This window comes from Caulobacter sp., assembly GCF_017744445.1.
Classification (GTDB): domain Bacteria; phylum Pseudomonadota; class Alphaproteobacteria; order Caulobacterales; family Caulobacteraceae; genus Caulobacter.
Genome location: NZ_JAGIBH010000170.1, coordinates 1 through 54,487 on the forward strand (window position 1 = coordinate 1; position 54,487 = coordinate 54,487).

Below are 54,487 nucleotides of genomic sequence, written 5' to 3' on the forward strand. Positions count from 1 at the left end.
GGGCCGGATCCAAACGCCCTCCCCCGCGACAGGGATGGCTATGATTGTGCGGTGGCTTTTAGCGCGGATGATTCAGCGGCGCGTAAAATCGACAAGGCGTTGATTTCGCTAGGTTCGATCTCGCGAGTTCCGAGCACTGAGCCTGCCCAATCCCCATAAAGCTCCCTCTCTCTTAGAGAGAGGGTTGGGGTGAGAGGTTACGGAGCCTGACGGAGCGCCGGCACGCCGTCTACCGGCGTACCCTCTCACCCTCCCACGCCTTCGGCGCGGGCCCCTCCCTCTCTCCATGAGAGAGGGAGTCCTGCGCTCAGTCTGTCCGTAGCGCCCCGGTCACGAGGATTTCCGACAATCCGGCGACACCCCCTGACGGCAGGCGCAGCGTCACGCGGATCAAACGACCCGCCACGGCCTCGGTCTCCAGCGTCCGGCTCTGGCGATCGTCCTGGTCGGCGATCTGCTCGACGAGCTTTTGCCAATGGCCCTGGCGGTCCTGCACTTCGGCGACCAGGCCGTAGGCGCCCGCCTGCGGGAAGGTCAGGGTCAGCCGATGCACCTCCACGACCCGCTCGAGGTCGAGGGTCAGCGCCATCACTGTGTCGCCGGCGGCCGGGGCCCAGTAGGTGGCGGGATTGCCGTCATTGACTAGCTGCGAGCTGTGGCCCGGCGCACTGCTGGTGGCGAAGGTGGGGTTGCTGGGCCCGAACACCTGGTCGCCCGCATGTTCGCGCAAGGGCGCGACGAACGGGACATAAGGACGGTCGGTGGCCAACGGCGTCTTGCCCGCGACGAAGGCCGGACCGGCCAGGGTGCGCACGCTCGTCGTCGCGTCCTTCAGGCTCGGCGACGTCGCGCGCAGCCGCGTGACGCCCGCCTGCCAGCTGCGCATCGCGATCGCCGCCTGGCCGTCGCGGATGACGATGTCGCCAGTAGGCGCGAAGTCGATCGCGCGGCCGGTCGGCAGTTCGCCGGGGCCGGCCTCGATCGCCAGCCGCACCGGCGGGCTGTTGCTGAGGCGGCGCCCCTGGGCGTCGAGCACGCTGACGATCACCTGCACGTCGTCCGTGCCGTCGGCGCGGGCGATGGTCGGTGCGCTGGTGGTGATGCTTAGCGCGGCCGGCTTGCCCTCGACCGGCCACACCGGCGGCGGGACCTGGGCATAGGCGTTGCGGTACCAGTAGTACTGGCGCTTGGGCAGGCGGAAATAGTCGATCATGCCCATGCCGCCAAAGCGTTTGCCGGCGACCGATCCGTGATCAAACCCGGCCCAGATGGCCTCGCCCGCGCGCCAGGGCAGGCGCCACGAGCCCTCCTTTTCCTTGTCGGCGCCCGGCGTCAGTGGCAGGTCGCCCCAGCCGGGCGCATAGGTCCCGGGACGATCCTCCATCGTCGATCCGTATTCGGCGACGAAGTTGGGGATGCCGGGGTTGGGGAAGAGGCTGGCGCCGTCGCCGTTGTAGCCGACAATGTCGCCCAGCTTGTCGATCTCGCCCCGCTGGGCGCCGTCGATCGCGGCCGGGCGGGTCGGGTCGAGTTCATGGCTCAGCGCGACCATCTCCTTCAGCAGCCGGCGCACGTCGGGCATCGTCTCCTTCTTGGTGAAGAACACCTCGTTATCCATGCCCCACACCACGATCGACGGGTGGTTGCGGTTGATGCGGACCATCTCGGTCAGCTGTTGCTTGACGCTGGCGTCGAAGTCCGCGCGATCGGCGACGTCGGTCGGGTAGGCGGACGCGCCCCAGGCGTGCTTGAACCCGGCGGTCCCCCAGAACGCCGCCTCGGACAGGAACAGCATGCCGATGCGATCGGTCGCTTCGGCGAAGTGCGGGTCGTGCGGGTAGTGCGAGCCGCGGATGAAGTCGAAACCCGCCTCCTTGATCATCCGCACGTCACGCGCGATGGCGCCATTGGTCACCGCGTCGCCCCACCCGGCCTGGTCCTGGTGGACATTGGCGCCCTTGAAGTAGCGATGCTCACCGTTGAGGAAGAAGCCGCGATCGGCGGTCCATTCGAACCAGCGGAAGCCGAAGTCGGTCTCGAAGCGATCGCGCTTCTGGCCCGCCACGCTCAGGGTGGTGACGGCGCGATAGAGCACCGGCGTTTCCGGGCTCCACAGCCTGGGGCGTGCGATCGGCGCCGACAGCTGTTTGGCGATCAGCATCACGCCGGGCGCGACGCTTACTCGGGCGTCGGGCAGCGTCGCCACCGCGCGGCCGGCGCTGTCCACCACGCGGGTCCGCACCACCACGTCGGCAGGCGCGGCGCCGTCGTTGCGCACCTCGGTCTCGACCGCGACCTTGCCCGAGGCGGCCGATAGGTCGGGGGTGGTGACGCGCGTACCCGTCCACGGCACGTGCACGTCATCCGAGGTGACCAGCCACACGTCGCGATACAGGCCGCCGCTGAACACATGCTCGCCCGCGCGCGGCGCCAGCGTCGCCTGCCATTCGTTGTTGACGCGGACGGCGACGACGTTTTCCCCCGCGTGGACAGCACGGGTGATGTCGACCGGAAAGCCGGTATAGCCGCCGCGATGATGCGCCAGTTCGACGCCGTTCACATAGACATGGGCGTCCTGGAACGCGCCCTCGAACTCCAGGGAATAGCGCTTGCCCGGCATGACGGCCGGTAGGGTGAAGCTTTTCCGGTACCAGCCGTCGCCGACGTAGAAGTCCGCCGCGCGGAAGTAGGGCATGGAAAAGCTGTGGGGCAGGCCGACGCGTTCCCAGCCCTTGTCGTCGAAGGCGGTCGCCTGCGCGCCGTCGACCTTACCCAGTTTGAAGCGCCAATCGGCGTTGAAGTTCGCGCGTGTGCGTGCGACCTCGCTCGAGGCGACGACCGAAACGGTTTCGGCCCGAGCGATCGCGGATCCAGCCGTGATGATCGCCATCGCCGCCAAGGCGCAGGCAGCTTGCGTTGTGCCGATCGCTCTCACGGCGATTCCTCCCAGGCAGCGGCTATTACTCCGACTTATTCCTAGCGGGCGGGCGTTATGGTTGAAAGTCGTTTCAGTAATGGAATGGCGCGGTTCGGCCACGGCATCCGGAATGCCGATCGACTTGCCTGATATCCGATATGGGGCGCCAGTGGCGCGCCGGCCTGATGACCGGGCTCGCCCCCTAACGCTCCTCGTCGAACCGGTTCTCGACCAGTTCGCACAGCGCATCCAGCGCCGCCTGCGCCTCGGGCCCTTCGGCCGCGATGTCGATGGTGGATCCGATCCCGGCGGCCAGCATCATCAGGCCCATGATCGAGCGGGCGTCGACGGAGGAGCCTTCGCGGCTGACCGTCACCTCGGCGTCGAAGCCGGACGCCATTTTCACGAACTTGGCCGAGGCCCGCGCGTGCAAGCCGCGCTCGTTGACGATCTCGACCGTTCTGGACGTCATGCCTGCTACTTTTCTCCGGCGAGCACGTAGGAGGCCACGGAGATGTACTTGCGTCCAGCCTCCTGGGCGTGGGCGACGCAGGCTTGCAGGGTCTCGCGCTGGCGCACGCTGGCCAGCTTGATCAGCATGGGCAGGTTCAGGCCGGCGATGACCTCGGCCTTGGTCTGCTCCATGACCGAGATGGCCAGGTTGCTGGGCGTGCCGCCGAACATGTCGGTCAGCAGGATGACGCCTTCGCCGTCGACATCGACTTCGGCGCAGGCCTTCAAGATATCCGAGCGGCGACGTTCCATGTCGTCTTCGGGACCGATGCAGATCGCCTTCACGGCGGCCTGCGGCCCGACGACATGTTCCATGGCGGAGACGAACTCTTCCGCCAGACGCCCGTGCGTCACGATCACGAGCCCGATCATGCCTTGTGTCTCAAACGGGATCCCCATTCCCCTTCGCGACGGGAGAGCGTCGCGCGGGCGGCCTTGATACGCCCGTTAGGATGGGACTCCAAGAGACTGCATCATGCGGTCGATTTTCAAGGGCGCGGCGGGTTCTCGCGGCCACAGGTCGAAGACGGGGATGGAAACGCCCGCGATCGGCGCGAACTGGGAATCGGGCAGGCGCTCGACGGCGTCAGGCGTCTCGACGCAGCGGATGACCAGGGCGATCTCGCAGAGGGCCAGGGCGGGCGTGCGGACCACGCCCAGGCCGCGGATTTCCAGCAGGCCGGCCAGGGTCTCGTGCGGCTTGCCCCAGGCGCGGCCGGCATTGGCGAAGGCCACGACGCGGTCGTCGGCGACCAGGCGAAAGCCGGCCTCGAGCGCGCGCAGGGCCAGGTCGCTCTTGCCGACGCCTGACGGGCCCTGGATCAGGACGCCGCGCCAGAAGCCGTCCTGGCGGCGGGCGATCAGGCCCCCATGGACGACCTCTTGGATGACCTCCGGAGGCCGAATCACGCGTAGGCCTCGGGCAGCTCGACGACGAAGCGCGCGCCGACGATCGCGCCGGTCTCGTCGGTGCGGTTCTCGGCATGGATCTGGCCGCCGTGGGCCTCGACGATCTGACGGGCGATGGACAGGCCCAGCCCCGAATTGCCGCCGAACGCCCGGCCTTTGGGGCGCGAGGTGTAGAAGCGCTCGAAGATGGTCTCGAGATTGTCGGGCGGTATGCCGGGACCGTTGTCGTCGATGATCACCGCCACGGTCGTCTTGCCGCGCGGGCGGATCATGTAGACGCGCACCTCGCCGTCATCCGGGCTGAACGAGCGGGCGTTGTCGATCAGGTTGCGGAACACCTGGCCGATCGGGGTCTCGCGCGCCAGCACCAGGGCCGTCTTCTGCGTCGCCTCGACGCCCAGACGCACCCGCACGCTGCCGGGCGCGGGGCCGGGGCGCAGCTGGGCCTCGTAGAGGGCGGCGACCTCGACCAGCAGCTTGGCCAGGTCCAGCGCCTTGGGATGCTCGCGCGACAGCTCCGCGTCCAGACGCGAGGCGTTGGAGATGTCGGTGACCAGGCGGTCCAGGCGGTTGACGTCGTTTTGCAGGATGGCCAGCAGGCGCGCGCGGGCGGCGGGCTCGGTGACCAGGTCCAGGGTCTCGATGGCCGAGCGGATCGAGGTCAGGGGGTTCTTGATCTCGTGGGCCACGTCGGCCGCGAAGCGCTCGATGGCGTCCATGCGCTCGGACAGAGAATGGGTCATGTCCTCCAGCGAGCGCGACAGGTCGCCGACCTCGTCGCGGCGTTCGGACAGGTCGGGCAGCGAGATGGCGCGAGCCCCTTGCAGGCGGACATGGTCGGCGGCGCGGGCCAGGCGCAGCACCGGCACGGCGACCAGGCGGTGCAGCAGCACGCTGGACAGCACGATGGCGACCATGGCCACCAGGATGAAGGGCAGCAGGGCCTTGCGCTCGGCCGAGATGATCTCGTCGATGTCGCCGGCTTCCAGCGTCAGGACGCCCAGGACGGCGCGGACGTGCTGGATCGGGATCGACACCGACACCACCCGCTCGCCGTCGTCGGCGATCCGGGTGCCGGCGGCGATGCGGCCCTTCATCGCCTGGGCGATCTCGTTGGCCAGGTCCTGGCGGGCCCGCTCGGCGCGGGCCTGGGCGGCGGGGCTGAGGTGGGTGGCCGGGGCCTTCTCGCCGGGCTTACGGGCGGGCGGCAGCACCTTCCAGTCGACGCGGTCGGCGACCACGAACGAGTCGGCCAGGGTCTTGCCGTCGGCGTCGAACAGGCGCGCGCGCTGGTTCTTCGGGATGAACAGCACCTGCAGGATCTGGCTGGCCAGGATCGGATCCAGCATCGGCTCGGGCTCGCCGATGGTGGCGCCCTGGTCGATGACCTTGGCGATCAGCGCGCCCTGGGTCGTCAGGGTGTCGATCCGCGCGTTGATCAGGCCGCTGCGCAGCTCGTTCAGCACCAAGGCCCCGACGATCACGATCGCCAGGGCCAGCACGTTCAGGGTGATGATCAGCCGGCCGAGCCGCGAGCCGCGCGGCCAGCGCAGGCGCCGACGCTTTTCGGGCGCCGGCTCAGGCTTCGCGGTAACGGTAGCCAACGCCGTACAGGGTCTCGATGGAGTCGAATTCCGAGTCGACCTGACGGAACTTCTTGCGCATGCGCTTGATGTGGCTGTCGATCGTGCGGTCGTCGACATAGACCTGATCGTCGTAGGCGGCGTCCATCAGGTTGTCGCGGCTTTTCACGAAGCCCGGACGCTGAGCGAGCGCCTGCAGCAGCAGGAACTCGGTGACGGTCAGGCGCACGGGGCGGCCGTCCCACAGGCTGTCGTGGCGGGCGGGGTCCAGCGTGAGCTTGCCGCGCTTCATGACCTTGGAGCCGGCGGCCCCGGCCGCGGCGGCGCCGCCGACCTCTTCCTCTTCCGGACGGGCGCGGCGCAGCACGGCCTTCACCCGCTCCAGCAGCAGGCGCTGGCTGAAAGGCTTGTGCATGTAGTCGTCAGCGCCGAGGTTGAAGCCCAGGATCTCGTCGATCTCGTCGTCCTTGGACGTCAGCATGATCACCGGGATCTCGGACGTCTGGCGCAGGCGGCGCAGCACTTCCATGCCGTCCATGCGTGGCATCTTCACGTCCAGGATCACCAGGTCCGGCGGGCTGGCCTCGACGGCCTCGAGCCCCGAGACGCCGTCGTAATAGGCCTTCACCGCGTGGCCGTGGCTTTCCAGCGCCAGCGAGACCGAGGCGACGATGTTCTCGTCGTCGTCAATGAGGGTGATGGCGGCCATTGCGTCGATCTTGTCCTTCGCCTTCCGTAATCTCATCGATCTTAGCCATCGACGAGATCAGCTTCAACGCGTGGCGCGGCAAAGCTTTCCCTGCGTTCTGTTCGGCCTTTGCGGCCCGAGGAAGGCGCCATTTGTCGGAAAAACGGCGCCTCAACCTCACCTTAAGGTCTTGAGACCCATAGTGGGGCTTCCTGGGGGAGTGGGTTCCCGGAGCTATCGGCACATGAGCCAAGTCCATTACGAGCTATTTGTCCGGCGGAAAGTCGGCGCGCAGTGGACGCTCGAGATCGCCTCGGAAAACCGCGCGCACGCGCTGCAGGTCGCCGAGGACGTCCTCGAGCAGGGCCGCGCCGTCGCCGTGCGCGTCAGCAAGGAAACCCTCGACAACGCCACCGGCGAATACAAGTCTATCGCCATCTTCACCAAGGGTATGGTCGACGGCGGCAAGCCCAAGAAGGAAGTCGAGCAGCGCGATCCGCTTTGCGTGCAGCCGGCCGACCTCTACACCGCCCACGCCCGTGACCGGATCGGCCGCCTGCTGGAAGGCTTCCTGAACCGGCACAAGGCCACCCCGTTCGAACTGCTGCACCGTCCCGATCTCGTCGAAAAGCTCGAGGCGTCCGGCACCGACCTGCAGCATGCTCTGCAGAAGATCGCCATTCCGGAAGCCGAGGCGCGCGGCCAGTCCGTGCACGAGGTCATCCGCCACTTCCAAGGCCTGGTCGAGCGCACGATCGCCAACCTGACCAAGGCCTTCAAGAAGGGCGAACTGCCCAATCTCGACAAGGAAGGCTTCGCGAAAGCCGCCGAGCGCCTGGTCGCCGACCCGGACCGCGCCTTCCTGCTGGGCGCCGGCGTCGCCGCCTCGATCGCCGTCGCCACCAACTGGAGCGACAAGATCGCCCGCCTGCTGGACCTGGCCGACGCCGCGCCGGAAGAGCCGCGCGCCCGCGCCGCCGCCCTGGCCGCCATCGAGCAGCCGCTGTCGGAGATCATCGGCTCGCGGGCCGGCATGGCCGACCTCTTGGACACCAAGGACGACCTGGGCGCCACCCTGGCGGCCATGACCCGCCTGACCGGCGGCGTCGCCGTCGAGGCCCTGATCAAGATCGAAGCCAGCGTCCGCAACTGCATGCCCGAGCTGTCGGGCACCGCCTATCGCCTGGGCGACTGGCTGTCGCGCGACGAGTTTCCCAGCGTCCGCAAGGCTATCGCGCAACGGGTGCTGACCGAGCTGAACGGCGTGCGCCGCCTCAAGCCCAGCGACGCCGAGCAGGAGATCGAATACCTGCGCGCCCTGGCCATGAGCCTGACCGCCGCCGCCGGCCGCATCCTGCAGGCCGAGGACATCCAGAACGCCTTCACCACGCGTTCCAAGACCCTGCTGAACGGCGACTTCATCGACTCGCTCTTGGGCCGCGACCGCTCGGCGCACGAAGAGATCAAGATGCTGATCCGCCTGGCCGAGAACGTCATGGGCGCGGTCAACAAGCGCAACGCCGCCCGCTGGCTGAACGCCAATATCAGCGCCATGCGCTTCGAGAAGGAAATGCGAGCCGGCCCCGACTCGCCGGTCGCCAAGCTCAGCCACCTGGCCGGCCTCCAACGTCAGCTGACCCGTTCGGGTCTGGTCCGCGAAGACTTCGAGCCCCTCTGCGCCAAGCTGGGCGACATCGGCGCCCTGATCGAGGCCGACACCCGCCTGCTGACCATGCTGGTCCGCGCCCCCGCCCCGCTGCCGCACCGCTTGCAACTGCTCGCCAAGCTGGCTTTGGGCGAGGCCGGGCCGAGTGGTCCGGTGGCCGAGAAGGCGCGCATGGAAGCCCTGAAGCTGGCGCGGGATCCGAGCTCGCGTGAACAGCTGGCGGGCTCTCCCCAGACCATGGACCTGATCAAGACGCTGGTGGCCCAGGCGGCTTAGCGCTTCAGCAGATAGAGCGTCTTGTTCGGGTAGTCCCAGACGGTCTTGTACTGCCTGAGGAAGGCGTAACCGAGAGTCATGATCCGGGGCGAGGTGAGGCCGATCGCCTTGGCGAAGGGCGCGGCGCCCTCGATGGGATGGCTGCCGATCTTGGCTAGCGGGATGGCGGGGCCCTTGGCGAACTGGGCCGCCTTGAGGTCGATCGCGCCCTTCTCGCCCGGCGTGGGCGTGATCGCCCCGGCGGCGGTGAGCTGTTCCAGCGTCGCCTTGTCGGCGAAGAGGTTGCCATACTGGCCGGTGTCGAGAACGGTCTCGAAATCGGTATCGCCGATCTTGGCGGTCAGCACCGGATTGTTGGGCAGCTTGGGCGTCTCGAAGGGGATGGCGGCGATCACGGTCTCGCCCTTCAGGAACGCCTTGGGGCCACCCTTGTAGAAGGTCGCCTTCGACGCTTTGTAGTCGACCTTCACCGCGTAGCCGTCCCAGAACTGATAGCCCAGCCAACCCAGGAAGTCGGGGGTGATGCGCTCCAGCTGCGCCGCGTCCTGGCTGCGGAAGGTGGTGACCCGGTCATAGCTCAGCCCGCCGGGCAGGCGCACGTCGTCGACGCTGGGGCGCAGGATCACGTCGTAGCTCTGGCCGCTGGCGAAATTGCCGCGCCCGATGGCGCGCCCCTCGGGTAGCTTGAAAGGGTTTTGGTTCAGGGCCAGCGCTTCGGACGCGCCGGTGTCGAACATGAGCTTGCCCTTCACGCCGTTGATCTGGACCTCCACGAAAGGGAACTCGCGCACCATCACGAAGGGGATCGAGACGGTGTCGCCCTTCAGGCGGAATTCCGGAGCGACCGCGGCGCGGCTTGGAGCTTCCTGGGCTCGGGCGGCCGGAGCGGCGAGCGTGCTCGCGAGGGTGAGCGCGATGGCGGCGGCGAAGGCGGTGCGAAGCATGGGCAGGTCCTGGTTGGAGGGGACGGATCGGCCTTGGCCGTTCCGTCCCGTTCGTGCGTCTGGATGGGGTCGAGATTACCGAGCGGCCTTCTCGATCGCGTCGGCCAGGCCGTCCGGATCGGTCAGGAACGGCGTGTGGCCGGTCTGCAGGGTGTATTCGACGCGCACCGGGGTCTTGGCGACCATCTTGGCCTGGAACGCCGGGCTGATGACCTGGTCCATGGCGGTGTGGATATAGACCTTGTCCACCTTGCCAAAATTAGCGGCGGTCACCTTCACCGGCGTGGCCAGCGGGGCCAGCGGCTCGTCCAGGATCAGGTCCGGGATCGCCTTGCGCAGGCCGTCCGGGCCGCCATTGGCGAACAGGTCGGCGCGGGCCGAATACTCGATCGAGGCGATCCCCTTGTCCTTCTGGATCTGCAGGTGCGGGCCGATCTTGGCGTCCGGATCCTGCTGGGCCAGCGAGACCAGCGAGTCGCCGTCCTGCGGCAGGTAGGCGGCCAGATAGACCAGCGTCTTGACCTTCTTCGGCGCCTGCTCGGCGGCGGCGGAGACGACGATGCCGCCGAAGCTGTGGCCGACCACGACCGCCGGGCGCTTGGTCGCGCCCAGGGCCTGGACGACGGTGTCGCGATAGGCGTCCAGGCTGACCTTGTCCGGCGTCATCGGATTGCCCGGGCGGCCCGGCAGGTTGACGGTGACGACCTGGTAGCCGTCCTTCTGCAGCTTGGCGGTGACATGGCCCCAGACATCGCCGTTCTCGAAGGCGCCGTGCACCAGGACGATGGGCGGCTTTTCTGCAGCCATGGCGTTGGCGCCGAAAGCGAAGGCGGAAGTGGCCAGAGCGGCGATGATCGTTTTCATTGTTCCCATTCCTCTAATCTTTTCCGCGACCTTCATCGGTGCGGCGAGGAGGAACTTAGGCGGCGAGGGGGCCTTGCGACCATGTTCGGGTCTCCGGATCGCATGATCGATCGTCCGGATTTTAGGACTAGGCGGGCGACTGGCGCCGAACCTCGCTGGGCGCGTAGCCGAAGTGGGCCTTGAACGCCCGGCTGAAGGCGGCGTCCGAGGTGTAGCCGCTGCGATAGGCCGCCTCGGTCACCTTCAGCCCGCCGCTGCGCAGCAGGTCGGCGGCGATGGTCAGGCGCCAGCGCGACAGGTAGCGCAGCGGCGGCTCGCCCACGGCGGCTGTGAAGCGCTCGGCGAAGATCGAGCGCGACATGCCGGCGATCTCGGCCAGGGACTGGACCGTCCAGCGATGGAAGGGGTCGCCATGCATGGCGCTCAGCGTCCGGCCGATGCGCTCTTCGCCCAGGCCCCCGAGCCACCCCATCCGGTTGGCCTCGCTGGCCGCCCAGCTGCGCAGCGTGCGGATCACCAGAAGATCGATCAGGCGCGAGATCATCAGGGACGAGCCCGGATTGGGCTCCTGCGCCTCGGCCACCAGGAAGCGCGAGATCGCCGCCAGCCAGGGCGGCGCGCCGTTTTCGCCCTTGGGAATGTGGATCAAGGACGGCAGGGACGACATGATCGCCGGCAGCGGGCTGCCCTCGAAGCTGAAGAAGCCGCCGACCAGCTTGGCGCCTTCTGCGTCGCCGCCGTGGCGCAGGACCAGGCCGTCGCGATCGAAATGGTCGGCGGCGACCGTCTCTATGCTTTCGATCGGCGAGCCGAGGGCGTCGGTCATGACGTGCCCCTTGCCCTGTGGCAGGAGGATAAGGTCGCCCTCGCGCGCCAGGATCGGCGCCTCGCCAGCCGGGGTGATCCACACCTGGCCGGTCTCGACAAAATGGAAGTGGGCTGGTCCCGCCTGGAAGCCCAGCCCCCAGGGTGCGCCGAGGATGGCGGTATAGACCAGCTCGCCGCGCAGCCGGATCAGGGTCAGCACCTCGGACAAGACATCGTTGCGCGCGGCCGACATGCCGAAGTCTTGGGTCATTCCGGACGATCCATCATGTTATTCGGAGGCTGCGGCATGTCCCGCCTCGGCCCCGGAGCCTAGGTTCTTCCCCATCGGCGCAGGCCGAAACAAGCCACTTTTTGCTTCATGGGGATACGAAAATGACCACCGAGACCACGAATTCGCCCGCCGCCACCATGGCTGCAGAAAAGCCGCCGATCGTCCTGGTTCACGGCGCCTTCGCCAACGCCCCCGTCTGGGGCCATGTCGCCGCCCGGCTGCAGGCCGCCGGCCATGAGGTTGTGGCAATCGACCTGCCGGGCCGCCCCGGCGCGCCGATGGAACCGGGCCAGGTGACCCTGGATCTTCACCGGGACGCCGTGGTCCAGGCCGTGCGCGCCCTAGGCCGCCCCGCGGTCGTGGTCGGCCACAGCTTCGCCGGCATCGTGACCGCCGCTGCGGCCGAGCAGGCGCCGGAGATCGTCAAGACCATGGTCTTCGTCGCCGCCTACCTGCCGCGGAACGGCGACTCGCTGGTGTCGCTGGCCCAGCAGGATCCGGACGCCAAGATCGGCCCGCAGCTGCGCATCGACCACGACAAGGCGATCGCCGTCGTCGACTACGCCGCCCGCGCCGAGCTGTTCGCCAATGACGGCCCCGAGGGCCTGAAGGCCAAGCTGCCCGACCTGATCCTGGACGAGCCGCTGGCGCCGCTGGCCACGCCCGTCAGCCTCACGGACGCCCGCTTCGGCCAAGTCGACAAGGTCTATGTCCGCACCGCGCTGGACCAGGTCATCAGCCCGGCCTTCCAGGATCGGATGTTGGCGGCTACGCCGGTGCGCGACACGGTGACCCTGCAGACCGGTCACCTGCCGTTCCTCACCGATCCGGACGGCCTGGCCAAGGCGATCACCGGCGCCGCGCAATAGCGCGGCGACGGTTCGCTGGATCTGTCGGCCCGTCCGAGCGCCCTACTTCGCCGCCTTGGCGTCCGCGTCGATCACCTTCAGATCCAGCCCCAAGCCCTTCAGCTTCGGCTCCACGACGGCGCGATCGCCAACCACCACCCAGATCAGCTCGTCGGGCCTGATGGCCTTGCGGGCGGCGGCGGTGGCGCTGTCGATGGTCACGGCGCGGACGTCGGTCGGGTAGTTGTCGGGATAGCTGTCGGGCAGATTGAAATTCACCAGGTCCGAGATCGTGCCCGAGACGCCCCAGCCGGTTTCCCAGTTGCCGGGCAGGGACAGGGTCAGGCTGTTCTGGGCCTTGGCCAGTTCGGCGGCGGTGATCGGCTTGTCGCCGATGATGGCGGTCAGTTCCTTGCGGGCCTCGGTGAACGACTCGGCGGTCTTGTCGGTCTGGACCGGGGCAAAGGCGACGAACATCCGGGTGCCGCGCGCGCCGCGCACGAAGCTGCCGGCGCCGTAGGACCAGTGCTTGTCCTCGCGCAGGTTCATGTTCAGGCGCGAGACGAAGTCGCCGCCGACCACGGCGTTGGTCACGTCGATGGCGGCCTCGTCGGCCGGATCGCGCGGCGCGAGCAGGTTGCCGACCATGATCATCGACTGCTGCGCGCCGGGACGGTCGATCAGATAGACCGCGCCCTTCTTGGGTTGCGTGATCAGCGGGGCCTTCTTCTGGGTCTGCGCGCCGGTCCAGTCGCCCAGCTGGGCCTCCAGCTTGGGCATGATTTCAGCCAGGGTGGTGTCGCCGACCACGATCAGGGTGGCGTCCTTGGGCTGCAGCCAGGCCTTCTGGAAGGCCACGAGGTCGTCGCGGGTGATGGCGCTCACCGTCGCCTCGGTCGACAGCAGACCGTAGGCGCTGCCCTCGCCATAGGCCAGCACCGGCAGGACGCGCGAGGCCATGGCGTTGGGGCTCTGCTTGGCCTGCTGGATGCCGGCGATCGACAGCTTCTTGCGGCGGTCGAGGTCGTCTTGCGTGAAGGCCGGGTTGCGCAGCACGTCGGCATAGATGGCCAGGGCCGGGTCCAGGGTGGTGGTCAGGGTGCTGAGCGAGATCGAGCCGGAGTCCAGGCCGTTGGAAGTGCTGAGCCCGGCGCCCAGCTGGGCCAGCTCGCGGCTCAGGGTCAGGTTGTCGCGATGGGTGGTGCCGTCGCTCATCATGCCCATGGCCAGGCTCGAGACCCCCGGCTTGGCGCCGCCGGCCTCGGCGGCCAGACCCGCGTCGAACTGGGTGCTGAGCAGGATCTGCGGGGTGTCGTGGCGCTCGGCGACGATCACCTTCAGGCCGTTCGACAGGGTCCCGCGCTGCAGCTTGGCGAAGGCGGGCGCCTTGAGCGCGCCGACCTCGGGCATGGTCTTGCGGTCGGCGCCGGCGGCGGCGGCCTGATAGTTGGGGAAGGGCGTGACGGTCAGGGTCAGGTCGCCGTCCGTCAGCCACTTGCGGCCGGCCGCGACCAGGTCGGCGGCCTTGGCGTCGCGGATGCGGGCGACGCTCTTCTTGTAGGCGCCGGCGTCGCCCAGGAAGACCTGGTTCTGGGCCAGAATGTCGGACTTGCCGCCGAAGCCGCCGATTCGCTCGGACCCGCGCACGATGTCGGCCAGCTGGTTGGTGCGGACCTTGGCGACCTCTTCCGGCGTGGGGCCATCGCGCAGCAGGCGCTGGAACTCCTCGTCGAAGGCCTTTTCGACCGCGGCCGCGTCGCCGCCCGGCTTGACGGTGATGGTGACCAGGAACCAGCCGCCGATCTCGCTGGCATAGGCGCTGGCCCCGACCTGGGTGGCGGTCTGGTCGGTGAACACCAGCCGCTTGTAGAAGCGCGAGGTCTTGTCCGAGACCATCACGTCGCTGAGCAGGCTCAGATAGTCGACATCGGCCGCGCCGAAGCCGGGGATGTTCCAGACCTTGTAGATCCGCGACTGGGGCACGCGGTCCTGCATCTCGGCGCGCTGCGAGCCGGTGCGCTTGGCGACCCATTCCTTCTGGCGGGCCACGGGCGGGCCCGAGGGGATGTCGCCGAAGTACTTCTCGACCTTGGCCTTGGCTTCCGCGACCGTGATGTCGCCGGCCAGGACGATGGTGGCGTTGGCCGGGCCGTAATAGGTCTTGAACCAGGTCTTCACGTCGTCCAGCGAGGCGGCGTCCAGGTCTTCCATCGAGCCGATCACCGTGTGCCCATAGGGGTGGTCGCGGTGGTAGGTGCTCTCGGTCAGCATGGTCCAGACCTTGCCGTAGGGCTGGTTCTCGCCCTGGCGCTTCTCGTTCTGGACGACGCCGCGCTGCTCATCCAGGCGGGCCTTGTCGACGGCGCCCAAGAGCCAGCCCATGCGGTCGCTTTCCAGCCACAGCACCTGGTCGAGGGCCGCCGTCGGGACGTTCTCGAAATAGTTGGTGCGGTCGTTGTTGGTGGTGCCGTTCATGTCGGTGGCGCCGACCTTCTCCAGCGCCTTGAACCAGTCCTCGTTGTAGTGCTCCGAGCCGTTGAACATCAGGTGCTCGAACAGGTGGGCGAAGCCGGTCTTGCCGGCGGGCTCGTTCTTGGAGCCGACGTGGTACCAGACGTTCACCGCCACGATCGGGGCCTTGTGATCCTCGTGCACGATCACGGTCAGGCCGTTGGCCAGCTTGAAGGTCGTGTGCGGGATGTCGATCGAGGGCAGGTTCACGGCCATCGCGCCGGTGACCTTTTGCGCGGGCTTGGCCGGCGTGGCGGCAAGAGCAGGCGCGCCGGCCAGCAGGGCGACGGCGGCGACGGAAGCGAGCAAGGTCTTCATGACGATCCCAGGTGATAGAGCCGCTCCCCGACGAGCGAAGGTTTCACCTTAGGTTGCGTTTCGAGGTGAAAACAAGCCCAAGCTTGCGAGCCGTTTGACTCTTCCCCGACGGCGCCCGGTAGGGTCGCTCTCGTGCGGTCGACAGGACCGTTCGGAGAGACCGCCATGGCCGTATTCACCGTGCTCTATCCCGCCCGCGACGGGGCGAAGTTCGATCTGGACTACTACGAGGCGACCCACATCCCGCTGGTCAAGGACGCCTTCACGGCCACGGGGCTGGAGCATGTTCAGGTGCTCAAAGGCCTGGCCGCGCCGGGCGGTGGTCCCGCGCCATACATCGCGATGGTCAATCTCACCTTCCGCGACGCCGAGGCGCTGGCGGCTTCGCTGGGCGGACCCCGCGCGGCCGAAGTGATGGCCGACGTCGCCAACTTCACCGACATCCAGCCGATCGCCCAGATCAGCGAGGCGCGTTAGTCCCCAAGCCTAACCCAGGATCGCGGCGAGGGCGTCGACCACGCGCTCGACGTCGCCGTCGGTCATGGCCGGGTACAGCGGCAGGGTCAGGCAGCGGGCGTACCAGGCGTCCGCGCCGGGCAGGTCGGCCAGGCCCTGGCGGTTCACATAGTAGGGCTGGCGGTGCACCGGGATGTAGTGGACCTGCGTCCCGATCCCCTGGCTCTTGAGGCTGTCGACCACCGTGCGGCGCGACAGGCCCTCGGCCTCGAAGTCGATCAGCACGGTCAAGAGGTGCAGGGCCGGATCCGAATGGGCCGGGCTCGAGGCCAGCCGCACGCGTGGCGTACGCTGCGCCAGCAGCTTGGCGTACAGCGCCGTCAACTCCCGGCGGCGGGCCACGAAGCGGTCCAGCTTGGCCAGCTGCGACAGGCCCAGGGCGCACAGCACGTCCGGGATGCGGTAGTTGAAGCCGAGCTCCGACATCTCGTACCACCACGGATCGCCGCCCGGCTGTCGGACCATGCCGTGCGAGCGCAGCAGCCGGGCCTTGGCGGCCAGTTCGGCGTCGTTGGTGGTCAGCATGCCGCCTTCGCCGGTGGCCAGGGTCTTGACCGGGTGGAACGAGAAGCTGGCGAAGCTGGAATAGGCGCAGTCACCCACCGGATGGGCGACGCCCTTGAAGGTCCCTATCGAGCCCAGCGCGTGCGGCGCGTCCTCGACCAACACCGCGCCTGAGGCCGAGGCCATGGCCTTCAGCGCCGGCAGGTCGCAGACGTCGCCGCGCAGGTGCACGGGCAGGATCGCCTTGACCCGCTTGCCCTTGATGCCGCTCAGCGCCCGCCCGAGCGTGTCGGGGGTCATCAGGCCGCTGTCGGGATCGACGTCGGCGAACACCACCTCGGCCCCGACGTAGCGAGCGCAGTTGGCGGTGGCCAGGAAGGTCACCGACGGCGCGACGCAGACATCGCCTTCACCCACGCCCAAAGCCATCATGGCCAGGTGCAGGGTCGCCGTGCCGTTCGAGACGGCGATCGCATGATCAGCGCCGACCTTGGCCGCGAAAGCGATCTCGAAGGCCTCGACCGTCGGGCCCGTCGTCAGGAAGTCGCCGCGCAGCGCCTGCGCGACGGCGGCGATGTCGTCGTCCTCGATCGTCTGGCGACCGTAGGGCAGGAAGCCGCTCATCGCGCGGCCTTCTCCTCCAGCATGGCCAACAGGCCTTCCGGCGAGAGCCAGTCGTGGTTGTTGTCGCTGCTGTACGAGAAGTCCTCGGCGACCGGCTTGGCGCCGTCGTCGGCCGAGTAGGGCGTGCGGCCGAACTCGGCGAAGTTGGGCTCGATGGCGAAGCGGTCCTCGAACTCGACGGTCGAGCGCGAGTCGTCGGCGCTGATCATGATCTCGTGCAGCTTCTCGCCCGGGCGGATGCCGATCACCTTCATGCCGGCCTCCGGCGACATGGCCTTCACCAGGTCCGGCATGGCCATCGAGGGGATTTTCGGGACGAAGATCTCGCCGCCGCGCATCATGGTCAGCGACGACAGCACGAAGTCCACGCCTTCGTTCAGGGTGATCCAGAAGCGGGTCATGCGCGGGTCGGTGACCGGCAGCTCGGTCGCGCCCTGGCTCAGCAGGCGGCGATACAGCGGCACCACGCTGCCGCGCGAGCCGACCACATTGCCGTAGCGCACGACGCAGAAGCGCGTGCCGATGTCGCCCGACAGGTTGTTGGCCGCCACGAAGGTCTTGTCCGAGGCCAGCTTGGTCGCGCCATACAGGTTGGTGGGGTTGCAGGCCTTGTCGGTCGACAGGGCGACCACCTGCTTCACGCCGTTGTTCAGGCTGGCCCAGACCACGTTCTCGGCGCCCAGCACGTTGGTGTGAATGCACTCCGACGGATTGTATTCGGCCGCCGGCACCTGCTTCAGGGCCGCGGCGTGGATGACGATGTCGACGCCGCGCAGGGCCAGGGTCAGGCGCTCGCGGTCACGCACGTCGCCTAAGAAGAAGCGCAGCTTGGCGACCGTCGCCTCGTCGAACTGCTCGCGCATTTCGAGCTGCATGTCGCTCTGCTTCAGCTCGTCGCGTGAGTAGATGATGACCTTGCGGGGATCATAGCGCCGCAGCACGGTCTCGATGAAGCGGCGGCCGAATGAGCCTGTGCCGCCGGTGACCAGGATCACCTTGCCGTCCAGATCGAGCGATTTGGGAGAAAAACGACCCAAGTCCAGCCTCCTGCGACGTGTGCGGCGCGTCCATGAGCCGCGTCGAATCGTGGTTAACGCCCCTGTTTGCGCCTCCAGATGTAAAGAGGACGTCAACCACGTTGCGGTAGCAAGGCGTCATGCGCCGCACCCGCCTCCTTCCGATCGCCCTGATCGCCGCCCTCGCCGGCGGCTCCCTGGCCGCGCCGACGGTCGCCTTCGCCGGTCACGGCGGGGGCGAGGAGAAGAAGGCGCCGCCGACCTATTTCGCCCTGGACCCGATCAATGCGGTGGTCCTGCGCCGTGACGGCCGCCGGGGCGTGATGACCGTCGAGGCGGGCATCCAGGCCAAGGATCCGGTGCTGATGACCCGCGCCCAGGCCTCGACGCCGCGCCTGCGGGCCGCTTTCGCCCAGGTGCTGATGATCTATGCCGCCGGCCTGCGCGGCGGCGTGGCCCCGGACATGGACCATGTCGGCCGCGAGCTGCAGAAGGCCTGCGACCAGGTGCTGGGCAAGCCCGGCGCCAAGGTTCTGATGGGCTCGGCCCTGCTCAGCTAACTCTCGACCCGCTGACCTCTATCAAAACATCATGCCTTCCTAGGCCTTGTGCCTAGGACCCATGGCGCGGCTGGGCTGTGCTTACGAGCACGCGAGCCGCCAAAGTGGGCGGGCGCAGGGTGGCGGCTTGAGCAGCGGAACGATGGGTCCTAGGCACAAGGCCTAGGAAGGCAGGGATGGAGAGCTGAGAAGATTTAGCTCTTCGACTTCCGCCGCGCCCGAAAGAACCCTCGCAGCAAGTCCGCGCTTTCCTCCGCCAGCACCCCGCCGGTGACTTCCGGCCGCCAGTGGCAGGTCGGTTGGGCGAAGAACTTGGGGCCGTGCACGACCGCGCCGCCCTTGGGGTCTTCGGCCCCGAACACCACCCGGCCGATCCGCGCATGGCTGATGGCCCCGGCGCACATGGCGCAGGGCTCCAGGGTCACGACCAGGGTCAGGTCGGTGAGGCGGTAGTTCTCCAGCTTGGCGGCGGCGGCGCGCATGGCCGCGATCTCGGCATGGGCCGTGGGGTCATGGGCGGCGATCGGACCGTTGCCGGCCGTGGCGATCACCTCGCCGGTCTTCGGGTCCAGGATCACCGCGCCGACCGGGGTTTCGCCCGCCTCGGCCGCCGCGCGGGCGGCGTCCAGCGCCAGCCGCATCATGCGGTGGTCTTGATCCTCGTCCTGATCGGTGTGCATTACCAAGAAAAGCCCATCGAGAGATGCGCCCAGCCCGAGAAGGACGCCGAAAATGACCAAACCTCACGATCCCCTATACGAACCGCACCTCGACGGCGAGGACGGCGATCTGGAGAACGGTCCTGGCGAGCGGGTGGCCAAGGCCCTGGCGCGGGCCGGCGTGGCCTCGCGGCGCGAGGTCGAGCGGCTGATCGAGGCCGGTCGCGTGGCGATCAACGGCAAGGTTCTGACCACGCCGGCGGTGAAGGTCCAGCCCGGCGACTTCCTCACCGTCGACGGCCAGCTGGTGGCCGAGCGCGAGCCGACCCGGATCTTCCGCTACCACAAGCCCACCGGGCTGATGACCACTCACAACGACCCCAAGGGCCGGCCGACCGTGTTCGGCTCGCTGCCCAAGGACCTGCCGCGCCTGATCTCGGTCGGCCGCCTGGACTTGAACTCCGAAGGCCTGCTGCTGCTGACCAATGACGGCGAGCTGTCGCGCGCCCTGGAAACGCCCAGCAACGCCTGGGTTCGCCGCTATCGCGCCCGCGCCTTCGGCGACACGACGCAAGCCAAGCTGGACAGCCTGAAGGACGGGATCACCGTCGAGGGCGTCAAGTATGGTTCGATCGAGGCCAAGATCGACAAGGCCCACGAAAAGGCCGGCGGCAAGAACATCTGGCTCACGGTCAGCCTGTCGGAAGGCAAGAACCGCGAAGTCCGCAAGGTGCTGGAAGCGATCGGCCTGAAGGTCAACCGCCTGATCCGCATGTCCTATGGCCCCTTCGCGCTCGGGGTGCTGGAAGCCGGCCAGATCGAGGAGGTCGGGCCGCGAGTGATCCGCGAGCTGCTGGAAGGCATCGTCTCCGAAGAGAACATGCCGACCGGCGACCGTCCCAAGTTCGGCGGCATCGCCAACGCGGCCAAGGCCCCCGGTACGGCCGGCGGCGGCGACGTCCAGCGCCGGGGCGCGCCGCGCGCCGATCGCGCCGTCAAGCTGGACGTTCCGGAAAAGCCCGAGAAGCCGGTCTACAAGGCCGGCTGGGCCAAGCCGAAGAAGAAGGTCTCGCCGCATGGTCCGGCGAAGGGCCCAAGCAAGGGTCCTGGCAAGGCTCCGGCCGCCAAGGCTAAGCGCCCCGCCAAGTCGATCGAGAGCAAGTTCATCGACATCGGCAAACCCGCCGCGCGCGGCAAGCCGGCGGCGCCGCGTCCAGGCGCCAAGCCCGCCGATGGCGCGGCGCGTCGGGTGTCGGAGAAGCCGGGTCGGGCGGCGGCGCGTTCAGGGGCGAAGCCGAGCGGTGGCGTGGGGCGTGGTCCGGCGCCGCGTGGCAATGCTCCGCGCGGTGGCCCCAAGCGGTAGGCTAACCGCAATCCACAACCTGCCTTCCTAGGCCTTGTGCCTAGGACCCATCGTTCCGGGATCTCCGAGGAGGCAAGCGTGCGCCCACGCTGGCGGCAATCTGCTGGAAGCTTTGGGCCCAGCCGATCCATGGGTCCTAGGCACAAGGCCTAGGAAGGCAGTTGTTGTGTGAGTGCGAAGGTGGAGGTGTGGCCCCTAAGCCGCCGCCGCCGCCGAAGCGCCCGTCCAGCGCCGCAGCGCCGGCCAGCGCAGCGACAGCTCGGCCACGCCGATGAAGCCCGCCAGGATCACCAGGGCGCTGCCGATCAGCCCGGCGCGGAACTCGTGCGGGGCGTCGGGGTGGCTGGTCATCGGGCGGATCAGCAGCACGATGACGGCGTTGTTGGCCGCGTGGGCGCCGATGCCCAGTTCGATGCCGCCCAGCCGCAGGGCCATCCAGGTCAGGCCGGCGCCCATGGCCGCGCGCACCAGGAAGGCGTCGATATTGGGGTCCAGGTGGATGGCGGCGAACAGCAGGCCGTTCAGGACCATCAGCGCCACGGGATTGTGGATGTAGGCGGCGCTCTGCTTCAGCAGCCAACCGCGGAACAGGATCTCCTCGGCGGCGGCGGCCAGCACCAGCAGGGCGGCGGCGAGGGCGGCATAGATCGCCTGTCCGGCCAGGTTGGGCGCCATGCGGCCGATCGGCGGATCCATCGCCTCGCCGCTCAGGGCCGCGCCGGCGACGACGGCGGTCATCACCACCCCGACCAGCACCAGGCCGCCCAGCAGCAGGCGCCAGCGGAACGCCTGGCCGGCATTGATGTAGTCGGTGATCTTGCGGTGGTGGATCGCACCGGCCGCGAACACGAAGCCGACCGCCGCGCCCAGGTTCACGCCGGCCAGGACGGTCAGCAGGAACAGCGACTGGCGCGCGGTCGGGAAGGCGGTGGGCGAGGCCGAGAATACGGAAAACAGGTCGCCGGCCGCCGGCGCGCCGTCCAGGCCGCTGACCACCAGCATGGCGATCAAGGTCGCGGCGATACCGCCCAGCAGGGCGCCGACGGCGGCGGCCAGCACGCCGATCGGCACGGCGAAGGCGGTCCGCCACGGGTCGCGGTCATAGGGCGACAGGTCGGCCAGGAAGCGCGACCGCCTCACCGTCCCCATCAGCTCGCCCATGCCCATCGTCGGATCGCCTGTTGCCTGTCGCGGCGACTAAGAGGGAACGGCCGCGATCTTGTAAAGCGCGCGCTTGCCGTAGGGCGCTCGGGACGGCACACATCCCGTTACGAGTTGTAAGGGGATAAGCATGAGCGACGGCGTTTTGAGCAAGGACGGGCACGACAGCACGCCCGGGCACCTGCATCGGCTGGTGCTGTTTTCCGACGCCGTGTTCGCCATCGCCATCACCCTGCTGGCTATCGAGATCCACCCGCCGCACCACTGGCATGGCGTGGCCGACCTGTTCGCCCAGATGGGCGCCAAGCTGACCGCCTATGCCGTGTCGTTCGCGGTGGTCGGGGTCTGCTGGTTCAGCCACCGTCGGGTTTTCGCGCGCCTCGAACGCGCCGACGGCGGCCTTGATGTCTTCAACCTGGTTGTCCTGGGCCTCATCGCCCTGCTTCCGCTGGCCACGGAGCTGCTGTGGGAGCAGCGCGGCGGCGAGGCGGTGCTGATCTATATCGGCCACGTGGCGTTGATCGGCCTGGCCATGGGTCTGGTCTGGGCCTACGCGGCCTTCGTGGGCAAGCTGACCCAGCCTATGCCGGTGGGCGAGGCGGTGTTCGTGCTGCTGCGCGTGGCGCTGCTGCCGGGCCTGATGTGCGGTCTGACGATCTTCAGCCTGGTCAAGCCGTGGGGCTGGGCCCTGCTGGCGGCGCTGGTGATCGGCCTGAATTTGATCGGCCGTCGCCTGACCCCGAAATCTACGCAAGAGGCGGCCGCCTGATGCGCATCGTCTCGGGCCAGTATCGCGGTAAGGCCATCGCCACGCCGCCGGGCGGCACGACCCGTCCCACCTCCGACCGCGCTCGCCAGGCGGTGTTCAACATCCTGGAGCACGCCGCCTGGGCGCCGGAGCTGCACGGGGCGCGGGTGATCGATGTCTTCGCCGGCTCGGGCGCGCTGGGGCTGGAGGCCCTGTCGCGCGGAGCGGCCTTCTGCCTGTTCGTCGAGACCGACGACGCCGCGCGCGGCGCGATCCGCGAGAACATCGACGCCATGCACCTGTTCGGCGTCACCCGCGTGCACCGCCGCGACGCCACGGACCTGGGGCCCCGCCCGGCCAGCGCCGGCGCGCCGTTCGACATCGCCTTCCTGGACCCGCCCTACAACAAGGGCCTGGGCGAGAAGGCCGTCGCCGAGATGAAGGCTCACGACTGGCTGGCTCCCGGCGCGATCCTGATGTTCGAGCGCGGCCGGGGCGAGGTCGATCCGGTGCTGGAGGGCTTCGAGCAGATCGACGCGCGCGACTACGGGGCCGCGCGCGTCCTGTTCTACAAGCTCACCACGCCTTAGTCCCGACGCGGTTGTCGAGCTGAGCGCGCAGGTTGGAGAGGCCCATCCGGGTGATCCGGTAGGGCCCGCCGTCCTGGCTGGCGATCAGCCGCTTGCGCTTCAGCGACTGGAAGACGCCGATATTGCAGTCGGTCAGCGCCCAGCCGTCGCGGGTGATGCAGTCGGCCGAGACGATCTTGCCGTGGTCGTCGCGTTCCAGTTCGATCCGGCCGCCTTGGGCCAGAGCATGCAGCGTGCGTTGCTGCGGTTTGGAGATGTTCAAGGGATTGTCCGAGAGATCGAGGCATACGATCGCGCGCCACCAGCGGGGACGCGCGGGCGGATAGCGGGCCTCTTGGACTTTCGAACCGAAGCTCGGAGCCTTTAGGCCCGCGCCTCGCGCACAATCTCGGACATGAACCACACGGCGTGAGTTGGTGTGGGCAAGATAGCGATGGTTTTCAGGACCACAAGCACACACCCATCCGCCTCCCCGGCGAAAGCCGGGGCCCAGATCTCGGGGCGCTTGGGTGGGTTGGAAGAGTGCTGAGCTTCTAGAGTCCAGGCAGCGCTCCTCCAGCTGGGTCCCGGCTTTCGCCGGGAAAACGGCTGTGAGGTTACGGCGCCTTGCTGACGCTGTTGTCGATGCCGGTGACATTGACCTTCGGCGGCTTGGTCGCGCGCCAGCGGACGGTCTGGTCGGTGCCGGTCACGGTGACGGGCGCGCCGGGCGCCAGGTCGATGGTGATCTTGCTGCCCGTGCCCGTCAGGGTCAGGCCCGCGCAGGCGCCCGTGAAGGTCAGGGCGTGGTCCGTGCCTTCGACGACGGCGGCGCGGCCGTCGCACGCGATCGTGCGGGACTGACCGATGCCGGTGACGCGCACCGCGTCGGGCGCGCCGGCCAGGCCGGAAACAAGCGCGAGCAGGGACAGGGAAATCATGACGCGGCGGTCCTCGTGGTTGCAGCTCGGCTGCAAACGCGCGGGACGTCCCAAGGCTCCACCACAGGTAGCGGCTATTTCTTGGCCTTGGCCGGGGTGGTCTGGGCGACCTTGACCGGCGCGCCCTGCTGGCGGGCCTCGCTGACCAGGCCGGCGCAGTCGGCGTCCTTGGCTTCGCCGGTGGTGACGAAGGGCAGCAGGGCGGCCAGCGGATTGATCAGCGAGCCCAGCGCCGCGGCGATGCCGCCCTGGCCCACGGCCTGGCTGGCGTCGAGGCCGGGCTTCGGAGCCATCAGCGGACCCTTGATGGTGATCGGCACGAACAGGCGCACCAGGCGCGGCTTCTTGCTGTCGCCGGCGATGCGGAAGTCGATGCGCTCGGTGCGCAGGTCAACCGTGCCGCGGCCCTTGGCCAGCACCACGCCGGTGTCGGCGACCAGGGTGTTGGTGGTCATCACCCCGTTCTTGACGTCGAAATCGGCCACGGCGCAGCGCACCGGCGTCTCCTTGTTGCTCTTGGACAGCAGCAGGATTAGGCCCTTCGACGCATTGACGCCCAACAGCTCGGCGAAGGCCTGGCGGATCTGGCCCTTGGGGGCGACCAGGGTCACCGAGCCGTCGGCGGTCGAGGCCGCGCGGTGCACGCTGTTGCCGGTCCCGGTCAGCTTGGCGCGGGCCAGGACAGTCCCCTCGATGGCCGGCTTGCCGTCGGTCTTGAACGGGATGAAGTCCTCCAGGCGCGCATTCAGCAGCCGCACGTCGATGTCGGTCTTCGGCGTGTCCGTCCGGGCGTCCAGGCGGACCTTCCCCTTCAGATCGCCGCGCGAGAAGGTCAGGGCGATCGGGTCGACGGTCAGCACGCCCTTTTCCAGGACCACGTCGGCGCTGACCTTGCGCAGTGGCAGGTTGGGCGCGTTCACGGTGTCGGCGCGGTAGGTGACCTTGGCGTCCATGGCGCGGATGCGGTCGACCTGCAGGGTGGCGTCGGGCAGCAAGCGCTGGGTGGCGTCGCGCTGGGCGGCCTCGACCTTCTGGCCGGTCGAAGCGGTCTCGCCACGACCCGTGGCCGGGGCGGCGCCGAACAGGCTGCCCAGGTCGTCGAAGTCCAGGCGGCGCGAGCGCAGGTCGGCTTCCAGATAGGGTCGCTCGCGGCCAGTCAGCACGAAGAGGTCACCGCGGATGTCGCTGTCGCCCACGCGGCCCGACAGCTTTTCGAAGTCGTAGCGGTCGCCTTTGCGCACCAGATGGCCCGAGACCTTGTAGGGCGGGGTGTTGGGCAGGGTCAGGCCGGTCAGGTCGTGTAGGCGGTTCAGATCGGCGCCAGAGATCGACAGCTGGGTCTCGAACCGGCCCAGATCGAAGGGCTTGGTCACATTGCCCTCGGCCGTGATCTTGGTCGAACCGGCCTGGATCGACGCGTCGAACGGATAGGGCCGGCTGGGCGAGATGTTCAGCAGCGGGCCGCCGGTGACCTGGGCCACGAAGGCGGACTTGTTCAGGCTGCCCTTGCCCTCCAGCACGAAGCGGCCGCCCTTGTCGCCGGCGCGTTCCTGGGCGTTGACCGTGCCGACGAACAGCGCGCCGCGCTGGCGGTCGTCCACGCGCAGCTGGCCCTCGTTGATCACGAAGCGCTGGATGGCCGGCAGCTTCAGCGGCTTGTCGCTCTTGGCCGCGCCGAAGGTCCAGTTGGCCTTGCCGTCCTTGTCGCGCAGCAGGCGCACGATCGGCTTGTCGACCGCCAGGAACGGCAGGATCACGTCGCCCTTCAAGAGCGGCAGGATCTTGATCTGCACGGCGATGCGCTGGACCTGGGCCATCTGGCCGGCGTCCTTGTCGACCGTCTTGGCCCAGGCCGGCTGGCCGATGCGCAGGTTATAGGCCTCGGCCTTGGGCGAGAACGACCAGGGGTGGACCCGCAGGTCGCCGGCGATCACCACCTCGCGCTGCAGCTGGGCCGAGGCGTAGCGGCCGATCGGGCCGCGCAGCCAGTTCCAGTCGAAGATCACGAGAAAAGCGATGACCGCCGCGACCAGCGCCAAGGCCGAGCCGATGCCGATCCGCGCGCGCCGAGACAGCCCCCGGAAAGGGTTCCGAGGCGGTCTGGGCGCGGGCATGACGTCGGCGGTGGACAGGATCGTGGCTCCGGTTGAACCCACACAACGCGTGAGCCCAGCGGTCCTGTTCCAATTTGAAGCGTGTTAGGCCTGGGACGGTGTCGTCAGTAGACGAGACCCATCCGGCAGACGACCGCCCCCGCGATCAGAAATACGGCGATAGCCACCAGTTCATAGGCCTTGAAAAACGGCCGGCTCGGCGTGCGCATGGTTAGTTGTTCCCCCGTCCCATTTTGGTGCGTGTAGACGCTCTTGGCGCAAGGGCGGCGCCACCCGCTTTGGGTTAGGGCGTCTTGCCGGGCCAGATCAGGTAACCGGCTTCGTCGCGCCCGGCGGCGACATAGCCGTACGCATAGGGCGGCGGATAATTCACGACGGGACCCCCACGGCCCTGATCGTAACCGTCTCCATAGGCGCGAACTTGCTCGTACTCGTATTGATCGACGCGGCGGTCATAGGCCGACTCGCGGCGCGGCGCGCCATAGCGGTCGCCGGCATAGCCGCCGCCATAAGACCCTTCGTAGCCGCCCTGATATCCACGCGGATCCTGGCGCGTCTCGATGTCGAGGCGGCGATTGCCGTAGCCCCATTGGTCATGATCGGACCAGCCGCGATCGGTGTCGCACTCGACACGATCCCAGCGATAGGCGCCGCCCGGGCCGGTCACCCGGCGGACGACACAGTCGCCCGGCCCCGAGTTCGGCGGCAGCAGCTCCGCGTCCAGCGGCAGGCCCACGCCCCGATGCGGCTGGGCCATCGCCGAGGTGGCGAGACTAGCTAGGGTCAAGGCCAGGACAGGCAGGAAGCGGAGCGCGTTCATGGAGGTTAACAAAACATTTCCCGCGCGGTGGTGAGTGCGGTTTCACCCAACAAGCGAGCGTGGCCGTGGGCGCTTCCCTTCGCGCCGCGCCGGGGCTAGCGTTGCGTCAAACAAATGTTTGAGGCGGCCATGGCGATCGAGGCGGTGATCTGGGATTTCGGCGGGGTGTTCACGACCTCGCCGTTCGAGGCCTTCCGCCGCTACGAGACCGAACGCGGCCTCCCTGCGGACTTCATCCGCACGGTCAACGCCACCAATGGCGACGTGAATGCCTGGGCGAAGTTCGAGCGGGCCGAGATCGACGCGGCCGCCTTCGACACCCTGTTCCTGGAGGAGGCCACGCGGCTGGGCCACGCCGTGCGCGGGGCCGAGGTGCTGCCGCTGCTCTATGGCGATCTGCGGCCTCGGGTGCTGGACGCGCTGAAGGCCTGCAAGGCGCGGTTCAAGGTCGGCTGCATCACCAACAACGTCCCCACCGGCCACGGTCCCGGCATGGCCCAGAGCGCCGAGAAGGCCCTGGCGGTGGGCGAGATCATGGGCCTGTTCGACGCGGTGATCGAAAGCTCCAAGGCAGGGGTGAGAAAGCCCGATCCGCGCATCTATCAGATGATGTGCGAGCTGCTGGATGTGGCTCCCGAGGCCTGCATCTACCTCGACGACCTAGGCATCAACTGCAAGCCGGCGGCGGCCTTAGGGATGACGGCGATCAAGGTGTCGACCGAAGAGCAGCTTCTCATCGACCTTGCTCAAGCGACCGGATTGTCGTTCTGAGAGGACAAAGTTCTCTCGGAGATTCCCATGTCCCGTCCCCGCATCGGCGCTGACGCCGCGATCGCCCAGCTGCAAGGCTGGAGCGCCGCTCCGGACCACAAGGACGCCATCGCCAAGACGTTCAAGTTCGCCGACTTCAATGAGGCGTTCGGCTTCATGACCCGGGTGGCGATCATGGCCGACAAGCTGGATCACCATCCGGAATGGTTCAATGTCTACAACCGGGTCGAGGTGCTGCTGACGACGCATGACGCCGACGGGGTGACGGAGCTGGATGTGCAGATGGCGAAGTTCATGGATGCTGCGGCGGCTTAGCGCCCCCTCCGTCTCGCTGCGTATCCGCAGCGATCCACCTCCCCCGTTTCACGGGTGAGGAGAACATGCTCCCTCCTGCCCCGCTTGCGGGGGAGGTGGCGCGGCGCCGATAGGCGACGTGACGGAGGGGGCGTCCACGATCGGCTCTTCCCTCCCGCTCCCTTCCGGTTCAAACTATCGTTTGAATTAAAATCGGGAGGACGCCGAAAATGGCGCAGAGCACGGGCCGGGTCGCCGGCAAGAAGGCCTTCATCACGGGCGGGGCCCAGGGCCTGGGCGCGGCGGCGGGGCGCATGCTGGCCAGCGAAGGCGCCAAGGTCGCCCTGGCCGACCTGAATCTGGCCGGCGCGCAGGCCGTGGCGGCCGAGATCAATGCCGCCCACGGCGCGGGCACGGCCTTCGCCTACCAGCTGGACGTCACCCAGGAAGACCAGTGGATCGAGGTCCTGGAGCAGGCGAGCGCCGACATGGGCGGCCTGTCGGTGCTGGTCAACAATGCCGGCATCGGCGGCGACGGTCCGATCGAGAGCCTGGACTTCGGGCTCTGGAAGAAGGTGATGTCGGTCAATGTCGACAGCGTCTTCCTAGGGGCCAAGCACGCCCTGACCCACATGCGCGCCCACCAGCCCGGTTCGATCATCAATCTGAGCTCGATCGCCGGCCTGATCGCCAACGGCAATTCGCCGGCCTACAACGCCTCGAAGGCGGCGGTCTGGCTGCTGTCCAAGAACATCGCGCTGTACTGCGCCAAGATGAAGCTCGACATCCGCTCGAACTCGATCCACCCGACCTTCATCGACACCCCGATCCTGGACGGCTTCTCGGCCCGGTTCGGCAAGGAGGAGGCCTTCGCCAAGCTGGCCCGCCAGGTGCCGCTGGGCCGGATCGGCGAGCCGAACGACATCGCCAACGCGGTGCTCTACCTGGCCAGCGACGAGAGCAAGTTCATGACCGGCGCCGAGATCAAGGTCGACGGCGGCATTTCGGCGATGTGATCGAGCTTCCTTCTCCCCTTGCGGGAGAAGGTGTCAGCGCAGCTGACGGATGAGGGGTTGAAGAACGCAAAACGCCGCGACAAGCCGATCGGCCGTCGCGGCGTTTCTGTCTGTGCAACCCCTCACCCGGCCCTTCGGGCCACCCTCTCCCGCAAGGGGAGAGGGGAAGGGATCAGCGCGGCGCGCGCTTGGCCAGGATCCGCTGCAGCGTCCGGCGGTGCATGTTCAGCCGCCGGGCCGTTTCCGACACGTTGTGACCGCACATCTCGTAGACGCGCTGGATGTGCTCCCACCGCACGCGGTCGGCGCTCATCGGATTCTCAGGCGGCGCCGGGGCGGCGTCCTTGGCGGCCAGCAGGGCGCGGGCCACGTCGTCGGCGTCGGCGGGCTTGGACAGGTAGTCGACCACCCCCGCCTTCACCGCCGCCACGGCGGTGGCGATGTTGCCGTAGCCGGTCAGCATGATGACCTTGGCGTCGGGCCGCGCGTCGCGCACCGCCTCGACCACCTTCAGGCCCGAGCCGTCCTCCAGCCGCATGTCCAGCACCGCGTGGGCCGGGGCGGCGCCGCGCAGGATGGTCAGGGCCTCGGCGACGGAAGCGGCCAGCGTCACCTCGAAGCCGCGCTGCTCCAGCGCTCGTCCGAGCCGGGTCCGCAACGGGCCGTCATCGTCCAAAAGCAGCAGCGTCTTGTCCGGCAGCGCCGCGACCAGCTCACCAATATCCGCCATGAAGTCCGCGCCTCCCCAGCGCCAATACTCAACAGGCCAAATAACAACCCATAGTGTCCAGGATACGCAACGTACTTCAAGCCCCGATAAAGCCGGGAGCTTCAAGCGCCGGCCTGGGCCAACGGGCCGAGACTACGGCGCCGCCACGACGTCCATTACGGAAATCCACGGTGGCGCCGGTTCGTTCCAGCAAGGTCTTGGCGATGAAGAAGCCCAGCCCCATGCCGATATGTCCCGTGCGAGAGCCTTCCGCCCCGGGGCGGGTGGTCACGTACGGCTCGCCCAGCTTGGCCAGCACCTCCGGCGAGAAGCCGGCGCCGTCGTCGCGGGCCTCGATGACGATGTAGCGGGCGTCGAAGCGGGCGATGACGATCACCTCGCTGCGGGCGAAGTCGACCGCGTTCTCGACGATCGAGGTCATGGCGTGGATGATCTCGGGCCGCCGCCAGATGTCGGGCGCCGTCTCGCCGGACGGGCCGTTGACCACGGCCTCGACGCGGATGCCGTGCACCATGTGCGGCTCGATCACGTCCTGGACCAGCTGGACCAGGCTCATGCGCTCGTGCACGGCGTCCTTGGCCTCGGGCATCTCGGTCAGGCGCTGCAGGATTTCGCGGCAGCGGGCGGCCTGGCCGATCAGCAGTTCGGCGTCCTCCCGGATTTCCTCGCTGACGGCGTTGCGGGCCATTTCGCGCGAGACGACCGAGATCGTGGCCAGCGGCGTGCCCAGCTCGTGGGCGGCGGCGGCGGCCAGGGCGCCCAGGGCCGACAGGCGCTGCTCGCGGGCCAGGACGGTTTCGGTGACGTTCAGGGCCAGTTCCATCCGCGCCGACTCGCTGGCGGCCTGCCAGGCATAGGCGGCGGTCAGGCCGATGCCGATGATCCGGGCGCTGACCATGGTCCACAGCATCATCGGGCTGGGCGTGGGCGAGGGGACATGGCCGGCCAGGGTGGGCAGCGGCATGTGGAACAGCGCCAGGGTCACGGTCGAGGCGACGGCCAGCAGGCCCAGGCCCAGGGCGTAGCGCGCCGGCAGGGTGGCGGCGGCCAGGGTGACGGGGGCGATCAGCAGCAGCGAGAACGGGTTCAGCGCCCCGCCGGTCAGGTACAGCAAGCCCGACAGCTGCAGGATGTCGAAAGCGATCTGCGCGGTGGCCTCGCCGTCGCGCGCCAGGCGCTGACCGCTCGAGGCCAGTCCCAAGAGGACGTTCAGCCAGGCCGACAGGGCGATCAGGGTGAAGCACAGCGCCCACGGCACCTGCAACTTCAGCGCGAGGCCCGCAATCAAGAGGACGGCGACCTGGCCGACGACCGAAAGCCACCGCTGGGCCAGCAGGGTGCGAACCCTTAAGCGTCCACGGCGCAGCCCAGGCGCGGTCCAGGACCAGGCGTCGTCTTGCGCCGGTTCCTCACCCGGATTATCGAGCCCTTTATGACGTTGATCGTCGGGCGTTCTCGCGAACGAAACGTCAGTCATGTCCGCAAGATTGTCCATATTCTCGCGCCTGGCGAGAGTAAAAGATCGGGCGGACGCAAAAGGATGGAATGCACATGCCGCGTCACCGCCTTGTCCTGATCCTCGCCTGCGTCGTCGGCCTGGTGATCACCGCGGGCCTGGCCTGGAACGCCGGGGTGTTCAAGTCCGAGCCGCCCGTGCCGATCGGCGGGCCGTTCCAGATGGTCGACCAGAACGGCAAGCCCGCCACCGAGAAGGTGCTGAAGGGTAAATGGAGCCTGGTGTTCTTTGGTTTCACCTACTGCCCCGACGTGTGTCCGGGCACGCTGCAGGCGCTGTCGGCGGCGACCGACCAGCTGGGTCCCAAGGCCAAGGACCTGCAGATCGTGTTCATTTCCGTCGATCCCGGCCGCGACACGCCCGAGCAGATGAAGACCTACCTGTCGAACGACTTCATCCCGAAGTCGACCATCGGTCTGACGGGCACGCCCGAGCAGGTCCAGGTCGCGGCCAAGGCCTACAAGGTCTACTACGCCAAGAGCGGCGAGGGTCCCGGCTACACCATGGACCACTCGACAGTGACCTACCTGATGGACCCCAAGGGCCGCTACAAGACGGTCATCCCCTACGGCACGCCCCCCGACGAGATCGCCCGTCGTGTCGGCGACGCGATGCGCGAAGGGTAACGGGGCGGCGCGCTGATTTCAGCGCGTCCTCATAATTTGCTCATGCCGCTCAGGCGGCCTGGGCGGCAGGGTCCGGGCTCCTTCAACAAGGGGGCCTGGCCCATGACCACCGACATCACCCTCAAGCGCGGCAGCCGCTGGACCCTGCTGGTCTGGATCGGGGCGGCGCTTCTGCTGCTGACCCCGGCGTTGGCCATGCGGTTCACCAAGGAGGTCGTCTGGACGCCGTTCGACTTCGGGGTCTGGGGCGCGATCCTGGCTCTGGCCTGCGGGACGTTCGAGCTGGCGGTGAGGGCCTCGGGCAGCTTGGCCTTCCGGGCCGCCGTGGCCATCGTCGTGGCGGTGAGTTTCCTGACCGTATGGATCAACGGCGCGGTCGGGATCATCGGCGACGAGGACAATCCCGCCAACCTGATGTTCGGCTGCGTGCTGCTGGTCGCCGCCGCCGGCGCCTATGTCGGACGGTTCCGGGCGGCGGGCCTGTCGCGCGCCCTGCTGGCGGCGGCCTTCGTCCAGGCGGTGGTGGCGATCGTCGCTCAGTTGATGGGGTCACGGGAAGGCTTCGTGATCAGCGTCGTCTTCGCCGGGGCCTGGCTGCTGGCGGCCTGGCTGTTCGGCCGCGCCGCGCGGGTCGAGGCGGGCTAGGGCCCCATCCTTTCGGCCTTCACGAAGTCGATGAAGGCTCGCAGCGGCGCGGGCATGTGCCGCCGGCTGGGATAGTACAGATACGGCCCGGTGAACGGCGGCAACCAGTCTTCCAGCACCGCCTCCAGCCGGCCCGCCGCGATGGCCGGGGCCACGAAGTCCTCGAAGGTGGCCAAGAGGCCCACGCCCGCCTCGCAGGCGGCCAGTTCCAGATCGAGGCTGGTCGAGGTCAGGCGGGCCGGTGGATCCAGGCGGATCGTCTGGCCGTCCTTCTCGAACTCCCAGGCATAGGTCGCGCCGCTGGGGAAGCGGTGGCGGATGCTGGCGTGGTCCAGCACCTCGCGCGGATGCCTGGGCCGGCCGTGGGCGGCGAAATAGGCCGGAGAGCCGACCAGCATGAACCGCTGTGGGCCCGACAGCGGCACGGCGATCATGTCCTTCTCCAGCCGCTCACCATAACGCACGCCAGCGTCGAAGCCGGCGGCCAGCACGTCGATGAAGCTGTCCTCGGCGATGATCTCGACCGCGACGCCGGGATGCTGGGCCAGGAACTTCGGGATCAGGCGCGGAAAGACGACCTTGGCCGCCACCAGCGGCACGTTCAGGCGCAGCGTGCCGGTCGGGCTGTCGCGGAAGGCGTTGACCTCGTCCAGGGCCAGGGCGACGTCGGACAGGGCCGGGGTCAAGCGCTCCAGCAGTTTCTGGCCGGCCTCGGTGGGGGTGACGCTGCGGGTGGTCCGGTTCAGGAGGCGCACGCCGAGGCGCGTCTCCAGCCGCCGCACGGCCTCGCTCAGCGACGAGGCCGAGACGTTGCGCAGGGCGGCGGCGGCGCGGAAACCTCGGGCTTGCGCCACGGCCGTGAAGGCGTCGAGATCGGCGAAGTCGGCATGCTGCATTGTGCGAAATTCCGAACGGCCCGTGCGGATCTTATCGGATTATCGCACGAGAGCTGCGGGCGCATAACCCTCCTCACCCCAAGGAGAGATCCCCATGAAAACCCGCCAACTTGGCCAAACCGGCCCCGTCGTTTCCGCCTTCGGCCTCGGCTGCATGGGCATGTCCGACATGTATGGCCCCAGCGACCGGGCCGAGAGCCTGGCCACCTTCGACGCCGCCGTCGAAGCCGGCATGACCCTGATCGACACCGGCGACTTCTATGGCATGGGCCACAACGAGATGCTGATCGGCGAGGCGCTGAAGAGCCACAAGCGCGACAAGCTGGTGATCAGCGTCAAGACCGGCGCCCTGCGCGATCCGAACGGCGCTTTCCTGGGCTTCGACGGCCGCCCGGCCGCGATCAAGAACTTCCTGGCCTATAGCCTCAAGCGCCTGGGCGTCGACCACATCGACATCTACCGCCCCTCGCGCCTGGACCCCAGCGTGCCGATCGAGGACACCGTCGGCGCCATCGCCGAGATGGTCCAGGCCGGCTATGTCCGCCACATTGGCCTGTCGGAAATGGGCGCGGAAACCATCCGCAGGGCCGCCAAGGTCGCGCCGATCGTCGACCTGCAGATCGAATATTCGCTGGTCTCGCGCGGCGTCGAGAAGGACATCCTGCCCACCCTGCGTGAGCTGGGCATCGGCATGACGGCCTATGGCGTGCTGTCGCGCGGCCTGATCAGCGGCCACTGGACCAAGCAGCGCTCCGAGGATGTCGGCCGCGACTTCCGCGCCCACAGCCCCCGCTTCCAGGGCGACAACCTGGACGCCAACCTGAAGCTGGCCGAGGCCCTGCGGGCGGTGGCCGAGGACAAGGGCGTGACCACGGCCCAGGCCGCCATCGCCTGGGTGGCCTCGCGCGGCGACGACATCGTGCCGCTGATCGGCGCCCGCCGCCGCGATCGCCTGGCCGAGGCGTTGGGCGCGCTGGAGGTCAGCCTGACGCCCGCGGATCTGGCCGCCATCGAGGCCGCCGTGCCGGCCGAGGCGGTGGCGGGCACGCGCTACGCCACGGCGATGATGACCCATCTCGACAGCGAACGCTGAGGCCTTGCGCGGCGCGGGGTTCAGGGCGTCAGATGGCGTCCTGAACCCCGTGGAGCCCCGCATGTTCGAGTCCCGCCACATCAGCATCCGCATCCACAAGTCGGCTGAGGCGGTCTACGCCTTCACCCAGGATCCGGAGAGCTTCACAAAGTGGGCGGCGGGCCTGGCTTCCGGGCTGACCAGGGATGGCGACCAGTGGATCGCTCATGGTCCCGACGGCGACGTGCATGTGAAGTTCTCCGAGCCGAACGCCTACGGGATCCTCGACCATTGGGTGACCCTGCCGGACGGGACGCAGCTCTACATGCCGCTGCGCGTGGTCGCGAACGGCGAGGGGAGCGAGGTGGTGATGACCCTCTACCGCCCGCCCGGCATGTTCGACGACGCCGCCTTCGCCCGCGACGCGGCTGCGGTGGCGCGGGATCTGGCCAAGTTGAAGGCGCTGGTCGAGGCATGACGGTGACGCTGAGACCGACCGGACCCGGCGACCTGGGCTGGATCGTCCAACGCCACGGCGAGCTCTACGCCGCCGAGGAGGGCTGGGACCACCGGTTCGAGGGCGTGGTGGCCGGCGTCGTCGCCGACTACGTCAAGACCTACGACCCGGCCCGCGAGGCCTGCTGGATCGCCGAGCACGAGGGTCGCAAGGTCGGCTCGATCATGCTGGCGCGCGAGGACGATACGACCGGCCGGTTGCGCCTGCTGCTGGTCGATCCCCGCGCGCGCGGCCTGGGCGTCGGCGAGGCCCTGGTCGGGGCGTGCATCGAGCGGGCGCGGGAGGCGGGCTATGCCGAGATGGTGCTGTGGACCCAGGCCAACTTGCTGCCGGCGCGAAGGCTCTATGCGCGGTTCGGGTTCGTGCTGGAAAAGAGCTGGGACTATGACGGCTTCGCCGATGGGCTGGTGTCGGAGAGCTGGCGGTTGAGGCTGTAAACAATAATCCGCTCATCCCCGCGAAAGCGGGGACCCAAGCCGAGTTAGCCGCGTCGTCATCGTGTCCAGTCCAAGCGCCGCTTGGGTCCCCGCTTTCGCGGGGATGAGCGGTGGTGGGGTTAGCTCGTTAGATGCGTGCGCCACGCCTCCCGCAGCACCTTCTTGTCGATCTTCCCGGTCGCCGTCAGCGGCACCGCCGCGAACACCACGTCATCCGGCGTCCACCACTTCACGATCCTCGGCGCGAGATAGTCCAGCACATCCGCCTTGCAGACCGCCGCGCCCTCATGCGCCTCGATCACCAGCAGCGGCCGTTCCTCCCACTTGGGATGCGGCACCCCCACCACGGCGGCGATTTTCACGCCTGGGCAGCCGGCGGCGACGTTTTCCAGGTCGATGGAGCTGATCCACTCGCCACCCGACTTGATGACGTCCTTCTGGCGGTCGGTGATGCGCATGAAGCCGTTGGCGTCGAGCGTGGCGATGTCGCCGGTGTCGAACCAGCCGTCCGCCCGCGCCGCGTCGGCGTCCTTGCGGAAGTAGCGGCGCACCACCCAGGGGCCGCGCACCAAGAGGGCGCCGGAGGTCTCGCCGTCCCAGGGAGCCTCGGTCCCGTCCTCGGTCTCGACCCGCAGCTCGATGCCGAACTGCAACCGGCCCTGGCGGGTCCAGATGGCCTCGTCCATGGCCTCTTCGCCCAAGGCCGCGAGGGCCGGAGTCGGGGTGGCGACGACGCCGATCGGGCAGGTCTCGGTCATGCCCCAGATCTGCAGGGTCTGGACGCCGTACAGCCGCTTGAACGCCTCGGCCATGGCGCGCGGCACGGCGCTGCCGCCGATCACCACGCGCTTGAGGGTGTCGGGCCGCTGGCCGGTCTTTTCCAGCCAGTCCAGGTACATCGTCCAGATGGTCGGCACGCCGCCGGTGAAGGTGACGCCCTCGCTCTGGATCAGCTCGTGCAGGCTGGCGCCGTCCATCCTGTCGGCGGGCAGCACGAGCTTGGCGCCGCAGATCGGCGCGCTGAACGGCAAGCCCCAGGCGGTGGCGTGGTAGAGGCTGGAGCAGGGCATGACGACGTCGAAGGCGGTGAAGCCGAACGCGCTGTTCAGGCCTCCCGCCATGGCGTGCAGCACCACGGCGCGGTGCGAATAGAGCACCCCCTTGGGATCGCCCGTCGTGCCCGAGGTGTAGCAGAGGAAGGCCCCGGCGTTCTCGTCGAACGAGGGCCAGGGATAGGTTTCGGGCTCGCGGGCGATCAGGGTCTCGTAGTCCTCGGCCGACAGCATGATCAGCGTCCGGACGGTGGTCAGTTGCGGTGCGATGCGCTCGACCAGGGTGGCGAAGCTGCGGTCGAAGAACAGGATCGAGCTTTCGGCGTGATTGATCGTGTACACGATCTGCTCGTCGAACAGCCGTGGATTGGCCGTGTGCAGCACCGCGCCGATCCCCGGGACGGCGTAGAACAGCTCCAGGTGACGGTGGGTGTTCCAGGCCAGCGAGGTGACCCGGTCGCCGGGCTTCACGCCCAGGCGTTCGAGGGTGTGGGCCAGCTGCGCCGAGCGGCGGCCCAGGCCCGCATAATCGTAGCGATGGATCGGCTCGTCGATCAGCTTGGAGACGATCTCGCGCGCGCCATGGGCCTGGGCCGCATAGGTCAGGATGCCGCTGATCATCAGCGGCGTCGTCTGCATCAGGCCCGGCGTCATCGGCCCCTCTCACTTATCGTTGGGAGGAGCCTAGACCGTGGAGGGCGAAGGCGCCTAGGCCGCGCGGCGGCGGCCTTGAGCCTCGGCCGGACCGACCTGGAAGCGGCCGACCAGCACCGCCAGCTCGCTGGCCTCGCCCTTCAGCGCGTGGCTGGCGGCGGTGGCTTCCTCGACCATGGCGGCGTTCTGCTGGACGACCTGGTCCATCTGGTTCACCGCGACATTGACCTGGTGCAGGCCGGTGGACTGCTCCTGGGCCGAGGCGGCGATCTCCTTGACCAGGGCGTCGATCGAGGCGACCTGGCCGACGATGGCGCGCAGGGCCTCGCCGGTCTGGGCCACCAAGTCGACGCCCGCGCCGACCTGCTGGGTCGAGGTCGAGATCAGGGTCTTGATCTCCTTGGCCGCGTCGGCCGAGCGCTGGGCCAGGGCCCGGACTTCCTGAGCGACAACGGCGAAGCCGCGACCGGCTTCACCCGCACGAGCAGCCTCGACACCGGCGTTCAGCGCCAGGAGGTTGGTCTGGAAGGCGATCTCGTCGATGACGCCGATGATCTGGTTGACCTGGGTCGAGCTGCTTTCGATCTCGCTCATGGCGTTGACCGCCTGCTCGACGATGTGGCCCGACTTTTCGGCGCCGGCGCGAGCCTGGACGACCAGGGCCGAGACGTCACGGGCGCCGTCGGCCGTCTTGCGGACCGTGGCGGTGATCTCGTCCAGCGCGGCGGCCGTCTCTTCCAGGCTGGCGGCCTGCTGCTCGGTGCGGCGCGAGAGGTTGTCGGAGGCCTCGGCGATCCCGTCGGCGCCGCTGCTGACGCCGCCGGTCGCGGCGTTGATGGCGCGGACGGCCTGCTGCATGCGATCGGCGGCGGCGTTGAAGTTGGTCTTCAGGCTCTCGGCCTTGGGCGAGAAGGCGATGGTGATGCGGTGGGTCAGGTCGCCGCCGGCCATGCGGTCCAGAGCCTCGGTGAGGGCGGCGATATTGACCGCGTCGCTGCGGGCGATCTGCGCCTTCTCGGCCTCGTTGGCGCCGCGCTCGGTCTCGACGGCGGCGCGGTGGGCGGCGGATTCGGCCTCGACGCGCAGCTTCTGGATGGCGGCGTCCTTGAAGTGGGCGACAGCCTGGGCCATCTGGCCGACCTCGTCCTTGCGGCTGGTGGCCGGGATCTCGACGGCGTTATCACCCGTCGAAAGCCGGCGCATGGCGGTCGCCATGGCCGCGACCGGCGCGCCGATGGCGGCCGACAGCAGCCAGCCCATCAGGCCGGCGATGGCCACGGCGGCGATCCCGCCAATCAGCAGGGACAGGTGCGCCATGGTCTGGGCGGCCTTGGCCTCCTCGGCGCGCTTGGCCACCCGCTCCTGGGCGGCGGCCAGCAGCTCCTTCTGGATCGCGCGGATATCGGTGAGGCTCTTCTTGCCGGTCAGCTGGCCGGCCTGCTCGCGGCCCGTGGCCGGATCGGCCATCAGGGCCATGGACGGCTCGCCGATGGTCTTGCGCCAGGTCGCCATCGCCTCGCGCAGGCGCTGGATGCGGGCCTTCTGCTCGGGAACGGTGGTCTTGGCCTCGAAGGCGTCGAGGCGGTCGTCGAACCTGTCCTTCGACTGCGTGTAGGTGTCGGCGAACTTCGGATCGCCCATGATCACATAGCCGCGCAGGGCATTCTGCTGTTCCAGCACCAGCGCCATGATCTCCTCGGCCTGGGCGGCCAGGGAAAGGCTGCGCTAGGTCGAGATCATCGCCTCGTCGATGCGCTTGAGACTGCTGAAGACCAGGGCCGAAGAAATCGCCGAGGCTAGAATGACGGCGCAGAATGCAACGCCTAGTTTTGCTGGTATTTTTAGGTCTTTAAAAGACATGTCGCCGGGTCCCTGACACACACAAGAGATGTGTCAGGAAATCGGCGATTAATCTTAAGAACCCATTGCAAAATTTGCAAAGAACAAGGTTCTGTTAATTGTGAATATTTGCGATAACGGCGTCACCCATTTGAACAGTGCTTAGCGCGCCGCCCAGGTCTCGAGTCTTCGCGCCCTGGTCGAGTGTTTTCTTCACAGCCGTGAGAAGAACATCGGCGGCCTCGACCTGCTTCAGCGACCAGCGCAGGGCCATTTCGAACGACAGGATGGCGGCCAGCGGATTGGCCAGGCCCTTGCCGGCGATGTCGGGGGCCGAGCCGTGGATGGGCTCGTACAGGCCCGGCTTGTTCGGGTCGCCGATCGCGGCCGAGGGCAGCATGCCCAGCGAGCCGGTCAGCATGGCCGCCGCGTCCGACAGGATGTCGCCGAACAGGTTGTCGGTGACGATGACGTCGAACTGCTTGGGCGCGCGGACCAGCTGCATGGCGCAGTTGTCGGCCAGGATGTGTTCCAGCTGGACATCAGAGTATTCACGGGCGTGCAGGTCGGTGATCACCTGCTTCCACAGCAGGCCCGATTCCATGACGTTGCTCTTCTCGGCCGAGTGGACCTTGTTGGTCCGGCCGCGCGCCAGTTCGAAGGCCACGCGGCCGACGCGCTCGATCTCGCTGGTGGTGTAGACGGCGGTGTCGAAGCCCTTCTTCTGGCCGTCGGCCAGGGTCTCGATGCCGCGCGGCTCGCCGAAATAGACGCCGCCGACCAGCTCGCGCACGAACATGATGTCCAGGCCCGAGACCAGCTCGGTCTTCAGGCTGGAGGCGCCGGCCAGGGCTTCGAAGCAGTAGGCCGGGCGCAGGTTGGCATAGACGTTCATCGCCTTGCGCAGGCCCAGGAGGCCAGCCTCGGGGCGCAGGTGGCGGGGGGCGTTGGCCCATTGCGGACCACCGACGGCGCCCATCAGCACCGCGTCGCTGGCGATGGCCTGGTCGCGCACCTCGTCCAGCAGCGGCGCACCATGTGCGTCGTAACTCGAACCGCCATAAGGGGCTTCCGAGACCTCGAGGTCCGGGGTGAGGGCGGCCGCGACGCGGCGCACCTCCGCGCAGACTTCCGGGCCGATGCCGTCGCCGGGCAGGAGGAGCAGGGTGGACATGAGGCTTCTCTCTAGATCTTGCGGCTTAGATTTTACGGTAGTCGGAGACGTCGAACGACGAGAGGTCGCGGCCGTGCACGCCCAACTCGGCGCAGGCGGCGCGCCAGGTGGCCATGTGCGGGGTGGCGCGATGGAATTCCAGCGCCGCCTCGCTTTCGAAGTGCTCGTAGACCCGGATGAGGCCGGGATCGAGCGGGTCTTCGGTCAGGGCGTAGTCCAGGCAGCCGGTCTCGGTGCGGGTGTTCTCGACTTGGGCCCGCAGGTGCGGACGCAGGTCGGCGAGGCGCTCGGGTGCGATGCGGATCGTGCCGGCGAGGATGAGGGTCATGCTGGTCGTCCGCCTCACAAAACCTCGTCATCCCGGCCGTAGCGAAGCGGAGAGCCGGGACCCAGGGGCGGCTTCACTGCGCTTGGCCCCTGGGTCCCGGATCGGCCTGCGGCCGTCCGGGATGACGAGCTGTTTGTTATCCTACGCTTCCAGCCAGGGCTGGCTGATCGCGCGCTTGCTTTCGAAGACGTCGATGTCGCCGCCGTGCTGCAGGGTCTCGCCGATGGCGTCCAGGCCCTTCAGCATCTTTTCCTTGCGCACGGGATCGATGTCGAAGCGGATCACCTTGCCCGACGGCGAGACCACGGTCTGGGCTTCCAGGTCGACGCTGACCATGTGGTTGCCGCCCTTGGCCTCGTCCATCAGGGCCGAGAGTTCTTCAGCACTGACCACCACCGGCAGCAGGCCGTTGTTGTAGCAGTTGTTGTTGAAGATGTCGGCGAAGCTGGTCGAGATCACGCACATGATCCCGTAGTCCATCAGCGCCCACGGGGCATGCTCGCGCGAGCTGCCGCAGCCGAAATTGTCGCCGGCGATCAGCACGCTGGCGCCCTTGTACTCCGGCCGGTTCAGCACGAAGTCGGCGATCGCGTTGCCGTCCCCGTCGAAGCGGAAATCGTAGAACAGACCCTTGGCCAGCCCCTCGCGCTCCACGGTCTTGAGGAACTGCTTGGGGATGATCTGGTCGGTATCGATATTGGCCAGCTCCAGCGGAGCCGCGCGGCCGTCGAGGCGGGTGAAGGCTTTCATAGGGCCCTCCTTTAGTTCTTCAGGGTCTGGGTGATGACCCAGCGTTCGTTGCGGAAAAGGTTCTGGCGGGCGACTGGGTCGAAGGTCGTCATCCGCATGGTGCAGTCGGCTTTCACGGGGAGCCCGTATCTCGTGTCGACCTCGAACAGGCAATCGGTGCTGCTGTCGAACTTGAGCTGGGCGAGCAGGGCGCGGGCTTCGGCGTCGTTCCCCATCATCGTCGAAAGCGCCTGGCTGATGCTCTTGGCCGCCTCGACTGGGTCCAGGCTCTGGCTCCAACGGACGATGTCGACGCCTCGCGCGGCGTCCGTCTTTTCGAGGGCGAGATCGCCGTTGCTCTTGATGGGCATTCCGCCGAACGGATTGGGCAAGGCATCGACGAAATGGAGCGGTTTGCCGCGCTTAAGAGCCTGGTTCACTGGGATAGTCAGGATGCGGTCGTCGCGCGCCACGACATAGGTCGCCTGGGCGGCGTCCATGCGCGCGACGTTGTCGGCGAATGCCCCCAAGGAAGCGGCCTCGTCCTGTGTCATATCCGCCGTCTTGAGCAGGTCCGCGCGCATTTCTGCCGCGACGCCTGACCAGTCCTCGACGGTGCGGGGGTTGAGGTTCTTGTCCGCCAGATAGACCACCGAGCGTCGCGTGGCGCGCTCGAAGGCCGTCTGCAGCTTCGTCCCCCCGCCGGGGGGCGAAGCGATCTTGGCTTCCACCAGCCTGCGCTGCACCCGGTACCCGCTCGCCGCCGGCTCCACGGTCTTCTCATAGGTGGCTGAGGCGTCGGTCGTTTCGGTTCGGCCGCTCCGGATATTCTCGCGGTGGTACTCCACGCGCATGTCGACCCGCGCGGGCTTGGGCAGGTTCAGCGGGGCCGAGAAAGCCTCCGCCGCCATCAGCATGGCGGCCAGGGCGATCACGACAGCAGCGTCCGCACGTCCACCAGATGCCCCGCGATCGCCGCCGCCGCCGCCATGGCGGGCGAGACGAGGTGGGTGCGGCCGGCGCGGCCCTGGCGGCCTTCGAAGTTGCGGTTGCTGGTCGAGGCGCAGCGCTCCTGCGGGGCCAGCTTGTCGGGGTTCATGGCCAGGCACATCGAGCAGCCGGGCTCGCGCCAGTCGAAGCCAGCGGCCTTGAAGATGGCGTCCAGGCCCTCGGCCTCGGCCTGTTCCTTCACCAGGCCCGAGCCCGGCACGACCATCGCCTTGACGTGCGGGGCCACCATGCGGCCATGCAGGAAGGCGTCCTGCACCACGGCGGCGGCGGCGCGCATGTCCTCGATGCGGCTGTTGGTGCACGAGCCGATGAACACGCGGTCGATCTTGGCGTCCGAGATCGGTTGACCAGCGGTCAAGCCCATATAATCGAGCGCCCGGTGAGCGGCCGCGCGCTTGTCGGGCGTGGCGAAGCTTTCCGGATCCGGGACGTTGCCGGTGACCGGGATGACGTCCTCGGGGCTGGTGCCCCAGGTGACCATCGGGACCAGCGCCGCGCCGTCGATGACCACCGTGCGGTCGAACTTGGCGTCGTCGTCGGTGAACCAGGTCTTCCAGCTGGAGACGGCCATGTCCCAGGCCGCGCCTTTGGGGGCCGACGGCTTGCCCTGGATATAGGCGAAGGTCTTGTCGTCCGGCGCCACCAGGCCGGCCTTGGCGCCGCCCTCGATGGTCAGGTTGCAGAGGGTCATGCGGCCCTCCATCGACAGGCCGCGCACGGCCTCGCCGGCGAACTCGATGACATAGCCGGTGCCGCCGGCGGTGCCGATCTCGCCGATGACGGCCAGGGCGATATCCTTGCCGGTCACGCCGGGAGCCAGCTGGCCGTCGACGCGGACCAGCATGTTCTTGGCCTTCTTCTGGCGCAGGGTCTGGGTGGCCAGGACGTGCTCGACCTCGGACGTGCCGATGCCGTGGGCCAGGGCCCCGAAGGCGCCGTGGGTCGAGGTGTGGCTGTCGCCGCAGACGATGGTCATGCCCGGCTGGGTGCGGCCCTGCTCGGGACCGACCACGTGGACGATGCCGTTGCGGATGTCGCCCATCGGGAAGAATTCGATGCCGTTGTCGGCGACGTTGCGGGCCAGCGTCTTCAGCTGCAGGCGCGCTTCTTCGTCCTGCACGGCGTCGACGCCCAGCGACTGCCCTTCCGTCGGGATGTTGTGGTCGGCGACGGCGAGGGTGCGATCAGGCCGGCGCACCTTGCGTCCGGCCGCGCGAAGGCCGGCGAAGGCCTGCGGGGTGGTGACCTCATGGATGAGGTGCAGGTCGATATACAGGATGGCCTCGCCGTCGGTTTCGTTGACGACGTGGGCGTCCCAGATCTTGTCGTAAAGGGTTTTGCCGGACATGGCGGGGATATAGGGCGGATCGTGCGCCAAAATCCAGTGGCGGCGGGCTCTGGGGCCAAATTCTTGCGTTCTGTGTCGCCCGATCCTCAAGAAAGGGCATCACGTTCCAAGAGGGGCGCTCTGAAACGACATAGGGCGCGCCAGTGGTTTCGGCGCGCCCTAGCATCATTCTTTGCTTCCGGGGGCCGATGGCTCCGCCCGGAAAGGGCCGTCCACTAGAAAGGAGACGGTCTGGAAGCCCGGCCTGAACCGGGGGTGAAACCACCATCTCACGGAACGAAGTTTTGTCAACAAGCGTGCGATCGCACCAAAGCTTGACTACAGGGGCCTCGCCAGCGGCGAGACGGCGGGCGACTCCAAAGGCGCGACGGCGGCGTAGCGGGCGATCAGCGGGTCGGCGGCGGCCTGGGCCAGCACCCAGTCGCGGAAGGCGGCGATCTTGCGCACGCGGGCCCGGTCGCTGGGATAGGCCAGCCAGTAGCCGCCGGTGTAGCGGGCCACCACGTCGAACGGCATGACCAGGCGCCCCTCGGCCAGCTCGCGGGCGAAGAAGATCGGCGAGCCCAGGGCCGCGCCGTGGCTGGCGAGAGCGCTGGCCACTTCCAGGGCCTGGGCGTCGGAGGCCAGGCGCGGGGCCAGGCGGTCCTCGGCGACGGTGACCCCGGCGGCCTGGAACCACTCTTCCCATTCTCGGGCGATGCCGATCCTGGGGATGTCGAGCAGGTCCTCCGGCTTGGAGAGACCGCCGATGCGGGCCAGGAACTCGGGCGAGACCAGCGGCGTCTGGACGGCGGGGATGAGGAAGTGGGCGGTCATGCCCGGCCATTGGCCCTGGCCGCCGCGCAGGGCCATGTCGACGCCCTCGCGCGACAGGGCCACGACCCGGCTGGAGGCCTCCAGCCGCACGGCGATGCGCGGATGGGCGATCTGGAAACCGCCCAGGCGCGGGGCCAGCCACTGGCCGCCCAGGCTCTGGACCGTGGTGATCGACAGCACGCCCTCTTCGGTCTCGACCAGGTCGGACACGGCCGAGCGCAGCAGGGACATGGCCTCGGTGGCCGCGCGGGACAGCCGCTCGCCGGCCGAGGTCAGGGTCACCTCGCGGGGCAGGCGGTTGAACAGCAGCTGGTCCAGCTGCTGCTCCAGGGCCTTGACCTGCCAGCTGACGGCGGCCTGGGTCACGCCCAGCTCGTCGGCGGCGCGGGTGAAGCTCTTCAGGCGAGCGGCCGCCTCGAACACGCGGATGGCGGCGAGCGGCAGGCGGGCGAGGATGTCGACCATAGGTTTCTTGGCATAAGCTTACCTTATGCATAGCCAAGGAGACCGCGTTTGTCATCAGCCCGGTGAACGCCGATCTTCCACGTCATCGGCAGCCAAGGAGGGCCGCGATGATGGACCAGGCGCTCAAGATGCATAAGGAAACTTCGTTCGGCTGGGTGCTGGCGTTGCAACAGCTGTGGGCGCTGCTGCGCGCCCCGAGCCCGTCTGAGAAACACCCGCGCCTGATCCAGCCGCGATAAGGCGCCTTGATCCAGGGCAATCGCTGGCCGGCCTCGACGCCGACCATCGCGACGAGTTGCCCGGCTCCAACGTCGTGGTCCGCTTCCCCGACTAAGCGCGCAAAGAAAAAGGCCCCGGCGTTTCCGCCAGGGCCTCGTTCTTTTCGAAGTGCCGGAGCCTTAGGCTTCGGTCGAAGCCTTCGGGCCGCCCGAACGCTCGGCGATACGGGCCGACTTACCGCGACGGTCGCGCAGGTAGTACAGCTTGGCGCGACGGACGACGCCGCGACGCTTGACTTCGATGCTTTCGATGCTCGGCGACAGCAGCGGGAACAGACGCTCCACGCCTTCGCCGAACGAGATCTTGCGGACCGTGAAGCTCTCGTGGACGCCCGTACCGGCGCGGGCGATGCAGACGCCTTCATAGGCCTGAACGCGCTCGCGCTCGCCTTCCTTGATCTTCACGTTGACGCGCAGGGTGTCGCCGGGACGGAATTCCGGGATCGCGCGGACGGCCAGCAGACGGGCCGATTCTTCTTGCTCGAGCTGAGCGATGATGTTGATCGCCATGATCATTTCTCCTTGGGCTTACCCGTTTTCGGGCCGCCTTTTGCCTGTTGATTGGCGAGATGCGCTTCCCAGAGGTCTGGACGCCGCTCGCGAGTAGTCTCTTCACGCATACTGGACCGCCACTGAGCGATCTTCTTGTGATCGCCCGACAGCAGCACCTCGGGGATATCCAGTCCTTCGAACGTCCGCGGTCGCGTGTACTGCGGATGCTCCAGGAGGCCGTCCTCGAAGCTTTCTTCCAGCGTGCTCTCGATATTCCCCAGAACACCCGGGGCCAGTCGAACGCACGCCTCGATCACGACCATCGCCGCCGCCTCGCCACCGGCAAGGACCGCGTCTCCGACCGAGACCTCCTCGAACCCGCGAGCGTCGAGCACTCGCTGATCCACCCCTTCGAAGCGGCCGCACAGCACCACGATGCCGGGCGCCTTGGACCACTCTCTTACGCGCGCCTGGGTCAGGGGCCTGCCCCGGGCGCTCATGTACAAAAGCGGCCGCCCATCACGCTCCAGGCTATCCAGCGCAGAGGCGATGACGTCCGCTTTGAGCACGGCTCCCGCGCCGCCACCCGCGGGGGTGTCGTCGAGGAAGCCGCGCTTATCCTTGGAAAAGGCCCGAATGTCCAGTGTTTCCAAACGCCACAGGTCCTGTTCCTTCCAGGCGGTCCCGATCATCGAGACGCCGAGCGGGCCGGGAAAGGCCTCGGGGAACATGGTCAGGACGGTGGCGGTGAAGGGCATGGGGGCTCTTTAGCCGCAGGCGCGCCGAGAGTCGAAGGGGTGTCGAAGGCCCGCGTTCACCAACAGCGTTTTCGGCTTGTTCACCCTCCTGAGGGACATTCACGCCGAAAAACTTCGCCTGAGATCCGTCCATGCCGACCTTGAGCCGCCTCATCCGACGCCTGAGCCAGGGCGCCAGCGCCTTTGGCGGCCGTCTGCAGCGCGACCAGCGCGGCGCGATCGCCGTGCAGTTCGCCCTGCTGGCCATCCCGCTGTCGGTGCTGGTCTTCGCCCTGGTGGATCTGGGCCGCATGGGCCTGCAGCGCCGCCAGATGCAGGACGCCCTGGACGCCGCCACCCTGATGGCCGCCCGCTCGACGGCGGTGACCGACGCCGAGCTGGAAGCGATCGGCGACCCGGCCTTCGTGGCCGAGATCGCGGGCCTGAACCTGGGCCTGACCGCCTCGAACTCGACCTTCAAGAACGGCGCGACCAACCACGTGATCGGCACGGCCACCGGGGTGCTGAAGCCGATCATCGCCAACCTGTGGACCGGAGCCAACTTCAACGTCGTGGCGACGTCGGACGTGGTCCGCTCGTCCAAGGACCTGGAAGTGGCCGTCGTGCTCGACATCACCGGCTCGATGTCCGGCTCGCGGATCACCGATCTGAAGACGGCCTCGTCCGACCTGGTGGACATCATCGTCCGCGACGTCCAGACGCCGTTCTATTCGAAGGTGGCGATCGTGCCGTACTCGGTCGGCGTGAACCTTGGCTCCTACGCCGACGCGGGCCGCGGCGCGGTGCCGGCGCGCAACATCACCGCGATCACCAAGGCCAGCCAGGCGGTGGTGACCTCGAACGGCCATGGCTTCATCAAGGACGACCAGATCTCGTTCGCGGGCGTCGGCGGCATGACCATGCTGAACGGCAAGACCTACACCGTGAAGTCGGTGACGACGAACACCTTCACGATCGACGCCAATACCTCCAACACCAACGCCTACACCTCGGGCGGCGTGGCGACCTGCGAGAAGAGCACCAATCCGGGCTGCAAGGTCATCGCCTATACCAGCGCCGGCAACACGTCCGAGGAACGCGACATCAGCACCTGCGTCAGCGAGCGCACCGGCACGAACGCCTATACCGACGTCGCGCCCAGCACCTCGCCGGTCGGGACCAACTATCCGACCACCAAGGACGACAGCATCAGCTCGGCCAACCCTTGCCCGAGCGCGACGATCACGCCGCTGTCCAGCGACAAGACCGCGCTGAAGGCCCAGATCAACGCCCTGGCGATCGGCGGCTCGACCGCGGGCCAGATCGGCTTCGCCTGGGGCTGGTACATGGTCTCGCCGAACTTCGGCTACATGTGGCCCAATGCCTCCCAGCGCCCGGCCGCCTATCTGACCAAGGACCTGATGAAGGTCGTGGTGCTGATGACCGATGGCGCATTCAACACGCCCTACTGCAACGGCGTCATCGCCAAGGACGCGGGCTCGGGCAGCGGCAACGCCAGCGACCACATCAACTGCAAGGCCACCAACGGCGACCCCTTCACCCAGACCAGGGCGATGTGCGACGAGATGAAGAAGACCAAGTACGGTCTGACCATCTACACGGTCGGCTTCGACGTGGACGACAGCACCGCCAAGAGCATGCTGCAGTACTGCGCCAGCAAGTCCGAGAACGCCTTCTTCCCGTCGACGGGCTCGGAGCTGAAGACGACCTTCAAGTCGATCGCCCAGGAGATCTCGGCGCTGCGGATCGCCAAATAGGTTAGGCTTCCGGAGCGGCGCCGTAGCGGTTGACCATGGCCTGGCTGGGCTGCGAAAGCAGCACGACCAGCGCCAGCAGGACAGCCAGGTAAAGCAGGTTGTTGAAGAAGATCGCGAAGAGCAGAATCTCCGAACCTGGGAACGGCGTCTCGAAGTTGCGGACCAGGATGTAGAAGCCGCCGAAGCCGAACGCCAGGAATGGCAGCGGCGCCAGGCCCCACCAGGCTCTCCGCCCGGTGTCGTGCAGGCGGCGCGCCACCGCGGCGGCCAGCAGGGCGACCACGGCGACGATCTCGACGCCCATGAGCAGGATCAGGCCGCTGAGGTCAGGAAAGTCCTGCTCGACCGTCGTCGGGATCAGAAGGCTGACGGCAATCATATTGCCGGCGCCCATGACGATCATCAGCAGCAGGATGACGACGCCGACATACGGCCAGAACACCCGGCGCGGATCGCGCCCGGAAAAATCCACGAGCCTGCCCAGGTTGTGTCCCAGGAATTCCAACCGCCCCTCCCCAGAAGCAGAACGCACTCGCCGGGACCATGACGTCGAGGCGAGCGCGCGCAACCCTCTTTCAGAGGTTGTGGGGGCTTTTAGGCCAGTTTGATCTCTCGCAGGCGCTGCTGGAGGAATTCGTCGGCAGTAATCGACTCCGGATAGCGGTCTGGATTCTCCGGCGTGATGCAGTTGGGCAGGGTCTTGATCTCGTAGTCCGACGCGAAGTGCAGGAAGAACGGCGTCGAGTAGCGCGGCAGGTGGCGGCGCTCGGGCGGCGGGTTCTGCACGCGGTGGATGGTCGAGGGCAGGACGTGGTTGGTCAGGCGCTCCAGCATGTCGCCGATATTGATGACGATGCAGCCCGGCGGCGGGTTGATCGGCAGCCAGTCGCCGTTGCGGTCCAGCAGCTCCAGGCCGCCTTCTTCGGCGCCCATCAGCAGGGTGATGGTGTTGATGTCGCCGTGGGCGCCGGCGCGCACGCCGGTGGCGTCCAGCGGGATCGGCGGATAGTGCAGCAGGCGCAGCACGCTGTTGCCGTCCTGGACGGTCGGCTTGAAGAAGTCGCGGTCCAGCTTCAGGTAGGTGGCGATGGCCTCCAGGACCTTGCCGCCCATGTTATCGAGCGCGTTGTAGAACCAGCTGACGTCGTGCTTGAAGGCCGGGATCTCGGCCGGCCAGACATTGTCGGCCATGGTGGCGCGGAAGCGGTGGCCGGGCGGCAGCTCGCGGCCCATGTGCCAGAATTCCTTCAGGTCGTGGTGCGTGGCGCCCTTGGCGGTCTCGACGCCGAACGGGATGTAGCCGCGCGCGCCGCCCTTGACCCCGGCATACTGCTTCTTGGTCTCGACCGGCAGAGCGAAGAAGGCCTTGGTGTCGGCGATGGCCGCGTCGATGCGGTCCTGCGGTATGTCGTACTCCGACAGCACGGCGAAGCCATAGCGCTCGAACGACGCGCCCAACTCCTGGGCGAAGCGCGGGAAGTCCTTGCTGTAAAGGGAGAACGAGATCGGATCGATGGCGGACGTGGACACTTCTTCGAACCTTGGAGTGAGTAAGTTCCTTATTACTACACCGAGCTGGGGACGAAACGAAGGCCGTTCATCCTGGCTTCAGGCGCGGTATTGGAACTTGACCATAAGATGGGCGTTTGCCCGTTTGACCTTGATCTACAACAAAGACGAGAGAGTTGCGACAATGCGCAAGATCGCTCTGGCCGCCCTGCTCATGGGCGCTACCGCGCTGACCGCCTGCACCACCACCGACCCCTATACGGGCATGCCGGTTCGCAACAACACCGGCACGGGCGTGCTGGCGGGCGCGGCGGGCGGCGCTCTGCTGGGCTACTTGACCAACACCAACAAGGGCGAGCAGGGCCGCAAGAACGCGCTGATCGGGGCAGGGATAGGCGCGCTGGCCGGCGGCGCGGTCGGCAACTACATGGACCGCCAGCAGGCCGACCTGCGTCGCAGCCTGGAAACCTCGGGCGTCATGATCCGCCGCAACGGCGACCAGATCGTGCTGGTCATGCCCAGCGACGTCACCTTCGCCGTCGACAAGTCGGACGTGCAGCCGCAGTTCACCCGCGTGCTGGACGACGTGGCCCGCACCCTGAACGCCTATCCGCAGACCACGATCGACGTGGTGGGCCATGCCGACTCGAGCGGCGGCGCCGACTACAACCAGGGCCTCTCCGAGCGCCGCGCCAGCGCGGTGGCCGACTACCTGACCCATGCGGGCCGGGTGCTGCCGGACCGCGTCTTCGTCGCCGGCATGGGCTCGCGCCAGCCGATCGCCGACAACGCCACGGCCGCCGGCCGCGCCCAGAACCGCCGCGTCGAGATCATTCTGCGGCCGCTGACCTAAATCATCTTAAGGGCGCGGAATTGTCGCGCCTTTGATCCAAACGGTTGCTTTTCCCTCGCGCCGTCGCCAAGTCGTCGGACTTCGAATGGCGTGGCGCGAGGATTGAAGTGACGAAGGCGAGCGAAATCAGTCTGACCAAGCAGGCCTATGGCCTGACCGAGGACCTGATGACGCCGAACGCGGCCGTCTACTGGATCGACCTCGTGATCTCGGTCGCCCTAATGTGGAGCGGCCTGTTCGTCGCCGCGACGACGGACAACCTGGCCATCGGCCTGGTCGCCGGCGCCGTCAGCGTGCTGGCCCTGTATCGCGCCCTGAGCTTCATCCACGAGCTGACCCACCTGCGGGCCGATGAGGCGCCGGGCTTCCTGGCGGGCTGGAACGCGCTGGTCGGCGTGCCGCTGATGACCCCGTCGCTGATGTACGAGGGCGTGCACAACATCCACCACATCAAGGACCGCTTCGGCACCGCGCTGGATCCGGAATATCTGCCGCTGTCGCGCTTCACGCCGCTGAAGCTGGCGGTGTTCCTGTTCGTGGCCCTGCTGGCGCCGCTGGGCGTGATCCTGCGCTCGGCGATCCTGATCCCGCTGTCGTTCGTGGTTCCGCCGCTGCGGACCTATGTGCGCACCAAGCTGTCGGCCCTGATGATCAATCCCGACTTCGTGCGCGAGGACCTGCACCGCTGGCGCGCCGGCTGGATCGCCCAGGACGTGGCCTGCTGGCTGTGGTCGTGGGCGGTGATCGCCGCCACCGTCGCGGGCTGGATCCCGCTGCGCTTGACCCTGACGGGTCTGGCGATCTTCGCCGTCGCCACCTTCGTCAACCAGGCCCGCACCCTGGTCGCCCACCATTGGGACAATGACGGAAGCAAGATGACCCTGGACGAGCAGTTCCTGGACTCGGTCAACGTGCCGCCGCCGAACCTGGCCTCGGAGCTGTGGGCCCCGGTCGGCCTGCGCTACCACGCCCTGCATCACCTGCTGCCGCGACTGCCCTACCACAACCTGGGCAAGGCCCATGCGCGCCTGACCGCGGCCTTCGCGGCGGACTCGATCTATCACCGCGCGTCCGAGAAGGGCCTGTTCGAGGCCCTGACGGATCTCTTCCGCCGCGTGGCCCGCAAGACCCCGGTCGACCAGCCCGCGCATTAAGCGTCAATTGAGAGCTGGCGTGTAAGGAAGATCTCCTCAAGCGGAGGCCTTTCGGACGTGAGCACGGCCGGATCATTGCTGGATCTCGTCGGTGTCGGCGAACGGCTGGCCAAGCCGCTGCTGGAGGCCCTGCTGCCGCTGGGCTCGGCCTTCTCCCTGGTCTCGCTGGTCAGCGCCCTGGTCATCGGCGCCGTGCACATCGTGCTGGATCGCCGGGCGCGCGGTCGCAAGACCTCGCCGCGCCTGCTGTGGAAAGCGCTGTTCCCGCGCAAGATCTGGCTGTCGGCGTCCAGCCGCGCCGATCTCGTCTTCTTCGTCTTCAATCTGTGGGGCGCGGGCATCCTGATCAGCTGGGCGCTGCTCTCGGGCCAGGCGATCTCGAAGGGTCTGGCCAGTTGGCTGGGCGACGCCGTGGGCGCGGGTCCGCTGGGCTGGGTGCCCTGGCCGCTCGTGGCGGTGGTCGGGACCGTGCTGGGCTTCCTGGCGTATGAGCTGGGCTACTGGCTTGACCACTGGCTCAGCCACAAGGTCCCGTTCCTGTGGGCCTTCCACAAGCCGCACCATACGGCCGAGGTGCTGACGCCGCTGACCGTCTATCGCGTCCACCCGATCGAGAGCCTGAAGTTCTACAACATCGCCGCCCTGGTCAGCGGTTCTACCGGCGGGGTGCTGGCCTGGGCGTTCGGGCCGGCCTGGCACGCGCCGCTGGCGTTCGGCCAGAATGCCATCTTCCTGGTGTTCATCATGACGGTGGTGCACCTGCAGCACTCGCACGCCTGGATGACCTTCGCGCCCTTCGGCAAGTGGCTGCTGAGCCCGGCCCACCACCAGATCCACCACTCGGCCGACCCGGTGCATTTCGGCAAGAACCTGGGCAGCTGCCTGGCTGTCTGGGACCGGATGTTCGGCACCCTGCACGTACCCGGCGCGCGGCCCAAGGACCTGACCTTCGGGGCCATCGCCGCCGATCCACACAGCCTGACCGGCGGCTTCGCCACGCCGTTCGTCGAAGCGTTCCGCCCCCCGCCCGCTCCCGAGCTGCAAGCGGCCGAATAAAGAAGCGACGCGGGACCGGCGGGGCCACGCGTCGCGTTAGGTTTGGGCTATTTCACGCGGTGGTCCGGCCGCGCCATATCCCCCACGACGGGGCCGACCGGACCGATCCGCTCGGCGCGAGAACGCTGCCAAGGGAATGGATGCGTCGGCCTCGCGCCACGCCGACCCCGTAGAGCCGGGCCGGGGGCGGAGCAACGGCGGCGCCGGCGTTTGAGACGCGCGGTCATGAATTTGAGACTCCGCGCACACGGGTATTCCAGGACATTGACGGCAAGGGCCTTTCGGCGTCTGGCTTCGGCCTCGCCTATCGTTGGTCCGAGTTCGTCGCATGCCGTCTTCGCTGCCCCAGTTCCAGGCCGGCACCCGGATCACCCCGGGGCGCGAGGGCGCACACGCCTATGCCGAAGCCATCGCGCCTGTGTTCGATGTCCGCCTGAGCGACGCGGCCGAGCGTGGCCCGGACCTGGGGATCAACAGCTTCAACATCGGCCCGCTGGTGCTGGGCCAGGCCCATATGAGCGGCGGCGTGTTCGGCTATGGCCGCGACGGGCGCAAGATCGCCGCCACGGGGCTGGAGCTGGTCCTGGTGCAGATCATCGTCGAGGGCGAGGACGTCCGCTCCACTGGTCGCTCCACCGGCGGCGACGAAACCGTCGCGCGGACGGGTGATGTCTGCCTGCTGGACCTGACCCGCACCTTCGCGTCGCAGACGGCCCACTGCACCAACATCAACCTGGCCCTGCCGCGCGACGCCTTCGACGCTCGCGACATCGACCTGGATCCGCTGCACGGCCTCGTCTTGCGCCGCGAGAGCGCCGGGGCGCAGCTCTTGCGCTCGCACGCCGAGAGCCTGATGCGCGTGGCCCCCGACCTCGCGCCTGAAGAGGCCTACGGCGTCGGGCGGGCGACCACCGACCTCCTGGCCGGCCTGACCCTGGGCCATCGCGGCGAAGACACCCGGCGGGCTGCGGCCGAGACCCAGCGGGCCCGTCTGCGGCGCTTCATCGACGCCAACCTGCATGACCCCGACTTGGGCGCTGAGCTGCTGTGCCGCCGCTTCGGCGTCTCGCGCGCCTCGCTCTATCGCCTGTTCGCGCCGCTGGGCGGCGTCAGCGAACACATCCGCAATCGCCGCCTGCGCCGGGTGTTCGAGGCCCTGTCGGACCCAACCCAGTCGCAGGGCATGGCCCAGGTGGCCGAGCGCTATGGCTTCACCGTGTGGTCCAGCTTCAGCCGCGCCTTCAAGAGCCGCTTTGGCATGACGCCCGGCGAGGCGCGCGGGCAGGGCGCCGTTGCCGCCGCGAAGGCCGCCGTCCAACAGGCCGCGAACGGCGACCTGTCGGATTGGCTGCGAGCGCTGGACGCGGCTTAGGTCGTCCCTTCCTGCTGCGCCCGTTCGCGCAGTTCCTCGTCCAGGCTGGCGGTGTCCCACGCCCCGCCGGCGTCGCCGGGGCGCATGCGATGCAGGTCGGCGTCCAGCAGGCGGTCCATGGTCTGGGCCGCGTCGCGCGAGGCCAGGATATAGGCCTCCTCCTGACCCCACATCGGCCGCAGCTCGTCGAACATCCGCCGATCGTGGCGGCGGAAGAAGGCCGCGGCGCGGTGGGCGCGGTGGGCGCGGAAGCCCAGCTTCTGCAAGGCCGTCGAGCCCAGGGCGAGAGCCGACTCGAAGGTCTCGCGCTCGACCGCGTCGGCGCCGTTGGACAACAGGTCGTAGGCGTGGCGTCGGTCCCAGGCGCGGGCCAGGATGATCAGGTCCGGAAAGGCCTTGCGGGCGGTCTCGACCAGCTCGACGGTCTTTTCCCGATCATCCAGGGCAACGATCAGCATGCGGGCCCGCTCGGCCCCGGCGGCGCGCAGCAGGTCCAGGCGCGTGGCGTCGCCATAGTGCACCCGGCGGCCAAAGCGGCGCAGCAGCTCGATCTGCTCGATGTCGCTGTCCAGGATGGTCGACTTGAAGCCG

Annotated in this window: 56 protein-coding genes (1 of these 56 cut by a window edge); 21 read left to right on the forward strand and 35 right to left on the reverse strand. The window is 68.1% G+C overall.

Annotated elements, in window-relative coordinates; translation table 11 throughout:
* Positions 1–307 precede the first annotated feature (307 nt).
* From J7528_RS25180 to J7528_RS25205, 6 genes are all read right to left on the reverse strand, one after another.
* On the reverse strand, positions 308–2,935 hold the full coding sequence (locus J7528_RS25180; RefSeq protein ID WP_291880346.1) for a glycoside hydrolase family 2 TIM barrel-domain containing protein: 2,628 nt from the start codon (positions 2,933–2,935) through the stop codon (positions 308–310).
* 184 nt (positions 2,936–3,119) lie between these two features.
* On the reverse strand, positions 3,120–3,389 hold the full coding sequence (locus tag J7528_RS25185; RefSeq protein WP_291880348.1) for an HPr family phosphocarrier protein: 270 nt from the start codon (positions 3,387–3,389) through the stop codon (positions 3,120–3,122).
* 5 nt (positions 3,390–3,394) lie between these two features.
* Entirely contained in the window at positions 3,395–3,802 is a 408-nt protein-coding gene (locus J7528_RS25190; RefSeq protein WP_291880350.1) for a PTS sugar transporter subunit IIA, read from the reverse strand.
* 75 nt (positions 3,803–3,877) lie between these two features.
* Complete coding sequence (locus J7528_RS25195) at positions 3,878–4,339, reverse strand: HPr kinase/phosphorylase (protein ID WP_291880351.1); 462 nt, start codon at positions 4,337–4,339, stop codon at positions 3,878–3,880.
* Positions 4,336–5,943 carry a stimulus-sensing domain-containing protein gene (locus J7528_RS25200; protein WP_291880353.1) on the reverse strand — a complete coding sequence of 536 codons (1,608 nt, stop codon included), beginning with the start codon at positions 5,941–5,943 and terminating at the stop codon, positions 4,336–4,338. The genes J7528_RS25195 and J7528_RS25200 overlap by 4 nt, the downstream gene beginning before the upstream one ends.
* Positions 5,918–6,631 (reverse strand): response regulator transcription factor, encoded by a 714-nt coding sequence (locus J7528_RS25205; RefSeq protein WP_291880354.1) that lies wholly within the window; start codon positions 6,629–6,631, stop codon positions 5,918–5,920. Before J7528_RS25205 ends, J7528_RS25200 begins: the two co-directional genes overlap by 26 nt.
* A gap of 223 nt (positions 6,632–6,854) precedes the next feature.
* Between J7528_RS25205 and J7528_RS25210 the strand changes: the two genes are divergently transcribed.
* Positions 6,855–8,552: a hypothetical protein gene (locus J7528_RS25210; protein WP_291880356.1), complete on the forward strand. Its 1,698-nt coding sequence runs from the start codon at positions 6,855–6,857 to the stop codon at positions 8,550–8,552.
* Here J7528_RS25210 and J7528_RS25215 read toward each other — a convergent pair.
* From J7528_RS25215 to J7528_RS25225, 3 genes are all read right to left on the reverse strand, one after another.
* Positions 8,549–9,496: a hypothetical protein gene (locus J7528_RS25215; protein ID WP_291880358.1), complete on the reverse strand. Its 948-nt coding sequence runs from the start codon at positions 9,494–9,496 to the stop codon at positions 8,549–8,551. The genes J7528_RS25210 and J7528_RS25215 overlap by 4 nt on opposite strands.
* A gap of 75 nt (positions 9,497–9,571) precedes the next feature.
* Entirely contained in the window at positions 9,572–10,360 is a 789-nt protein-coding gene (locus J7528_RS25220) for an alpha/beta fold hydrolase (RefSeq protein ID WP_291880359.1), read from the reverse strand.
* 127 nt (positions 10,361–10,487) lie between these two features.
* Positions 10,488–11,438 (reverse strand): AraC family transcriptional regulator, encoded by a 951-nt coding sequence (locus J7528_RS25225; RefSeq protein ID WP_291880361.1) that lies wholly within the window; start codon positions 11,436–11,438, stop codon positions 10,488–10,490.
* A gap of 122 nt (positions 11,439–11,560) precedes the next feature.
* Here J7528_RS25225 and J7528_RS25230 point away from each other — a divergent pair, with 122 nt between their 5' ends.
* Positions 11,561–12,328: an alpha/beta fold hydrolase gene (locus tag J7528_RS25230; protein ID WP_291880362.1), complete on the forward strand. Its 768-nt coding sequence runs from the start codon at positions 11,561–11,563 to the stop codon at positions 12,326–12,328.
* Positions 12,329–12,370: 42 nt separating this feature from the next.
* Here J7528_RS25230 and J7528_RS25235 read toward each other — a convergent pair whose 3' ends face one another.
* Complete coding sequence (locus J7528_RS25235; protein WP_291880364.1) at positions 12,371–15,136, reverse strand: pitrilysin family protein; 2,766 nt, start codon at positions 15,134–15,136, stop codon at positions 12,371–12,373.
* Positions 15,137–15,301: 165 nt separating this feature from the next.
* On the opposite strand from J7528_RS25235, the gene J7528_RS25240 reads away from it, so the two are divergent.
* Positions 15,302–15,613 (forward strand): EthD family reductase, encoded by a 312-nt coding sequence (locus tag J7528_RS25240; RefSeq protein ID WP_291880366.1) that lies wholly within the window; start codon positions 15,302–15,304, stop codon positions 15,611–15,613.
* A gap of 9 nt (positions 15,614–15,622) precedes the next feature.
* Here J7528_RS25240 and pseC read toward each other — a convergent pair whose 3' ends face one another.
* Positions 15,623–16,780: a UDP-4-amino-4,6-dideoxy-N-acetyl-beta-L-altrosamine transaminase gene (pseC, locus tag J7528_RS25245; RefSeq protein ID WP_291880367.1), complete on the reverse strand. Its 1,158-nt coding sequence runs from the start codon at positions 16,778–16,780 to the stop codon at positions 15,623–15,625.
* Positions 16,777–17,817 (reverse strand): UDP-N-acetylglucosamine 4,6-dehydratase (inverting), encoded by a 1,041-nt coding sequence (gene pseB, locus J7528_RS25250; protein WP_291880369.1) that lies wholly within the window; start codon positions 17,815–17,817, stop codon positions 16,777–16,779. The genes pseC and pseB overlap by 4 nt, the downstream gene beginning before the upstream one ends.
* A gap of 119 nt (positions 17,818–17,936) precedes the next feature.
* Between pseB and J7528_RS25255 the strand changes: the two genes are divergently transcribed.
* Positions 17,937–18,356: a hypothetical protein gene (locus J7528_RS25255; RefSeq protein ID WP_291880370.1), complete on the forward strand. Its 420-nt coding sequence runs from the start codon at positions 17,937–17,939 to the stop codon at positions 18,354–18,356.
* Between the two features lie 194 nt (positions 18,357–18,550).
* Here the strand turns inward: J7528_RS25255 and tadA are convergent, their stop codons facing one another.
* The gene (gene tadA / locus J7528_RS25260; RefSeq protein WP_291880371.1) at positions 18,551–19,036 is read right to left on the reverse strand and encodes a tRNA adenosine(34) deaminase TadA; all 486 of its coding nucleotides are present in this window, start codon (positions 19,034–19,036) and stop codon (positions 18,551–18,553) included.
* Between the two features lie 52 nt (positions 19,037–19,088).
* Here tadA and J7528_RS25265 point away from each other — a divergent pair, with 52 nt between their 5' ends.
* Positions 19,089–20,378, forward strand: coding sequence for a pseudouridine synthase (locus tag J7528_RS25265; protein ID WP_291880373.1), 1,290 nt, complete (start codon positions 19,089–19,091; stop codon positions 20,376–20,378).
* Between the two features lie 195 nt (positions 20,379–20,573).
* Here J7528_RS25265 and J7528_RS25270 read toward each other — a convergent pair whose 3' ends face one another.
* Complete coding sequence (locus J7528_RS25270; protein WP_291880375.1) at positions 20,574–21,539, reverse strand: CPBP family intramembrane glutamic endopeptidase; 966 nt, start codon at positions 21,537–21,539, stop codon at positions 20,574–20,576.
* A 130-nt stretch (positions 21,540–21,669) separates the two neighbouring features.
* Here J7528_RS25270 and J7528_RS25275 point away from each other — a divergent pair, with 130 nt between their 5' ends.
* Both J7528_RS25275 and rsmD read left to right on the forward strand, forming a co-directional pair.
* Positions 21,670–22,308, forward strand: a complete 639-nt coding sequence (locus J7528_RS25275; RefSeq protein ID WP_291880377.1) for a TMEM175 family protein — start codon at positions 21,670–21,672, stop codon at positions 22,306–22,308.
* The gene (gene rsmD / locus J7528_RS25280; protein ID WP_291880378.1) at positions 22,308–22,877 is read left to right on the forward strand and encodes a 16S rRNA (guanine(966)-N(2))-methyltransferase RsmD; all 570 of its coding nucleotides are present in this window, start codon (positions 22,308–22,310) and stop codon (positions 22,875–22,877) included. The genes J7528_RS25275 and rsmD overlap by 1 nt, the downstream gene beginning before the upstream one ends.
* On the opposite strand, the gene J7528_RS25285 is transcribed toward rsmD, so the two are convergent.
* The 5 genes from J7528_RS25285 to J7528_RS25305 all read right to left on the reverse strand — a co-directional run bounded on the left by J7528_RS25285 (position 22,864) and on the right by J7528_RS25305 (position 26,731).
* Positions 22,864–23,139 carry a YjhX family toxin gene (locus J7528_RS25285; RefSeq protein WP_291880379.1) on the reverse strand — a complete coding sequence of 92 codons (276 nt, stop codon included), beginning with the start codon at positions 23,137–23,139 and terminating at the stop codon, positions 22,864–22,866. The two genes, rsmD and J7528_RS25285, sit on opposite strands and share 14 nt — an antisense overlap.
* Positions 23,140–23,473: 334 nt before the next feature.
* Complete coding sequence (locus tag J7528_RS25290; protein ID WP_291880381.1) at positions 23,474–23,797, reverse strand: DUF3060 domain-containing protein; 324 nt, start codon at positions 23,795–23,797, stop codon at positions 23,474–23,476.
* Between the two features lie 74 nt (positions 23,798–23,871).
* Positions 23,872–25,953, reverse strand: a complete 2,082-nt coding sequence (locus J7528_RS25295) for an AsmA family protein (protein ID WP_291880383.1) — start codon at positions 25,951–25,953, stop codon at positions 23,872–23,874.
* 62 nt (positions 25,954–26,015) lie between these two features.
* Positions 26,016–26,120, reverse strand: coding sequence for a hypothetical protein (locus tag J7528_RS25300; protein ID WP_291880384.1), 105 nt, complete (start codon positions 26,118–26,120; stop codon positions 26,016–26,018).
* Between the two features lie 74 nt (positions 26,121–26,194).
* Positions 26,195–26,731: a hypothetical protein gene (locus tag J7528_RS25305; RefSeq protein ID WP_291880385.1), complete on the reverse strand. Its 537-nt coding sequence runs from the start codon at positions 26,729–26,731 to the stop codon at positions 26,195–26,197.
* A gap of 129 nt (positions 26,732–26,860) precedes the next feature.
* On the opposite strand from J7528_RS25305, the gene J7528_RS25310 reads away from it, so the two are divergent.
* The 3 genes from J7528_RS25310 (at position 26,861) to J7528_RS25320 (ending at position 28,812) form a co-directional block, all read left to right on the forward strand.
* Complete coding sequence (locus J7528_RS25310) at positions 26,861–27,502, forward strand: HAD-IA family hydrolase (RefSeq protein WP_291880386.1); 642 nt, start codon at positions 26,861–26,863, stop codon at positions 27,500–27,502.
* Positions 27,503–27,529: 27 nt separating this feature from the next.
* Entirely contained in the window at positions 27,530–27,817 is a 288-nt protein-coding gene (locus J7528_RS25315; protein ID WP_291880389.1) for a 4a-hydroxytetrahydrobiopterin dehydratase, read from the forward strand.
* Between the two features lie 209 nt (positions 27,818–28,026).
* A complete protein-coding gene (locus J7528_RS25320; RefSeq protein WP_291880390.1) occupies positions 28,027–28,812 on the forward strand; it encodes an SDR family oxidoreductase in 786 nt (261 codons plus the stop codon).
* 172 nt (positions 28,813–28,984) lie between these two features.
* Here the strand turns inward: J7528_RS25320 and spdR are convergent, their stop codons facing one another.
* Entirely contained in the window at positions 28,985–29,542 is a 558-nt protein-coding gene (spdR, locus tag J7528_RS25325; protein ID WP_291880393.1) for a stationary phase response regulator transcription factor SpdR, read from the reverse strand.
* 76 nt (positions 29,543–29,618) lie between these two features.
* Positions 29,619–31,019: an ActS/PrrB/RegB family redox-sensitive histidine kinase gene (locus J7528_RS25330; RefSeq protein WP_291880395.1), complete on the reverse strand. Its 1,401-nt coding sequence runs from the start codon at positions 31,017–31,019 to the stop codon at positions 29,619–29,621.
* Positions 31,020–31,093: 74 nt separating this feature from the next.
* On the opposite strand from J7528_RS25330, the gene J7528_RS25335 reads away from it, so the two are divergent.
* On the forward strand, positions 31,094–31,684 hold the full coding sequence (locus J7528_RS25335; protein WP_291880397.1) for an SCO family protein: 591 nt from the start codon (positions 31,094–31,096) through the stop codon (positions 31,682–31,684).
* 102 nt (positions 31,685–31,786) lie between these two features.
* Positions 31,787–32,329: a hypothetical protein gene (locus J7528_RS25340; RefSeq protein ID WP_291880399.1), complete on the forward strand. Its 543-nt coding sequence runs from the start codon at positions 31,787–31,789 to the stop codon at positions 32,327–32,329.
* Here the strand turns inward: J7528_RS25340 and J7528_RS25345 are convergent.
* Positions 32,326–33,225 (reverse strand): LysR family transcriptional regulator, encoded by a 900-nt coding sequence (locus J7528_RS25345; protein WP_291880401.1) that lies wholly within the window; start codon positions 33,223–33,225, stop codon positions 32,326–32,328. The two genes, J7528_RS25340 and J7528_RS25345, sit on opposite strands and share 4 nt — an antisense overlap.
* A 94-nt stretch (positions 33,226–33,319) precedes the next feature.
* Between J7528_RS25345 and J7528_RS25350 the strand changes: the two genes are divergently transcribed.
* The 3 genes from J7528_RS25350 to J7528_RS25360 all read left to right on the forward strand — a co-directional run bounded on the left by J7528_RS25350 (position 33,320) and on the right by J7528_RS25360 (position 35,251).
* Complete coding sequence (locus tag J7528_RS25350; RefSeq protein WP_291880402.1) at positions 33,320–34,318, forward strand: aldo/keto reductase; 999 nt, start codon at positions 33,320–33,322, stop codon at positions 34,316–34,318.
* 61 nt (positions 34,319–34,379) lie between these two features.
* Positions 34,380–34,775 (forward strand): SRPBCC family protein, encoded by a 396-nt coding sequence (locus J7528_RS25355; protein ID WP_291880403.1) that lies wholly within the window; start codon positions 34,380–34,382, stop codon positions 34,773–34,775.
* A complete protein-coding gene (locus J7528_RS25360; RefSeq protein WP_291880404.1) occupies positions 34,772–35,251 on the forward strand; it encodes a GNAT family N-acetyltransferase in 480 nt (159 codons plus the stop codon). Before J7528_RS25355 ends, J7528_RS25360 begins: the two co-directional genes overlap by 4 nt.
* Before the next feature lie 119 nt (positions 35,252–35,370).
* Here J7528_RS25360 and J7528_RS25365 read toward each other — a convergent pair whose 3' ends face one another.
* The 8 genes from J7528_RS25365 to J7528_RS25400 all read right to left on the reverse strand — a co-directional run bounded on the left by J7528_RS25365 (position 35,371) and on the right by J7528_RS25400 (position 44,667).
* A complete protein-coding gene (locus J7528_RS25365; protein WP_291880406.1) occupies positions 35,371–36,957 on the reverse strand; it encodes a long-chain fatty acid--CoA ligase in 1,587 nt (528 codons plus the stop codon).
* A 54-nt stretch (positions 36,958–37,011) separates the two neighbouring features.
* On the reverse strand, positions 37,012–38,670 hold the full coding sequence (locus J7528_RS25370) for a methyl-accepting chemotaxis protein (RefSeq protein ID WP_363270601.1): 1,659 nt from the start codon (positions 38,668–38,670) through the stop codon (positions 37,012–37,014).
* A 241-nt stretch (positions 38,671–38,911) separates the two neighbouring features.
* Positions 38,912–39,970 carry a 3-isopropylmalate dehydrogenase gene (leuB, locus tag J7528_RS25375; RefSeq protein ID WP_291880408.1) on the reverse strand — a complete coding sequence of 353 codons (1,059 nt, stop codon included), beginning with the start codon at positions 39,968–39,970 and terminating at the stop codon, positions 38,912–38,914.
* A 25-nt stretch (positions 39,971–39,995) separates the two neighbouring features.
* Positions 39,996–40,298, reverse strand: a complete 303-nt coding sequence (locus tag J7528_RS25380; protein ID WP_291880410.1) for a putative quinol monooxygenase — start codon at positions 40,296–40,298, stop codon at positions 39,996–39,998.
* A 141-nt stretch (positions 40,299–40,439) separates the two neighbouring features.
* Complete coding sequence (leuD, locus tag J7528_RS25385; RefSeq protein ID WP_291880412.1) at positions 40,440–41,048, reverse strand: 3-isopropylmalate dehydratase small subunit; 609 nt, start codon at positions 41,046–41,048, stop codon at positions 40,440–40,442.
* 11 nt (positions 41,049–41,059) lie between these two features.
* Complete coding sequence (locus tag J7528_RS25390) at positions 41,060–41,962, reverse strand: hypothetical protein (protein ID WP_291880413.1); 903 nt, start codon at positions 41,960–41,962, stop codon at positions 41,060–41,062.
* Positions 41,959–43,386 (reverse strand): 3-isopropylmalate dehydratase large subunit, encoded by a 1,428-nt coding sequence (gene leuC / locus J7528_RS25395; RefSeq protein WP_291880414.1) that lies wholly within the window; start codon positions 43,384–43,386, stop codon positions 41,959–41,961. The genes J7528_RS25390 and leuC overlap by 4 nt, the downstream gene beginning before the upstream one ends.
* 318 nt (positions 43,387–43,704) lie before the next feature.
* Positions 43,705–44,667, reverse strand: coding sequence for a LysR substrate-binding domain-containing protein (locus tag J7528_RS25400; protein WP_291880416.1), 963 nt, complete (start codon positions 44,665–44,667; stop codon positions 43,705–43,707).
* A 107-nt stretch (positions 44,668–44,774) separates the two neighbouring features.
* Between J7528_RS25400 and J7528_RS25405 the strand changes: the two genes are divergently transcribed.
* Positions 44,775–44,906 (forward strand): hypothetical protein, encoded by a 132-nt coding sequence (locus J7528_RS25405; RefSeq protein WP_291880419.1) that lies wholly within the window; start codon positions 44,775–44,777, stop codon positions 44,904–44,906.
* A 159-nt stretch (positions 44,907–45,065) separates the two neighbouring features.
* Here J7528_RS25405 and rplS read toward each other — a convergent pair whose 3' ends face one another.
* Positions 45,066–45,455 (reverse strand): 50S ribosomal protein L19, encoded by a 390-nt coding sequence (gene rplS, locus J7528_RS25410; protein ID WP_291880420.1) that lies wholly within the window; start codon positions 45,453–45,455, stop codon positions 45,066–45,068.
* A gap of 2 nt (positions 45,456–45,457) precedes the next feature.
* Positions 45,458–46,195 carry a tRNA (guanosine(37)-N1)-methyltransferase TrmD gene (gene trmD, locus J7528_RS25415; RefSeq protein ID WP_291880422.1) on the reverse strand — a complete coding sequence of 246 codons (738 nt, stop codon included), beginning with the start codon at positions 46,193–46,195 and terminating at the stop codon, positions 45,458–45,460.
* Positions 46,196–46,326: 131 nt separating this feature from the next.
* Here trmD and J7528_RS25420 point away from each other — a divergent pair, with 131 nt between their 5' ends.
* On the forward strand, positions 46,327–47,952 hold the full coding sequence (locus J7528_RS25420; RefSeq protein WP_291880423.1) for a ubiquitin-activating E1 FCCH domain-containing protein: 1,626 nt from the start codon (positions 46,327–46,329) through the stop codon (positions 47,950–47,952).
* A gap of 1 nt (position 47,953) precedes the next feature.
* Here the strand turns inward: J7528_RS25420 and J7528_RS25425 are convergent, their stop codons facing one another.
* Positions 47,954–48,424, reverse strand: coding sequence for a DUF805 domain-containing protein (locus J7528_RS25425; RefSeq protein ID WP_291880424.1), 471 nt, complete (start codon positions 48,422–48,424; stop codon positions 47,954–47,956).
* Positions 48,425–48,546: 122 nt separating this feature from the next.
* Positions 48,547–49,482, reverse strand: coding sequence for a 2-oxoglutarate and iron-dependent oxygenase domain-containing protein (locus J7528_RS25430; RefSeq protein WP_291880425.1), 936 nt, complete (start codon positions 49,480–49,482; stop codon positions 48,547–48,549).
* Positions 49,483–49,645: 163 nt separating this feature from the next.
* On the opposite strand from J7528_RS25430, the gene J7528_RS25435 reads away from it, so the two are divergent.
* The 4 genes from J7528_RS25435 (at position 49,646) to J7528_RS25450 (ending at position 53,896) form a co-directional block, all read left to right on the forward strand.
* Positions 49,646–50,314 (forward strand): OmpA family protein, encoded by a 669-nt coding sequence (locus tag J7528_RS25435; protein WP_291880427.1) that lies wholly within the window; start codon positions 49,646–49,648, stop codon positions 50,312–50,314.
* A gap of 107 nt (positions 50,315–50,421) precedes the next feature.
* Positions 50,422–51,468: a fatty acid desaturase gene (locus J7528_RS25440; protein ID WP_291880429.1), complete on the forward strand. Its 1,047-nt coding sequence runs from the start codon at positions 50,422–50,424 to the stop codon at positions 51,466–51,468.
* A gap of 57 nt (positions 51,469–51,525) precedes the next feature.
* Positions 51,526–52,524, forward strand: coding sequence for a sterol desaturase family protein (locus J7528_RS25445; protein WP_291880431.1), 999 nt, complete (start codon positions 51,526–51,528; stop codon positions 52,522–52,524).
* A 328-nt stretch (positions 52,525–52,852) separates the two neighbouring features.
* Positions 52,853–53,896 (forward strand): helix-turn-helix domain-containing protein, encoded by a 1,044-nt coding sequence (locus J7528_RS25450; protein WP_291880433.1) that lies wholly within the window; start codon positions 52,853–52,855, stop codon positions 53,894–53,896.
* Here the strand turns inward: J7528_RS25450 and J7528_RS25455 are convergent.
* Positions 53,893–54,487, reverse strand: the 3' portion of a protein-coding gene (locus J7528_RS25455) for a monovalent cation:proton antiporter-2 (CPA2) family protein (RefSeq protein WP_291880435.1). 1,307 nt of this gene lie beyond the right edge of the window; 595 of the gene's 1,902 nt are visible here — the last part of the coding sequence; the start codon falls outside the window, past its right edge; its stop codon occupies positions 53,893–53,895. The two genes, J7528_RS25450 and J7528_RS25455, sit on opposite strands and share 4 nt — an antisense overlap.

What these genes read in the sequence shown, in the direction of transcription:
- J7528_RS25185 (WP_291880348.1), bottom strand. Translation starts at nt 3,389, where the DNA reads ATGACGTCCAGAACGGTCGAGATCGTCAACGAGCGCGGCTTGCACGCG.
- J7528_RS25190 (WP_291880350.1), bottom strand. Translation starts at nt 3,802, where the DNA reads ATGATCGGGCTCGTGATCGTGACGCACGGGCGTCTGGCGGAAGAGTTC.
- J7528_RS25205 (WP_291880354.1), bottom strand. Translation starts at nt 6,631, where the DNA reads ATGGCCGCCATCACCCTCATTGACGACGACGAGAACATCGTCGCCTCG.
- J7528_RS25210 (WP_291880356.1), top strand. Translation starts at nt 6,855, where the DNA reads ATGAGCCAAGTCCATTACGAGCTATTTGTCCGGCGGAAAGTCGGCGCG.
- J7528_RS25215 (WP_291880358.1), bottom strand. Translation starts at nt 9,496, where the DNA reads ATGCTTCGCACCGCCTTCGCCGCCGCCATCGCGCTCACCCTCGCGAGC.
- J7528_RS25220 (WP_291880359.1), bottom strand. Translation starts at nt 10,360, where the DNA reads ATGAAAACGATCATCGCCGCTCTGGCCACTTCCGCCTTCGCTTTCGGC.
- J7528_RS25225 (WP_291880361.1), bottom strand. Translation starts at nt 11,438, where the DNA reads ATGACCCAAGACTTCGGCATGTCGGCCGCGCGCAACGATGTCTTGTCC.
- J7528_RS25230 (WP_291880362.1), top strand. Translation starts at nt 11,561, where the DNA reads ATGACCACCGAGACCACGAATTCGCCCGCCGCCACCATGGCTGCAGAA.
- J7528_RS25235 (WP_291880364.1), bottom strand. Translation starts at nt 15,136, where the DNA reads ATGAAGACCTTGCTCGCTTCCGTCGCCGCCGTCGCCCTGCTGGCCGGC.
- J7528_RS25240 (WP_291880366.1), top strand. Translation starts at nt 15,302, where the DNA reads ATGGCCGTATTCACCGTGCTCTATCCCGCCCGCGACGGGGCGAAGTTC.
- pseC (WP_291880367.1), bottom strand. Translation starts at nt 16,780, where the DNA reads ATGAGCGGCTTCCTGCCCTACGGTCGCCAGACGATCGAGGACGACGAC.
- J7528_RS25255 (WP_291880370.1), top strand. Translation starts at nt 17,937, where the DNA reads ATGCGCCGCACCCGCCTCCTTCCGATCGCCCTGATCGCCGCCCTCGCC.
- tadA (WP_291880371.1), bottom strand. Translation starts at nt 19,036, where the DNA reads ATGCACACCGATCAGGACGAGGATCAAGACCACCGCATGATGCGGCTG.
- J7528_RS25265 (WP_291880373.1), top strand. Translation starts at nt 19,089, where the DNA reads ATGACCAAACCTCACGATCCCCTATACGAACCGCACCTCGACGGCGAG.
- J7528_RS25270 (WP_291880375.1), bottom strand. Translation starts at nt 21,539, where the DNA reads ATGGGCGAGCTGATGGGGACGGTGAGGCGGTCGCGCTTCCTGGCCGAC.
- J7528_RS25275 (WP_291880377.1), top strand. Translation starts at nt 21,670, where the DNA reads ATGAGCGACGGCGTTTTGAGCAAGGACGGGCACGACAGCACGCCCGGG.
- rsmD (WP_291880378.1), top strand. Translation starts at nt 22,308, where the DNA reads ATGCGCATCGTCTCGGGCCAGTATCGCGGTAAGGCCATCGCCACGCCG.
- J7528_RS25290 (WP_291880381.1), bottom strand. Translation starts at nt 23,797, where the DNA reads ATGATTTCCCTGTCCCTGCTCGCGCTTGTTTCCGGCCTGGCCGGCGCG.
- J7528_RS25300 (WP_291880384.1), bottom strand. Translation starts at nt 26,120, where the DNA reads ATGCGCACGCCGAGCCGGCCGTTTTTCAAGGCCTATGAACTGGTGGCT.
- J7528_RS25305 (WP_291880385.1), bottom strand. Translation starts at nt 26,731, where the DNA reads ATGAACGCGCTCCGCTTCCTGCCTGTCCTGGCCTTGACCCTAGCTAGT.
- J7528_RS25310 (WP_291880386.1), top strand. Translation starts at nt 26,861, where the DNA reads ATGGCGATCGAGGCGGTGATCTGGGATTTCGGCGGGGTGTTCACGACC.
- J7528_RS25315 (WP_291880389.1), top strand. Translation starts at nt 27,530, where the DNA reads ATGTCCCGTCCCCGCATCGGCGCTGACGCCGCGATCGCCCAGCTGCAA.
- J7528_RS25320 (WP_291880390.1), top strand. Translation starts at nt 28,027, where the DNA reads ATGGCGCAGAGCACGGGCCGGGTCGCCGGCAAGAAGGCCTTCATCACG.
- spdR (WP_291880393.1), bottom strand. Translation starts at nt 29,542, where the DNA reads ATGGCGGATATTGGTGAGCTGGTCGCGGCGCTGCCGGACAAGACGCTG.
- J7528_RS25330 (WP_291880395.1), bottom strand. Translation starts at nt 31,019, where the DNA reads ATGACTGACGTTTCGTTCGCGAGAACGCCCGACGATCAACGTCATAAA.
- J7528_RS25335 (WP_291880397.1), top strand. Translation starts at nt 31,094, where the DNA reads ATGCCGCGTCACCGCCTTGTCCTGATCCTCGCCTGCGTCGTCGGCCTG.
- J7528_RS25340 (WP_291880399.1), top strand. Translation starts at nt 31,787, where the DNA reads ATGACCACCGACATCACCCTCAAGCGCGGCAGCCGCTGGACCCTGCTG.
- J7528_RS25345 (WP_291880401.1), bottom strand. Translation starts at nt 33,225, where the DNA reads ATGCAGCATGCCGACTTCGCCGATCTCGACGCCTTCACGGCCGTGGCG.
- J7528_RS25350 (WP_291880402.1), top strand. Translation starts at nt 33,320, where the DNA reads ATGAAAACCCGCCAACTTGGCCAAACCGGCCCCGTCGTTTCCGCCTTC.
- J7528_RS25355 (WP_291880403.1), top strand. Translation starts at nt 34,380, where the DNA reads ATGTTCGAGTCCCGCCACATCAGCATCCGCATCCACAAGTCGGCTGAG.
- J7528_RS25360 (WP_291880404.1), top strand. Translation starts at nt 34,772, where the DNA reads ATGACGGTGACGCTGAGACCGACCGGACCCGGCGACCTGGGCTGGATC.
- J7528_RS25365 (WP_291880406.1), bottom strand. Translation starts at nt 36,957, where the DNA reads ATGACGCCGGGCCTGATGCAGACGACGCCGCTGATGATCAGCGGCATC.
- leuB (WP_291880408.1), bottom strand. Translation starts at nt 39,970, where the DNA reads ATGTCCACCCTGCTCCTCCTGCCCGGCGACGGCATCGGCCCGGAAGTC.
- J7528_RS25380 (WP_291880410.1), bottom strand. Translation starts at nt 40,298, where the DNA reads ATGACCCTCATCCTCGCCGGCACGATCCGCATCGCACCCGAGCGCCTC.
- leuD (WP_291880412.1), bottom strand. Translation starts at nt 41,048, where the DNA reads ATGAAAGCCTTCACCCGCCTCGACGGCCGCGCGGCTCCGCTGGAGCTG.
- leuC (WP_291880414.1), bottom strand. Translation starts at nt 43,386, where the DNA reads ATGTCCGGCAAAACCCTTTACGACAAGATCTGGGACGCCCACGTCGTC.
- J7528_RS25400 (WP_291880416.1), bottom strand. Translation starts at nt 44,667, where the DNA reads ATGGTCGACATCCTCGCCCGCCTGCCGCTCGCCGCCATCCGCGTGTTC.
- J7528_RS25405 (WP_291880419.1), top strand. Translation starts at nt 44,775, where the DNA reads ATGATGGACCAGGCGCTCAAGATGCATAAGGAAACTTCGTTCGGCTGG.
- rplS (WP_291880420.1), bottom strand. Translation starts at nt 45,455, where the DNA reads ATGGCGATCAACATCATCGCTCAGCTCGAGCAAGAAGAATCGGCCCGT.
- trmD (WP_291880422.1), bottom strand. Translation starts at nt 46,195, where the DNA reads ATGCCCTTCACCGCCACCGTCCTGACCATGTTCCCCGAGGCCTTTCCC.
- J7528_RS25420 (WP_291880423.1), top strand. Translation starts at nt 46,327, where the DNA reads ATGCCGACCTTGAGCCGCCTCATCCGACGCCTGAGCCAGGGCGCCAGC.
- J7528_RS25435 (WP_291880427.1), top strand. Translation starts at nt 49,646, where the DNA reads ATGCGCAAGATCGCTCTGGCCGCCCTGCTCATGGGCGCTACCGCGCTG.
- J7528_RS25450 (WP_291880433.1), top strand. Translation starts at nt 52,853, where the DNA reads ATGCCGTCTTCGCTGCCCCAGTTCCAGGCCGGCACCCGGATCACCCCG.